The organism is Eubacteriaceae bacterium Marseille-Q4139 (assembly GCA_018223415.1).
Classification (GTDB): Bacteria; Bacillota; Clostridia; order Lachnospirales; family Lachnospiraceae; genus CABSIM01.
The window spans coordinates 1,002,036-1,059,706 of record JAGTTQ010000001.1 but is presented as its reverse complement, the minus strand read 5'-3'; the positions used below and the strand labels follow the sequence as shown (position 1 = coordinate 1,059,706).

Genomic DNA, 57,671 nt, shown 5'->3' with positions numbered 1-57,671 from the left:
GTTCAGTTTCCCGGATATCCTGCTTGCAATCGCCATCGTGGCGATCCTTGGGCCTGGCATCCTCAACGTATTTATCGCCGTTGCGGTATTTACGGTTCCGAGCTTTGCCCGTATGATGCGAAGCGCAACCCTTGCTGTAAAGGGTTCCCTTTATGTGGAGGTGGCGCAGAGCCTTGGCTGCAAGGACGGCCGGATTCTTTTCGTACATATTTTCCCGGGCACCATCCAGACCCTGATTGTAAACTTTACCATGAGAATCGGTTCTGCCATCATGGCAGCATCCAGCTTAAGCTTCCTTGGTTTCGGCGCGAACGTAACGGACCCTGAGTGGGGCGCAATGCTCTCCCAGAGCCGCAGCTACTTAAGCACCGCACCTCACATGGTTTATTTCCCGGCGCTTGTAATCTTCATTACAGTTCTGGCATTTAACCTGTTCGGTGATGGCTTAAGAGATACTCTTGATCCGAAGATCAAGTAAGATTGATGCTACATTGAAAGGAGTTTGGGTATGCCACAGGAAGCATTACTTAGCGTAAGAGACTTACGGACTGAGTTTTTTTCAAGCAAGACAAGCAGTGTGACTGCAATCCATAATATTTCCTTTGATATTTACAAAGGAGAGATCCTTGGCCTGGTGGGCGAGTCCGGCTGCGGAAAGAGCGTTACCTCTTTATCCATCATGCAGCTCTTAAAGGATACCCCCGGCAAGGTTACAAACGGTTCCGCAGTGCTGGACGGCGTTGATCTGGTAAAGGCGTCTGACCAGCAGATCCGCGATATCCGCGGCGGAAAGATGAGCATGATTTTCCAGGAGCCGATGTCGGCCTTAAACCCGTCCATGCGTATTGACAAGCAGATGATCGAGACGATCCGCCTGCACAGCGACATGACGAAGGAACAGGCCCTTGCCCATGCGGCAGATATGTTAAAGAAGGTCGGTATCCCGGATCCGCCCCGCGTGCTGAAAAACTATCCGCACCAGCTTTCCGGCGGTATGTCTCAGCGTGTCATGATCGCCATGGCCCTGAGCAACGATCCGCAGCTTCTGATTGCCGACGAGCCGACGACGGCTCTGGACGTTACGATTCAGGCGCAGATCCTGGATCTGATGAAGAAGCTCCAGAAGGAGGACAACTCCAGTATCCTTCTTATCACCCATGACCTTGGCGTCGTAGCCGAGATGTGTTCCCGCGTTATTGTTATGTACGCCGGAAAGATTGTGGAGGAAGCTCCTGTCGAGGTGCTTTTCGGCAATCCGAGCCATCCATACACCCAGGGTCTGATCGCTTCCGTTCCGAAGCTTGGTTCCGGCGTGAAGGTACTTCCGTCCATCCCCGGCAGCGTGCCGGATCTGGCGTCCATGCCGGAGGGATGCCGCTTTGCACCGCGATGCAAGTATGCAACAGACAAGTGCAGGGCGAAAGAGCCGGAATTAGTAACCATTGGCGAGAACCAGAGATGCAGATGCTGGCTGAAGCAGGAAGGATAAGGGGAAACGATTATGGAAAAGAACAAAATTCTTTCATTAAAAAATGTATCAAAGACTTTCCCTGTCGGAAAAACGCTTTTTGGTAAACCAACAAAGTTCGTTCACGCAGTGAACAACGTGTCCTTTGACGTTTACGAGGGCGAGACCTTCTCCATCGTAGGCGAGTCCGGCTGCGGCAAGTCCACCACAGGACGTCTCATCAACCACCTTTTGATCCCGGATTCCGGCGAGGTCTGGTTCCAGGGAAAGGATATTTCCAGGATTTCCCAGGATGAGATGCGCCCGATCCGCAAGGACATGCAGATGATCTTCCAGGATCCGGCAGGAAGCTTGAATCCGCGTATGAGAGTATCGGAGTTAATTGAAGAGCCGCTTCTCATCCATACGGATTTAGACCGGGAAGGAAGAATGAAAATCGTAAACGAGCTGCTCGGCATCGTAGGCTTAAGCGCCAAACATGCACAGCGGTACCCGCACGAGTTCTCCGGCGGCCAGAAGCAGCGTATCGGAATCGCCCGTGCCCTGACGGTAAATCCGAAGCTTGTCATTGCCGACGAGCCGATTTCCGCTCTGGACGTGTCCATTCAGGCGCAGGTGTTAAACCTGCTTCACAGGCTCCAGGAAAGCTACAAGCTGACGTATGTGTTCATTTCCCACGACCTGTCCGTTGTCGAGATGATTTCCGACAGGATCGCGGTTATGTACTTGGGCTTTGTGGTAGAGACGGCGCCGAAGGAGATGCTCTATAAGAACCCGATGCATCCGTACACGGAAGCCCTGCTTTCCGCCGTACCGATTCCGGATCCGACATACCATAAGGAGCGCATCATCCTGGAGGGCGATATCCCGTCCACCATCAACCTTCCGAAGGGATGTCCGTTTGCTGCAAGATGCAAGCACTGCAAACCGGAATGCATGGAGCAGAGACCGGAGACGAAAGAGGTTGAGCCGGGCCACTTTGTAGCATGCCACCTGTACTAAAAATCGGTACGGGTGGGAAAGCGAAGCCGCTTTCATAAATGACTGATGTTTGTTTAGAAGGGAGATTTTTGTCATGAATAAACCGTTAATTGAGGCCTGCGTCGATTCCTACCAGTCCTGCGTAAACGCATGGAAGGGCGGCGCTGACCGTTTTGAACTCTGTGCCCATCTGGCCATCGGCGGCTGCACGCCGTCCCATATCGTGTTCCGCCAGGTGCAGGAAGCCTGCGAGGGCATGAAAATCAACGTCCTCATCCGTCCCCGCTTTGGTGATTTCCTTTACACCGAGAAGGAAATGGAGTTAATGTGCGAGGAAATCAAAATGTTTAAGGACCTGGGCGCCAACGGCGTCGTTATCGGCGCGCTGACGCCTGACGGAGACCTGGACATGGAGAAGATGAAACGCATGATGGACTGTGCAGGCGGCATCGACGTGACTCTGCACCGCGCCTTTGACATGACCCGCGACCCGATGGCAACCTTAGAGCAGGCCATCGAGCTTGGCTGCACGACGATCCTGACCTCCGGCCAGCAGAGCGACGTTGTGGCAGGCAAAGAGCTTTTGAAGGAAGTTTACGCAAAGGCTGCCGGCCGCATCGACATCATGGCAGGCTGCGGCGTGAAGAAGTGGAACATCCAGGAAGTCCATGACTACACCGGAATCGTTGTCTTCCACACCACCGGAAGAAAAGGCGTCATCGACAGCGGCATGAAGTACAGAAAGAGCACGGTTTCCATGGGACTTCCGAGCCTTTCCGAGTATGAAATCTGGCAGACCGATGAGCAGGAATTCAGAGAGTGCGCTGAGATTGTACATGCATTTTAATCATTGACAGACGGCCCGGGCATATTTTTGCCCGGGCTTGTGACAGAAATGGAAAAGTTTATTTTACGGAATCAGGAGAACAGAAAAAATGATGTTTTCAAAACATGCTGCCAAAGCAGCAGAGGTAAAATTTGACGCGCTGCTTGAAAAAGCAGGCGAACCGAAAAAGTCAGAGATTCTCGCCTGCCTGGAGGAAGCCAAAAAGACTGAGTCCGAGGATGTGATGTTTGCGATCCGGTGGATGTATGCCAACAGCCCTCTAAGCGATATGGCGAACTATGATTTTGAAATTTTTAAATCCTGCGCGGAACACGGCGTGTTCCTCAGGGAACATTCCCCGTTTGCAAAGGATCTTCCCGAGGATATTTTCTTAAATTATGTGCTGCATATCCGTGTCAATGAGGAAGAGCTCTGCGACTGCCGGAAGTTCTTTTACGGCCTCCTGGCCGACCGGGTCAATAGCCTTTCCATGCACGACGCGATCATTGAGGCGAACTACTGGAACGCGGAGAACGTGATGTACCAGGCCACCGACGGCAGGACGATTTCCGCACTTGGCGCTTACTACTCCGCTTACGGCCGCTGCGGCGAGGAGTCTGCCTTCGGCGTCAACGTGTTCCGTTCCGTCGGCATCCCGGCGAGACAGATCTACACGCCAAGATGGGCCCACTGCGACGACAACCATGCCTGGGTCGAGGTGTACTGCGACGGCGCATGGCATTTCCTCGGGGCCTGCGAGCCGGAGGAAGTGCTCAATAAGGGCTGGTTCACCAACGCCGCAAGCCGCGCCATGCTGATCCACAGCCGGTGCTTCGGCGAAATCGAGGGCGAGGAGATCATCTCCAAGGTGGGCATGGCTTCCTTCTTAAACAACCTGAAGCTGTATGCCGTTACGAAGAATTTAAAGGTTTCCGTGAAGGACGAAGCCGGAAAGCCGGTTGCCGGCGCCACAGTGGGCTTTGCAATCCTGAATTATTCCAACCTCTTTGATGCCGCCGTCATGACGACGGACGAGAACGGCATGTGCAGCCTGACCTGCGGCCTCGGTTCCATCAACATCCATGTGAAGAAGGACGGGGTGTTCTGCGAAAAGATGGTTTATACGCCGGACGTGGATACGGTGGAGATGGTGCTGGCCCATGAGGAGCCGAAATACGGCGTCTGGGAGCAGTTCGTTTCCATTGCGCCAAAGGATCAGATTGTAAACGGCGCGAAACCTACGGAAGAGCAGAAAGAGCTCTGCATGAAGAAGACGGCTGCGGCAAACGCTAAGCGCGAGGCGCGGGTGGCCGCCATGTTCGATGCCGAAAAGGCAAAGGCGGTTGTGGAAAAATACGGTTACAGCCAGGAAATCTATGACCTGCTGTTTGAGAGCAGAAGCAATGTGACGCGGCTCCTTTCCTTCCTGGAGGATGAGACGTTCACGGCGGCTGAGAAGGAGAAAACGCTTCTGACCCTGTCCAAGAAGGACAGAAGAGACGTGGATCCGGAGGTGCTTAAAGAGGCGTTAGCCCTGTCGAAGGGGTATGAGGCGGAGAATGAGGAACTGTTCTACCAGTACATCGTCTGCCCGCGCGTATCCAACGAGCCCTTAAGGAAAAACCGCCGGTTCATCCTGGACTATTTCAGCGAGGAGCAGAAGGCGGCCTTCCGGAAGAATCCCAAGGACGTCTGGAAGTATATCGAGGAAAACATCGGCTTTAACCCGGACATCGAGTACGGTCAGATCGTGACGCGGCCGGTGGGCGCCCTGACGGTGAAGAATGCCAATGAGAAGTCCAAGAAGATCCTCTTTGTGTCCATCTGCCGTGCGCTGGGCATTGTGTCCAGGGTCAACCCCATCAACCAGCTTGCGGAGTATTATGAGAACGGCCGCTTTGTTCCGGTGGAGATCCTCGATGAGGGCGACTGCACGATTGTATTCGAGAAGGAAGACGGAGAAAACTGGCTGTATTACCCGGATTTCACGGTCGGACATCTTGTGGACGGCGGCTATGAGACGCTGGATCTGGAAGGCGAGAAGTGGGACGGCAACAGGCTTGCAATTACGGTTCCCGGCGGCGACTACCGTGTCATCACCGACAACCGACTGCCCAACGGAAATATCTTTGCAAACAAGTATCATTTCCATCTGGCGAGCGGCGAGACGGTGTCTGTGAAGCTTCAGAAATACCATGCGAACCTGGCCGACATGCTGGACAACTTCGCTCTCGACGAGTTCAAGGTACAGGATGAGGCCGGAAATACGGTTCTCGGAAGCGAGCTTACAAAGAACAAGGCCATCCTCATGTGGCTGGAGCAGGGCAAGGAGCCGACGGAGCACATTTTAAACGAGATGCTGGAGCAGGAGGCCGATTTCCAGGAGATTTCCGCCGACATCATCTTCATGGTAAAGGGAAAAGAGGCGCTGGAGAATGCCAAGCTCCGGAAAGTGTTAGATACCTTTAAGCGGATCAAGGTTTACTACGACAGCTTCGTGCCAAACGTGGAGACGCTGGCAAGGAGAATGTACGTGGATCCCGACAAACTCCCGCTCATCATCGTTACCACGAAGGAGCTCAATGCGGTTTACGCATGCAGCGGCTATAATGTGGGAAGCGGCGACATGCTGGTGAAGATCTGTAAGAACTTTTAAATAATAAGGGCGCTCTCCGTGCGGTGCGGGGGGGGCGCCCTGTGTTTTTATTGAAGGAGTACGCCTATGAAAACAAAACAGGTCAGAACATACCGCTGCAAAAAATGCAATGGATTATTGGAGGGCGAATTTCAAAAGCTGAAATACTGCCCGAGATGTCTTCCCGATGAATGGAAAAAGTTAAAGAGAAGAGTGATTGTCTCCAGCATTGCGGGGATTTTCATCGCAGCCCTTATCATATGGGGATATTATTATGCGAGGAACCACCATTTTGTATCGACGGAAACCGGGTACAAAGGAGATATCTTTGTGCCTACGTTCTGGGGGTATCTTGCCTTTAATGCGAAGACATTTGCGAGAGTCATGAACTACTCTGCGGGATTGAAAGCGTTCCTGGTGTTTTTCTTTTTCTGCACGCCCTTCAGCTCCTTTGTAAAGATCGAGTATCAGACATACCGCCATAAGGCTGAACAGGAGCTGTACCGCCTCGGTTCTCTTGAGGGAAAACTGGCAGCTGCCTCCAACCATCAGAGAATAGACGATGCAGGCATGTTCCTCATGGCGCTGTTTGTCTCGGCTGTTTCCGGCCCGTTTTTCTTCGTGTACCGGTTTTATAAACTGTTCCAGATTTCTAAATTTATGAAAACGGCAGGCGGGGCTGTTGGCTGATGGCGCCTGCGGGGGAAATCTGCTTTGTGCGCTGGCTGCTGTGGAGCAAATGATTTTTGCGGGATTGACATATTAGCAGTGTCTGCGTATAATAATAGTAACAGGCAGTCAGTTGCCTTCAAGTAGGCCGCTTCCGGTTATGCGGGATATAAATAGACCGTGAAAACGTGGTTCGCTTCCGGCCATGCGAATAAGAAATAGGCCGTGAAAAAGTTGTCAAGTCCCTTGCCGGAAATGGTAAGGGACTTAGTCTTTGTGAGGTTACGAAGCGCCCACATTATTTTGCATTTCGTGATAATGCAACGGGGCTTTACTGGTTAGTTCCTTGCAGTTCAAAGGTAGAAAAATTTGAACGTCTGGTACAAAAGAAAAAAGAGCGGCATAAACCAACAAATACAATTAAAATTATCAAAATCTTTGATCGAAAAACGGTACTTCTCTTTCAGGATATGTTTCCCGTGACAATACGATATATTGACGGGCAATATAGAAAAGGCGGTCAGGCAGTAAGAGTGGCAGATCCGAAACAGATCAGGGAATTGGAGAAAACAGCCCGCAAAACGATTGATTTATTACATAGAGGAATTCGTTTTACGCCAACGCAGCCAGATATAATTAGAATTGAAAAAATGATGATGGAAGAATTAGAAAAGGAATGAAAAAGAGGGACGCGGAAAGCAGAAAAAGCTGACCGCGTCCTTTATCTTACTTAATTATTTTAATTTCGGCAGACTGGCAACGGCCATGGACTGTCCGACACGGCGGAAATACTCATCCGGAAGCTTAAGCTGGAACTTGTCTGCAATGTCCGGATACTCGTCCTTTAATACCTTTTCGCAGGTTTCGATCAGAATATCGCCGCCTTTTCCGCTCATAACGCGGCCGAGAAGCAGTACATAGCGGAAGCCGTAGGTCTGGTAGTAGTAGGGCAGTGTATGTCCAAGGTAGCAGCCGATGGACTCGTACACTTTTTTCGCTCTCGGGTCGTCCTCGGCCATCAATGCCTGGACGGCTTTTAATTTTTCTGCCGGGGAAGCGGACTCGTCAAGCTCGATGCCTGCGCGTGGAGCCAGCTTAATCACGCCGTCCTGGGAGAAATATTTGACGCCGCAGCCGATGTCGCCGGCCCACTCGTCGATCATGGCGTTGGGGCTTGCGTCCACCGGAACGAAAGCCAGCTCGTTGAGCCAGCCGGTGATGCGGCCTTCCTCGTCGATGTATCCGACAGCCTCGCTGGTTCCCATGGCGATGCCCAGGACGTTGTTGTCCTTTAAGCTCATGGTTCCGGCCAGGGCCGATACGTCACCGTCGTTGGCAACGGCATAGGGAATGTCGCCGAAGGTGTCCTTGACGGCGCGGATGTAGATATCTTTTACCTTCTCCTCGTAGAGATCCTTCGGAACCTTTAAGAACAGGGACGCGCTCATGGTGCGGTTGTTGATGAAGATACCGGCGGAGGAAATGCCGACGGCATCTACCCGCGGCATATGTGCGGCAGCCGATTTGAAGGCAGCCACGATCCCGTCGTAGTGGTACTGCGGGTCTTCCGTCGTCTTCGGGAACCAGACGACTTCCTCGGAGAATACGGTCTCGCCGTCGATGACAGCGGAAACCTTGCGGTCGGAGCCGCCGGCGTCAAAGCCGATACGGCAGCCCTCTAAGTGGCCGCCGATGGCCTCCGGGGCGTCCTTGGCCTCCGGAACCTTGTCCGTCAGGATCACTTCAAATTCATGCTCATAGATGTTGGACATGAAATCCCAGTCAAATTCTCTTGCGCCGCCCTTGCAGTAGACGCTCTTTAAGTAATCGTAAATGTCTTTGTCATCCACATAGACGCGGAAGCCGCCCTGGAGCCAGATCATCGTCTTCACCAGCCTGTCCATGTAGTAGTGGTTTGCTTCGGTCATCTCCGGCTCCTCGTGAAGCTTCGTATGGCAGGCAGCCATCTGGCCGTCGGCCCGCTCCACCGCAACAGAAACCGGTTTCGTGGCATGCTCAAGAAAGGCGCGGTTAAACTGTAAAAGGGGAGTGAACTCCGGGTCCAGCTCCGGTATATTTTTCAGGTTTACGGAAACGCCATAACAATTCATAATGTAACCCCTCCTATGGTTATTGAATGGTATGTCCAGGGAGTGATGGCCCTGGTGATTTTTCTTCTAAATTATACCATATCCGCGGCCGGTTGTCATTGATTTTCGCAGGTATTATACATCATAAGGGTATTCCGAAATCTCGCCAAGGATGCCGATATCAAAGGCAATGGTTAATTGAGTTATTTTATGTGCGGAGATATAATCATTTGTCACATGATAGGACAGGAGATATTCTTCTAAGTCATGGCTCAGAGCTTCCAGTTCCGCCATGCTTTTTTCCATGTTGCGGTAGTCAAAGGCGTCATCGCGGATGCGGTATTCCACGTACAGCTCGTTTGTTTCCGGGATTATGCCGAATTTTTGCAGGCTGTAAGGGGAATTGGAAGCGAAATAGAGAAAGGCTGCGGTCTGGACGGCGTATTCGTCTCCGGGCTGGAGAGCAAATATGGTTTCATCGCCAATGATATAGGTGGTACTCTGATCATAAACCGGAGTGTGATGATGATCAAAAATGTTGACGCACAGTTCCTTGACCTTCATGTTATAGTAACTGTACTGATGAAAAAAATCACCAATCTGCGCTGCGACATCCTCAGCCAAAACGCCATGATTAAAGTTGTTTAGGGTGTCCATTAAAATATTAACTTCCATCTCCAGATTTTCAAGAGATTTACTGTTTCTGCCTGTAACGACAGACAGGTGATCCTGCTTTAGAACGACGCTGTCCACTTCCGTATCTTCATACTGATTCAAAAATTCTGCAAGTTCATCCGAAAAATATTTTTCACAGGTATCTAAGGGAATTTGATCAAGCTGGAGCTCTAAATTCAGAATATCGCCATCGTCCCATTGTTTCAGTTCTTCGGCCATAGGGACATCGTGTATGGCAAGCTCCAGGGGTTTATTTTCTGTCTTTCTTTCATTTACAGCTTCGTTTTGCGGGCTGCAGGATGCCAGCAATAAAGATGTCAGGAAAAGAAAACAAAAAGTCTTTTTCATAGGCATGTACCTCCTTCTCCCAATATTATACTAAAAAGAGACAAGTCAGTAAATGAAAGTCAGATAATTGTAAGAATAAGTAATAAAATACAGTCATTGAGTTGAACAAGATTCTTAAAAATCCCAGTGAGAATTTTGCAAATATCTGATGACCGCAAAAGAGAAATATGCTATACTAAAAGCAGTGACATTTTTTTGACAGAAAGGGGTTAAAAGGGATGAGAATTTATCGTGAAAAGGATTATGCGGCAATGAGCCGCCGGGCAGCAAACCTGATTTCGGCTGAGGTGATCCGCCGCCCGGACTGCGTACTGGGGCTGGCAACGGGTTCCACGCCCATTGGGACGTACAAGCAGTTAATCGAGTGGAACAAAAAGGGGGATCTGAGCTTCAAAGAGGTTCACACGGTGAACCTGGACGAGTACAAGGGGCTTTCGGCCGACCATGACCAGAGCTACCGCTACTTCATGCAGCACAACCTGTTCGACCACATCGACATTGTTCCGGAGAACACCTACGTGCCCAACGGCCTGGCTGAGGACGCTGAGGCGGAGTGCAGAAATTATGACGAGCTGGTTCGCTCCTTCGGCTATGCGGATTTACAGCTTTTGGGCCTTGGCCGCAACGGCCATATCGGCTTTAACGAGCCGGGCGACGGCTTTGTAAAGGAGACCCATGTGGTAGACTTAACCGAGAGCACCATCGAAGCCAACGCCAGATTTTTTGCAAGCGCCGACGAAGTGCCGAAGCAGGCGCTCACCATGGGCATCGGCTGCATCATGCAGGCACGCCGCGTGCTTTTAATTGCAAGCGGCGCCGACAAGGCAGAGGCCATTTACCAGGCAGTCTGCGGCCCGATCACGCCCCAGTGCCCGGCTTCCATTTTACAGCTTCACTCGGATGTGGTTATCGTGGGTGATGAGGCAGCCCTCTCCAAGTTAGAGGGAACGGGGGTAGAAATATGCGGATAATCGGAGGTTCGGTATTCGATTTAAAAGAGGGGTTCGTGGACAGAACCCTGTGTACAGACGGTGCGGTGATTGCAGGCGAGAGCGGGGATGATAAGACCATAGACGCCTCCGGCTGCTACGTGATCCCTGGCCTTGTGGATGTTCATTTCCACGGTTGCGTCGGCGAGGATTTCAGCGACGCGACGGCTGAGGGACTGAAAAAAATGGCCGATTATGAGCTGTCTGAGGGCGTTTGCTATATCTGTCCGGCCGGAATGACCCTGGGTGAGGACGTGCTCACGGAGGTCTGCAAGACGGCGGCGGCCCACAAAAAGACGGCCGGATCCGGCGCAGAGTTAGTCGGCGTCCATCTGGAGGGGCCGTTCCTTTCCAGTGCGAAAAAGGGAGCGCAGAACAGCGATTTCCTTCATGATCCGGACATCCCGATGTTAAGACGGCTCCAGGCGGCCGCGGAAGGCCTTGTGAAGCTTGTGACGGTTGCGCCGGAACAGCCGAACGCCATGGAATTCATCGAGACGGCCACGAAAGAGGGCATCCATGTTTCCGTGGGCCATACGGTAGCCGATTATGACACGGCTTCGGAGGCGTTTGCAAAGGGCGCAGACCATGCGACCCATCTTTACAACGGCATGCCGTCCCTGCACCACAGAAATCCCGGCGTCATCGGCGCAGCCTTTGACAACGGCCATGTGATGCCGGAAATTATCTGCGACGGCATCCATATCCACGGAAGTGTGATCCGCGCGACGTTTGCCATGTTCGGCGCAGAGCGGATGATTTTGATTTCCGATTCCTTAAGAGCCACCGGCATGCCGGACGGGGAGTATCCCTTCGGCGGCCAGATGATCGAGGTTCACGGGAACCGCGCCACGCTTTTGGGCCAGCCGGATACGCTGGCCGGCTCCGTCACCAGCCTCATGGGCTGCATGCGGCAGGCCGTGAAGTTCGGGATCCCGCTTGCGGATGCAGTCCGCGCGGCTTCCTATAACCCGGCAAAATCCATCGGCATGGAAGGCCGGATCGGCAGCCTGGAAGAGGGAAAGGATGCCACGGCTGTGCTTTTGGACAAGGAGAGCCTGGAAGTAAAGGGAATTGTGTTCCGCGGTGAGATTGTAAAATAATATGTGAGCATTTCCATGTCCCGGCGGGCGGCGCTGCTGTCTGGCCGGGACATGTTTTTGCCGCAGGCGTTTTGCTATATTGGAAGTAGCATTTACGGGAGGCAGCAGTCTATGCGAAATCATTTTATATCATACAAAAAAGCAGCAATTCTTCTGCTTTTTCTGACACTTTTCGTTTCCGGATGTTCCGGCAGGAATGAAAACCGGGCCGATGAAAGTCCGGCGGAAAAACTGGAATCCGTAAGTGAACGTGTAATCATATTGGAAACGGTACCGCCGGAACCGGATACGAAGGAAGCGGTAGTTACAGAAGAAAACTGGGAACATTATTTTGACGGAATCAATGGAGCCGCTGTGATTTATGACCCGGCTGAGAGCAGTTATCATATATATAATCAGGAAATGGCGCTTACACAGCGTTCTCCCTGCTCTACATTTAAAATTATTTCTTCCCTGATTGCATTGGAAAACGGGATGATTGTTCCCGGCGATTCCGTCAGGGAATGGAACGGTGAAATTTTCTGGAATGAGGACTGGAACAGGGACATTGGCTTTGAGGACGCGTTCCGCACCTCCTGTGTGTGGTATTACAGGAAAGTGATTGATGAGATTGGGAAAGAAACCATGCAGGAAGAACTGAACAGGCTCCATTACGGAAATTGTGATATTTCGGACTGGGAAGGCAAGCTGAATACAAATAATCATAACAGGGCGCTGACGGGTTTCTGGATTGAGTCCTCCTTAAAAATATCGCCGAAGGAGCAGGCGGAGGTAATGGAACGCATTTTTGGAGACGGTTCCGTTTATTCACAGGAAACGCAGGACAGCCTGAAGCAGGTGATGCTTTTGACGGAAGTAAGCAGTACCGAAACGATGATTTATGGGAAAACCGGCATGGGAAAAGCCAATGGGGTTACCGTGGACGCATGGTTTACAGGCTTTGCAGACATGGATGACAAAAGGGTATATTTTTGCATCTATCTGGGCGAAACAGAGGGAAAAGACGTGTCCGGCACAAAGGCGAAGGAAATCGCCGTGGAAATGATTGCTGACCTGGAAAGAACCCGGTAAAAACCATGGATTTTCATGGGATTTCGTGACAGAACCTGCTGAAACCGCCCAAAATCAGTTGACATGGGCATGGCGATATTGTAGAATCGAAAGGAGTACCACAAAACCCATGCAGCCGTGCGGGCCGGGCTCCACCATGTCCCAGGTGCCGGGCGGCGGCAAATATTTTAAAGAAATAGGAGTTGATTTTTTTGGATTCAGGGCAAGCCCTGCAAATTTTGATTGTAATTGGGCTATTGGCATTGTCCGCATTTTTCTCTTCTTCAGAGACTGCGATGGTTACGGTGAACAAGATCCGTGTGAGGAATCTTGCTGACGCAGGCTTAAGCAGTGCGGTCGTTTTATCAAAGATACTTGACAACCAGCCGAAAATGTTAAGTGCGATCCTGATCGGCAACAATATCGTGAACTTGTCGGCTTCGTCTCTCATGACGGTGATCGTGACGAAGGCATTCGGCGACCGGTTCGTGGGAATTGCCACTGGCGTGCTGACGCTTCTCGTGCTCCTTTTTGGCGAGATTACGCCGAAGACCACGGCCACCCTCTATGCGGAGACCATCGCGCTGCGGTTTGCGAAACCGATTTATGCGCTGATGCAGGTGCTGACGCCGGTGATTTTTATCGTCAACAAGATGTCCCTGGCAGTTCTCATGGTGCTTCATATTGATCCAAACAAGAAGCAGGACGCCATTACGGAGGATGAGCTTCGTACCATCGTGGAGGTGAGCCACGAGGAGGGCGTCATCGAATCGGACGAAAAGAAGATGATCTACAATGTGTTCGATTTCGGTGATTCCGTGGCGAAGGACATCATGGTGCCGCGGATTGACATGACGTTTGTGGATGTAGGCGCCACGTATGAGGAGGTCATCTCGGTGTTCCGCGAGGAGAAATACACCAGATATCCGGTTTTCGAGGAGACCACGGACAACGTGATCGGCATCATCAACATCAAGGATCTGCTGCTTGCGGAGCCGGGCCAGAATTTCTGCCTGCGGGATTATCTGCGCGAGCCGCTTTATACCTATGAATTCAAGAAAACCACGGAGCTTATGGTGGAGCTTCGCAAGACTCAGAATAATATTGCCATCGTGCTCGACGAGTACGGCGCGACGGCCGGCCTGATCACTCTGGAGGATATGCTGGAGGAGATCGTCGGCGAGATCCGCGACGAGTACGACGAGGACGAGGAAGACCTGGTTCGCCGGGTGGCCCCGGGCGAATATCTCGTGGAGGCGTCTACGAAGCTAGACGATCTCAACGATCAGCTTGGCCTGGAACTGGAGTCGGAGGACTATGATTCCATCGGCGGCTTTGTCATCGGCCTTCTCGACCATCTGCCGGAGGCCGGCGAGGAGGTCACATACCAGAATCTCCGCTTCGTTGTGGAGAAGATGGACAGGAACCGGATCGACGAGATCCATCTGTACATCCAGAGTAAAGAAGACGCTAAAGATGAGGAAATTTAATCTCATCTCTTGACAATTTTTCAGGAAGCGTTTATATTTTTTCTAGCAACCAAAAAGGGAGTAGTTGAAATGTACCGTCAACAATCGCGGCAAATCGCCTGGCGGTGCATACCAGAACTGGTAACGAGACTTTTTGCAGATACGGCTGTTATCTGCAAGAAGTCTTTTTCTTTTGCCGGAAAGATATGCCGGCAGAAAGCCGTCTGGTGCGCCGGCTTCAGCCTGCTCCGAACGATTACAAGGAGGAAATCAGTATGGAATTTCTTTGGAGCGGTCTTTTGTCTATCACATGGCAGCAGATCGTAATGTACGTGGTGGGAATCATTCTCATCTACCTGGCGATTGAAAAAGATTATGAGCCGTCCCTGCTCCTTCCGATGGGCTTCGGCGCAATCCTGGTGAATATCCCGGCCAGCGGTGCTTTAAATCAGTTCATGGAAGGCGTTGGAGAAACCCACGGTATTGTGCAGTGGCTGTTTGAAACAGGAATCGAGGCGTCGGAAGCGTTCCCGCTTCTTCTGTTTATCGGAATCGGCGCCATGATCGACTTCGGCCCCCTGCTTTCCAACCCGAAAATGTTCTTATTCGGCGCAGCAGCACAGTTTGGTATTTTCTTTACGATTGTCCTGGCGTCCATTCTTGGCTTTGATATCAAGGATGCGGCATCCATCGGAATCATCGGCGCGGCCGACGGCCCGACCTCGATTCTCGTGTCCCAGGTATTAAAGTCCAATTACATCGGCGCAATCGCCGTGGCGGCCTATTCTTACATGGCATTGGTGCCGATTATCCAGCCGGCCGTTATCAAGGCTGTTACGACGAAGAAAGAGCGTATGATCCAGATGCCGTATCAGCCCGGCAATGTAAGCCGTTTTACGAGAATTGCATTCCCGATTTTCGTTACGTTTATCGCCGGCCTCGTTGCCCCGGCTTCCGTATCCCTCGTAGGCTTTTTGATGTTCGGAAACCTGATCCGCGAGTGCGGCGCTCTCACGAGCCTTTCTGAGACGGCGCAGAACTCCCTGGCGAACCTGATCACGCTGCTCCTTGGAATCACGATTTCTTTCTCCATGAGGGCAGAGCAGTTCGTTACGCTTCAGACAGTTATGATTATGGCACTTGGCCTGTTTGCTTTCGTGTTCGATACGGTGGGCGGTGTCCTGTTTGCAAAGGTCCTGAACATTTTCTCCAAGAAGAAGATCAACCCGATGATCGGTGCAGCCGGAATCTCCGCATTCCCGATGTCTGCCCGTGTTGTTGAGAAGCTCGGCGTATCGGAGGACCGCACCAACCATCTTCTGATGCATGCCATCGGCGCCAATGTTTCCGGTCAGGTCGCTTCCGCAGTTGCAGGCGGCATTGTCCTGGGATTCTTTATGTAGGAGGTAGCGGATATGAATGCGAATGTTTTGTTTGCTCTTGAAATGATGTGGCAGGGGATGATCGGAATCTTCGTTGTCATCGGAATCCTGGCCCTGGCCGTGTACCTGCTTTCCAAGGCAGGGAACGGGAAGAACTAAAGCTGCTTAGAAAATGAAAAGGAGAATTTCCCTGCTGGTATGGACGGGCGGGGGGATTCTCCTTTTTTGCTATCAAAAAACGCCGCAGCTCTCATCCCCGGGGCTGCGGCGTTTTTTGGACATGGAAACCCTCGTCCATGCCATCTCAGCTCATCATTCCGCCTGCCATCCCGCTCAAAGCGCACATGGCGAGGACGGTCAAGGTATGTACGGTATCGCCGGAAACGCCGCCGTTTTGGAGAAAGGACATGAAGAACAGGGCCGCGAAGTAGAGAAGGCCGGTGAGAAAGCCCCAGACGAACCGCCTCGTTTTCATGGCCTTGCCGGAGAGGAAGCCGCCGGCCAGGCAGGAAATGATGTAGACGGCGTTGATGCCCATGTCCACCTGGCTTTCCGGCAGGCGGAATTTCCAGAGCGCCAGTGCCAAAAGCACCATCAAAAGGCCGGAAATCACGTAGGTGATGATGAGCGTCCGAACCATGAGCCACGGCTTGGATTTTGCCATAGGGACTCCTTTCTGATGTGTGACTGTCGTTTTGTTTAATATATTCGCGGAGGCGGAGGATTATCCCAGGCAGCAGTTGTATTTCGGAAAACGGGATGGTAAAATTAAGACAGGAAGGAGGGATGCACGATGTCAGAAGAGAATCTTTGGAATCTGATTTTAAAGCTGATAGGCGGCCTCATAGTGGGCTTTCAGATTTTTCTTGTGATTTTTATGCTCTTATTTTCTAAGGAACCTGCGCCGGCCGACCTGTCGGTCATACCGATGGACTATGAGACATGGGGAGAGTATCTGAGAAATCCCGTGCCTTTCAATGAAACACTCTTTCAGACTACCTGTTTTATTGTCCTGTTTTCCCAGGTCTTATGCCTGTTTTCTTTCCTGTACCTGCTTTCTGAAAGAGGACGCAGATTTTTTCTGCCGCTTTGGAAAATCGGCCTGGCGGTTGCTCTGGCGTTTGCCGTCCGCGGGTTCTGTATTTTTTTAATACGGCAAAATTTTACTTCCTATTATATGTTCATGGAATATCTGGAGCCGGAGATTATCATGCTGTTACTGGGATATTTTTTGAGAGAGGCGGTAAGAGGCGGAAAACGGCACCGTAAAAGCCGGGAAACCTGCGGAGACTTTGCCCGGCAATAAATCACTGCCGCAGCTATCGATTTGGAGCAGATAGGGGATGCCGCTTTTTCTGTTTCAACAAATCGGTTGCCGTCGGCTATCGATTTCCCGTTAGGTGCATTTACGGAAATCAGTTTCATGTATCACGATGAATATTTGCTGGATTTTATCAATACCGAAGAGTTAAATTTGAATGCCCCACAGGATTTGAATGAACAGGAACGGAAAAACGGGGAAAATCCGTCTATTGGAATTTTGTTATGTAAGGAGGCAAATTTTTAGCATGTTTTCGGTATGACGTACGCGCTCCGGTAAATGTCCTGTACGCCGCCTATTTTTTCCTTTTAAAGAAGAGAGGTAAGGGTATGGAAGCTTTATCGGGCGAAACGCCGAAACATATTGCATAATGAAGTTTCCTATGGTATAATCGGGTCACGAGTTTGAAAAAAGCAGGTGAATTATGCCCTGCGGCAGGAAGAACCTGCGGGAATAGAAAGAACAGGAGGATTTAAGGAAATGAAACACGTTAAGACATTAAGCTCCAATACGTTAAAGAACAGCATGAAGAAGGGCGGCTGCGGCGAGTGCCAGACATCCTGCCAGTCCGCATGCAAGACATCCTGTACAGTAGGAAACCAGAGCTGTGAGAACAGCAGCCGCTAGTGTAAACTGCGGAAAGAAAAGAGCCATTTAGACAGACCCCTACGGTCGTATGATTGTAGGGGCTGTTGTCGATAAAATGGCTTTTGTCTCAAGTGCCGGCGCGCATGACGTTCCGGCAGCCGTGCTTTGGCGTGGGAGTCCGGCGAGCCGGGCTTTTTTCTTTGCCAGGGCATCATGCGCTTCCAGCGCGGGGATATGGATAATAGATAGGAGAATGGATTTGATACACCAGTATATCAACAATGGCTACTACATCGTTTTAGACGTCAACAGCGGTTCTGTCCATGCGGCGGATGCTTTGCTTTACGATGTGATTCAGGTTCTTTCCGAGCGGGTGGAGGACATGGAGAAGCCGAGGGCGCTTTCCGACGAAGAGAGGCAGGCAGTCCGCGATGCCCTTTCTTCCCGGTATTCCAAGGAAGAGCTTTCCGAGGCACTGGCCGATGTCCAGGAGCTCATCGACGCGGAGGAACTTTTCACCGCGGATATTTACAAAAACTATGTGGTAGACTTTAAAAAACGCCAGACAGTCGTGAAGGCGCTCTGCCTTCATATTGCCCATGACTGCAACCTGGCCTGCAAATACTGTTTTGCGGAAGAGGGCGAGTATCACGGGCGCCGTGCGCTCATGAGCTTTGAGGTCGGGAAAAAGGCTCTGGATTTCCTGATTGCAAATTCCGGGAACCGCAGGAACCTGGAGGTAGATTTCTTCGGCGGCGAGCCGCTCATGAACTGGAATGTTGTAAAACAGCTCGTGGAATACGGCCGTTCCCAGGAGGAAAAATTTAATAAGAAGTTCCGCTTTACCCTGACGACAAACGGAGTCCTTTTGAATGACGAAATCATGGAATTCTGCAACAAGGAAATGAGCAACGTCGTTTTAAGCCTGGACGGACGGAAGGATGTCAACGACAACATGCGCCCGTTTCGGAACGGCAGCGGCAGCTATGACCTGATTGTGCCGAAGTTCCAGAAGTTTGCCGCTTCCCGCGGGGATAAGGATTATTTTGTGAGGGGCACCTTCACGAGACATAATCTGGATTTCGGCGAGGATGTGCTTCATTTTGCGGATTTGGGCTTTGAAAAGCTCTCCGTTGAGCCTGTCGTGGCGCCGCCGGAGGCAGATTACTCCATCAGGGAGGAAGACCTGCCGGCAATTCTTGAGGAATATGACCGCCTGGCAAAGGAATTTGTGAAGCGGACGAAGGAAGGCCATGGATTTAAGTTCTTCCACTTTATGATTGACTTGAACCAGGGGCCGTGCGTGGCAAAGCGCCTTTCCGGCTGCGGTTCGGGAACCGAGTACCTGGCCGTGACGCCATGGGGCGACTTTTATCCGTGCCACCAGTTTGTAGGCATGGAGGACTTCCTTCTCGGAAACGTGGACGAGGGGATCACCAACACGAAGGTGCGCGATGAATTCAAGCTCTGCAACGTCTATGCAAAGGAAAAGTGTAAGGACTGCTTTGCAAGGTTTTATTGCAGCGGCGGATGCGCGGCCAATTCCTACAACTTCCACGGCTCCATTACCGATGCCTATGACATCGGCTGTGCGATGCAGAAGAAGCGCATCGAATGTGCGATCATGATTAAGGCAGCCCTGGCCGACGACGGCGAAGAGGCTTCCGAAGAATAATATTATACAAAAATCAAGGAGACAAAAGTCATGAAGAGCAGCAAAGGAAAGGGGCTTTTAGGCCTCTTAGTCCTCCTGATTGTTATCGGCATCTTCGGATATTTCGGATATGATACGCTCGTAAAGAGCAAGCTCATTACCGATGAGAACGGTGTCACCTCCCAGGAGGGCGGAATCAAGCTTGGACTGGATCTTGCAGGCGGTGTCAGCATCACTTACCAGGCCAAAGAGGAAAACCCGAGCGCAGAGGACATGGCGGATACCCGCTATAAGCTTCAGCAGAGGGTACAGAATTACAGCACCGAGGCAGAGGTTTATCAGGAAGGCGGAGACCGCATCAACATTGATATCCCCGGCGTATCGGATGCCAACGCGATTTTAGAGGAGCTTGGAAAGCCCGGCTCCCTTCAGTTCCTGGATGAGGAGCAGAATGTGGTGTTGGAGGGCACCGATGTGGCGACGGCTACGCCGATGATCTATAAGGATCAGCAGACAGGCGAGCAGAAGTATGAGGTAGGCCTTACGTTCACCGACGAGGGCGGAAAGAAGTTCGCTGACGTGACGGCGGCCAACATCGGAAAGCGCATCGCCATCGTCTACGACGGCCAGGTATATTCCAACCCGGTTGTCCAGGCGGCTATCACAGGCGGACAGGCCTCCATTACAGGAATGGCCTCTTACGAGCAGGCAGATCAGCTTGCGTCCACCATCCGCATCGGCTCCCTTTCCCTGGAGCTTGAGGAGATCCGTTCCAATGTGGTCGGCGCGAAGCTTGGCCAGGAAGCCATCTCCACGAGCCTTCTGGCAGGCGCCATCGGCTTCGGCATCGTGTGCGTGTTCATGATTGCCGTTTATCTGGTGCCGGGTCTTGCAGCGTCCATCGCGCTCTGCCTGTATGTTGCACTGATTATCATCCTGCTTGCCGCCTTTGAGGTGACGCTTACGCTTCCGGGCATCGCAGGTATTATCCTGTCCATCGGTATGGCCGTGGACGCCAACGTCATTATCTTTACGCGTATTAAGGAAGAAATCGGCCATGGAAAGACCGTGAAGTCTGCCATCAAGACCGGCTTTTCCAAGGCGCTTTCCGCCATCATTGACGGAAACGTCACGACGCTGATTGCAGCAGCCGTCCTTTACTGGAGAGGTTCCGGCACGGTTAAGGGCTTTGCGACGACCCTTGCCATCGGTATCATCCTTTCCATGTTTACGGCGCTGTTCATCACGAAGTTTATCATGAACTGCCTGTTCAATCTGGGACTCCAGAGCGCAAAGCTTTACGGGACGAAGAAGGACAGAAAGGCTGTCAATTTCCTTGGGAAGAAGGCCATCTGCTTTGCCATTTCCGGCGTTGTCATCGTGGCCGGCTTCGTGGGCATGGGACTCAACAAAGGTTCCATCGGAGGCGCCTTCAACTACGGCCTCGACTTTAAGGGCGGTACGTCCACCAGCGTGACCTTCAACGAGGACATGTCCCTGGAGCGGATTTCCAGTGAAGTTGTTCCGGTTGTTGAGTCGATCACGAAGGATGCCGATGTCCAGACCCAGAAGGTAGCAGGAACCACCGAGGTAATCGTGAAGACGAGAACCTTAAGCGTGGAAGAGCGCCAGGCTCTTGACGCGGCCCTTGTGGAGAATTTCGGAGTCGACGAGACGAAGATCACGGCAGAGAGCATCTCCGGTGCTGTCAGCGCAGAGATGAAGAACGACGCCATCGTGGCGACAGTCATCGCAACGATCTTCATGCTCCTTTATATCTGGGTACGCTTTAAGAATATCCGTTTTGCGGCCAGTGCCGTATTGGCGCTTGTCCATGACGTTCTGGTTGTGCTGGCATGCTATGCGCTGGCAAAATGGTCGGTGGGCTCTACGGCTATCGCCTGCCTCCTTACCATCGTCGGATATTCCATCAACGCGACGATTGTTATCTTCGACCGTGTCCGCGAGAACCTGAAAGCTCAGGGGCCGAGAGCGGATCTGGCCGCTGTGATCAACGAAAGTATCACGCAGACGTTTACGAGAAGTATCAACACGTCCCTTACGACCTTTATCATGGTCTTCGTGCTGTTTGTGATGGGCGTTTCCTCCATCCGGGAGTTTTCGCTTCCGCTCATGGCGGGCATCATCTGCGGCACTTACTCCTCCGTATGCCTGACAGGCGCCATGTTCTATGTCATGAGCAAACGCCATGCGGCGCGCCAGGCGGAAAAGGCGAAAGAGGAGAAGGCAGAGAAACGGTCTGGCAGGGCGAAGGAAGAATAGGAGAACCATGGAATATCAGATTCTGGCGAAAGACGGCCGCGCAAAGCGGGCCAGGATGCAGACCGTCCACGGTGTGATTGAGACGCCGGTTTTCATGAATGTGGGCACGGCGGCGGCCATCAAGGGCGCCGTCTCCACCGATGATCTTCGGGGCATCGGGACACAGGTGGAGCTTTCCAACACTTACCATCTCCATGTGAGAACCGGAGATAAGACTATCAAGGAGCTGGGCGGCCTTCATAAATTCATGAACTGGGACAGGCCGATCCTGACGGATTCCGGCGGCTTCCAGGTATTTTCCCTAGCTGGCTTAAGAAAAATCAAGGAAGAGGGCGTGTATTTCAACTCCCATATCGACGGCCGGAAGATTTTCATGGGGCCGGAGGAGAGCATGCAGATCCAGTCCAACCTGGGTTCCACCATTGCCATGGCCTTTGATGAATGTGCGCCGCATCCATGTACGAGGGAGTACATGGAAAATTCCGTGAACAGGACGACCCGCTGGCTGGCACGCTGCAAGGCGGAGATGGCAAGGCTCAATGCCCTGCCGGACACGGTGAACAGGGAACAGCTTTTATTCGGCATCAACCAGGGCGGTACCTTTGAGGACATCCGCATTGCCCATGCTGACACGATTTCAGCCATGGACATGGACGGATACGCCGTTGGCGGTCTGGCTGTCGGGGAGAGCCACGAGGAGATGTACCGGATCCTTGATGTGACGGTGCCCCACCTTCCGGAAAACAAGCCGACGTATTTAATGGGTGTCGGCACGCCGGCCAATATTTTAGAGGCTGTCGACCGCGGCGTGGACTTTTTCGACTGTGTTTACCCGACGAGAAACGGGCGCCACGGTCATGTGTACACGAACCATGGGAAGCTCAACCTGTTCAATGCAAAGTATGAAAAGGATATGAGGCCTATCGAAGAGGGCTGCGGGTGCCCGGCCTGCCGTTCTTACAGCCGCGCTTATATCCGTCATCTGTTAAAGGCAAAGGAAATGTTAGGCATGCGGCTCTGCGTGCTGCACAACCTTTACTTCTACAATACGATGATGACAGAAATCCGGGACGCCATTGAGAACCACCGATACGCCGAGTACAAGAAGGAAAAGCTTGCCGGCGTGTTGGGACAACATAAAGAATAACAGCAAAAAGAAAGAGAGGTGTAACTATGAACAGCCCCGCATTCTGGATTGGTTATATTCTTTTAATTGTTGCGTTCATGTATTTCATCGCAATCAGACCGCAGCAGAAGGAAAAGAAAAAAATGCAGGAATTGATGGCAAGCATCGCCGTAGGCGACAGCGTTTTGACTTCCAGCGGCTTTTACGGTGTGATTATTGATATGACAGATGATACCGTGATTGTAGAGTTTGGAAGCAACAAGAACTGCCGGATTCCGATGCAGAAACAGGCGATTATCCAGGTTGAAAAGCCGGAAGCGTAGCCATGAAAATACCCCGCCGGGTTATGGAAATTCCATGATCCGTGCGGGGCTTTTTCATGTAATTTAGTTGGAGCCGTTTAAGTAGGCGTCGATTCTCGTCTGGACGTTCTCCTGAAGATTGCGGTAGAAGAACTGATAGTCATAGAGATGATAGATTCCGTCAGTGAAAATGGACAGGCCGGCCGGATAGTCCTCCGGGGTTACGTCCGTCACCTTTAAGGCACCGCGGGTCTCGTCGATGTAGGCGCCTGTGAGTTCCGGAATTTCAGAGGAGATTTCTCCGCTGTATTTCGTGAAGCATGCGCCTTTGTTGAGGCTCTTGTCTGCCGGTGTGGAATCGGTTTTCCAGTTTAGGGGGTTGATGGCGTAGGTTTTCATGCCCTCCGGAATCATCAGGGAATCGGTGACATCCTCGGCCTCGCTGTTGAAGCAGACGATGACGCCGGTGTCGTCTTCGCCCTGGGCCATCTTAAGCTGCGGGAATTCGTTTACTTCGTCCTCGGTGACTCTCCAGCCGATAGCGTAGCAGGCAACGAGCTGGTCTGCCAGGGCCTCGTCGCCGAAGCAGTCCTTCATGAGGCGGATGCACATGTCAGCGCCCTGGGAGAAGCCGGCGAGGATGATCGGGCGGTCATTGTTGTAGTTTTCCAGGTAGTAATCGAAGGCATCCCTTACATCGCGGTAGGCGATTTCCAGGTACGGCTCGCGGTCTTCGATGGGCATTTCATAGACGTTTAAGCCGATCTGCTGGTAGTAGGGGGCAAAGAAGCGGGCGTTTGCATCGTAGATGCCCTTTTCCATGTTGATGGCGCCGGAAAAGCTGTACTTTACGTCCTCGTCGGAAAGAGGCATGTTGCAGGCGTCATCGGAACCGCCGTAGACAGACGGACAGATAAAGAAGATGTCTGCGTCGCCTTCCTTGTCAAGCTCCAGGTAAGCCCAGTTGGCTTCGTCGGAATAGTCCGGCTCGATGATTTCCTGGGCGGCAGCTTCGGTCTCAGCTTCTGATTCGGCTTCGGTTTCTTCCGCCGTTGTCTCCTGGGCGCTGGTGGCCTCTTCGGTTGTCGCGGCCGCTGTCGTCTCCTGGGCGGCTGTGGTAGTCTCAGCCGGCGCTGCGTTCTGGCCGCAGCCTACAACCAGCGAGAGGACAAGCAGAAGGGAAAGAAGCAGCGCCGGGACGCGTCTCTTTGTTTTCATAAAGATTCTCCTTTCGTGGAAATATGTTTCGGGTATATTTTAGTGGATGGGGGTGGGAAAGTCAAGAGAGAGGGGCTGTAAAGGGGTGTAAAGCAAAAGGGGCAATCATCCGAATGGATCATTGCCCTAAAACATAACAAACTGCAAAACATAACATAAAACAAACTTATCAAACAATGAATGATTTCATTGTAAACGTATCTGAATTGGAAAGATTGAAAAGCGACGTTATCGAAAACATATAGACATCACAGAAGCGAAACGTCCCTGCACTCCGGGAAAAACCCAAGGTGCAGGGGCGTTTTAAATTGCGTTACTGAATCCACGCACCGTTGGAATCCAGTGCATAGCCGTCAACGGTCGTGTCTGCGAGCATCATGCCCTTGAAGCCGTTTCCGATGGTGTTGAAGTAGTACCAGGTACCATCGATCTCTTTCCAGCCGGTAACCATAGCGCCGGTTGCGGGATCAAGATAGAAGTAGTTTCCATTGTCCTTGAGCCATCCCGTTGCCATGATTCCATCGGTTCCGAAGTAGTACCAGACAGAGTTGATTTCCAGCCATACGTTCTTGGCAGGTGTGCCGTCACTGTAATAGTAGAAATACTTGCCGTCCGTAAGCTTCCAGGAACCGCCGGCCGGGGACTTCGGAAGGTCGCTCTCTTTCACGATTCCGGAGCGGGCGCGGCCGCTGGAAGAGGAGGAAGAGGAGCTGGAGGACTGGCCTACAACACGTACTGTTCCAAGATTCCTTGTAAGGAAGGTGATGATTCCGTCTTTGTAGTCAATAGGGGCAGACCCGAATCCGGTGCCGGAGATCTTATCGGTTGATTTATAAACCTCATCATAGAAATCCGGAGCGGCGATGCGGAAGATCAGGGGCGTATCAAGCGACATACTTATATGTTTGGTTCTTCCGTCCTTTTCGATCCAGTCTGCATTTAACCGGAATTTTAATTTTGTTGTTGCATTGCTGCTGGTTGCGAGATGGCTGTGGTAGAGATGGATGCCTGCTATGTCGTTGTCATCCTCGACATAGGCCAGCAGGGAAGCGCCGATAACACTTTCAATCAGGTCGCTGTCGATCTCTACGTTGATGGAGAATTCATTGTCGCCGTCAGCCAGAGCCATAACAATGGCATCCAGCTTTTCTACCATCTCTTCATCCATATTGTTTGCACGAACAACATGCTTTTGGATTGCCTCGCGGACTTTTGCCATATTACCGGCAACCATCTCGTAATCCTGAATGTCGTCTGCTTCCGGGAGAGAATCTACGAGATTCTTAAACTCGGTCGCGTTGGACGGCGTTGCCACAAGTTCGAGGTCAGCGCCTTTTTCTGCCAGGACAAAGGTGCTGAAGCTGGTTACGGTGAAGGTGGCCGTCATGTTAGCCTTGTCGACCGTAAGTTCCGGTGGCATGATGGCTTCATAGCTTCCGTCAGAATGATAGTGAAGAATCTGGAAGAAATCCGGGTTGATGCTGTCCGGGATCGGAAGCGTGATCTGAACCGGAACCTTTAATGTCTTCACTGCACCAGACAGGGAGAAGTCCACCTGGATGGTATTGCGGTAAGCCGTATGATCGATAACAACTTCCTTTTTGGGTTTGGACACGTTAAAGGATACGGTGCTGTTGGCTTCCGCAGCGTTGAGGCCGACACCGACAATCTGAATGTCGTCGCCGCTTATTTCTGCGTCGTCAGAGGTAGTTGTTTCAACCGTGACGTTGTTCTGTTCCTTGTAAGCGGCCTCTAACTCAGAGATTTTTCCGGCGATCTCCGGGTCAGACTGCATAGCAACCTGAACCTTGGAAATGTTTTCTGCGAGTGTGTCAGGGGCTTTGTTCACTGCCGTTTCGTCCTGGGAATTCAGGATGGAATCCAGGGTGTCGGAGACAGTGGCATTTTCGCCAGGAGTGTCATAGGTTCCGTCAGAGAAAACTTCCTCGCTGTGGAAAATTTCGGAAGGAGTGTGGCTCATGACCCGGACAGAGAAGGAGTATTTCGCGTCGGGATCCTTCATGTCCTCTGCCCAGTCATGTTCTGTACTGGGGACGGAATGGGAGATAAGAATATTTTTACCGTTTTCGTAAAGAGCGACATCGTATCCGTCGAAACAATCGCCGTATTCCTCAATTAGGGAATCTGCCGGGGCGTCCCAGACGGCCGTTGTCCCGTTCCATCTCAGATTGGAAACCGTACCGAATTTAATATCCGGCATGGAAAATGCCCAATCTTCGGAAAAATCAGACCAATCGCTGTTTTCTGTTTCTTTTCCGTCGCCTAAAGCCATGACGCGGAATTTGTAAGTACCGCTTTCCTCAAGCCTGGAGCGGAAGCTACCGCTGGAAAGCACATCGAGTTGGGTGTTGGCCGCCCAGGTGTGCTTGGAGCTGTACATCTCCTGGCCGTCCTGATAGAACTCGACGTTATACTTCCCGCCGGCACCATCCACGCTGGCCCACTCCGGCCGGGCTTCTTCATCGGAACTCCAACGAACGAATTCAGGCGCCTCCAGTTTCGTTGCGGCAAAGGCGGAGAAGACCATATTCATGGACAAGACCGCCGCCGCTGCCGCTGCAAAGACTTTTTTCATACAAAACCTCCTTTAAAAATTGATGGTACAGATTTGGATAATTTGTACAAAGTTAATTATAATACGGTCATAAAAGTTAGTCAATATATGCGGGGGGGGGGTATTTCCGGTTTTTTGGATTTTCCTTTTCGCGAAAAGTACACTATGGAAGCGGAAATGATGTTGTGCAATTTGACAATATTCTGCCAATTCTGTCTTGACAAAATGGGCAGTTTCCTCTATGATGACGTTAAGGTTCTGTTAAATGGGAAAAAGATAAAACAGCACGGCTTTGTTCCGTGTTTTCATTTTTACACGTTAGTTAATCGAGTAACTTTTGGCGGGGAGGGGACTGTTTCCGAGAGCCGGCCGCACAGAAGAAAGGCCCCCGGCCGAAGCCAGGGGCGTTATGCAGGTGTTCCTTATTCAAACCTTGTGGTGTCGCCATGGAGCAGAAGGCACTCGAAGTCTTTTTCCTCCACCGGAAACTCCCTTACAAGAGAGATCATCAGCTCCGCCGCGTAGTAGCCCATGTCAAAGAGCGGGATGTGCAGGCATGAAATCTGCGGATATACGTTGAGCAGGAACGGCGATGAGGCCAGGCAGATATGCTTGATGGTCTGCGGAATCCGGAAATCCTTTTGGAGCAGGCATTTCTGCATCAGGAGACCGAAACGCTGGTTGGGTGTCAGGGCGATGTCAAAGGTATGTGCCTCCAGGTAGCGGTTCATGGGCTCTGTGATTTCCGAATCGGGGCCGTCGGTTGTTGTATCGCAGACAATGCGCTCGAAATCGCAGTCAGGATACAGCTCGTCAATGGCCTTGACGATCAGGTCATATTTATTGTGGGGCGCCCTGCCGTTGATGGTGCGGGTGAAGTAGCGGATTTTTCTCAGCTCATGGTCATGGCAGAAGCGGATGCAGTCATAGATGACGTGCTCGAAGGCCTTTTTCTGCGCCATGCCTGGGCAGACAACCCCGTTCTCACTGATGACAACGTAGGGAATATTGTTTTCCTCGAGAACCGCCGTGTCGATGGCCTGGTTGTCAAAGGCAATGAAAATGACGCCGCAGATGATGTTGGAATAATAGTAGCGGAGAATTTCCGCATTTTCCGGATCGCGGTTGTCGCTTAACAGTGTCAGTGTGAATCCTTTTTCATCGAAATATTTTTTGATTCCCTTTAACGCCGTTCCAAAGCCGGCATTGCCGTAGTTGTTTCCAGGCATGAGGCCGATGGCGGTACAGTGCTGCTGGCGGATGCTGCGGGCAGAGGCGTTGGGGAAATATTTCATGCGCCTGGCTGTTTCCAGAATTTCCTGGCGCTTGGCTTCGCTGATCCGCTTTCCCGGCGTGTTGTTGATGACGTAGGAGATGGTTGCCTGGGAAACATGGCAGGCCTCAGCGATATCTTTTGCAGTAATTGAGCGTCTTTTTTCCATAAGAACAGTCCTTTTCTGGAGATAAACTCATTGTTGACGAAATATTCAGCACCAGAAGGGGCCTGGTACCATATTCGCGTGTATATCGACATTATTGTAGCAGATAATTGTTAAAATAGCAATGGTTAATCGAATAATTAAAATATAGGAATATTTTTCCAGTATTTTAAGATCGGGGAACCGCTGCAATTTATAAAAAGGAGAGGTTAAATATGAAGAAGAGAATCTTAGCAGCAGCCATGGCAGCCGTCATGGGACTGACCCTTGCCGGGTGCGGCGGGGGCGGAGGAACAGAGGCAGGCGCACCTGCCTCAGCAAGCGAAGACGACGGAATCGAAAGAAAAGAGTACACAGTCGTCTATTCGGCCGAGCTGGCCCACATCAACTATTTAAAGTCTTCCTTATCCACCAATACCAGGTTTGCGGAGAACTTCGTGGACGCCCTTGTGGACTTTGACAAGTACGGCGTGACGATTCCCTCCCTGGCGACGGACTGGGAGATTTCCGACGATGGACTGACCTACACCTTCCATATCCGCGAGGGTGTAAACTGGTACACCTGTGATGGAGAGGAGTATGCGCCGGTGACGGCAAACGATTTTGTGGACGCGGCAAAATGGCTTTTAAACCCGGACAACGCCTCGACCACCTCCAACATCTTCTACAACGTGGTAAAGAACGCCGAGGAATACTATAACGGCGAGATCACGGATTTTGGCGAGGTTGGTATCCGGGCGGTGGACGACTACACCCTGGAGTACACGCTGTATCGGCCGACGCCGTATTTCCTCACCATGACGGCGTACTGCTGCTTCCTGCCGGCCAACGGCCAGTTTTTGGAGGAGTGCGGCGATGCCTTCGGAACAAGCGCGGAGACAATGCTTTCCTGCGGCGCCTATGTGCTGACGACCTTTGAACCGGAGAGCCGGAGAGTCCTGGAGATGAACGAGAACTACTGGGATAAGGAAAATATTTTTATTTCCCGGATCAATTACAACTACAACAAGGAGGCCAAGACGCTGGCGCCTGAGCTGTTCCTTCGCGGCGAGGTCACGGAGGCCGACATCCCGGCAGAGATTCTCGACGAGTGGATGGAGGACGAAGAGCGCCGGAACATGATGATTATGAAGCCGGCCAGCACCAGCAGCAACTTCTTAGGCTTTAATTTTGAGCCTCTTTACGATGAGGAATACGGCCCGGACAACTGGTTAAAGGCCGTGAACAATGAGAATTTCAGAAAGTCCATCTATTACGCCCTTGACCGGGAGGCGGCCGTCATGACGAGCTACCCCTACGAGTATAAGGAGCAGATGTTAAATACGATCACGGTGAAAAATTTCGTCAACGTGGACGGCGTGGATTATACGGAGCTGGAGCCATTAAAGGACATCACGAACACAGAGCAGTTCCAGCCGGATCTGGCTCTGGAATATAAGGAAAAGGCCATGGCGGAGCTTTCCGGCACCGTGGAGTTCCCCGTGATCGTCGTCATGCCGTACAGCACCGGGAACCTGGGGCTTACAAACCGCGTGCAGGTGGAAAAACAGCAGCTGGAAAATTTGCTCGGAAACGATTACATTACCGTGGAGCTGGTGCCGTATCCTCCCACCAACTATTTGAAGGAGTCGAGAAGCAGCGGCCAGTTCTCCTTAATGGAAATGGGCTGGGGCCCGGACTATACGGATCCGGCCGGCTACGTGGAGGTCATGACCCACGATACGTCCATCGGGACGAAGTACAGCCGTCCGTATCTGGCAGAGGATTTGAAGGATGAAAACGGAAACAGCATTTACGAAAACATGGTGAATGAGGCGAGAAACGAGACCGGGGACACGAACCGCCGCTATGAGCTGTTTGCAGAGGCGGAGGAGTATCTGATTGAGCATGCCCTGGTGATCCCGCTTTATGCGTCCGGCGGCGGCTACCGCGCGACGTATTTGGATCCGTTCTCCGGACACTGCACCCAGTTTGGGCGGAACCTGGACAAGTATAAAGGAGCGAAGGTGCTCGATAAGCCTATGACCCAGGAGGAGTATGCGGCGGCTGAAGCGCAGTATGCGGCAGAACGGGAAGAGGCCTTAAAGGCTGCGGCAGGGCAGTAGAGCGCAGAGAGGAGGCATACATTTATGAAAAAACATATGACAGCGATCCTGGCGGCAATGGCGGCCGCGGCAGTGCTTGCCGGATGTTCCGGCGGGACGGAGACGGTATCGGGAAACGGCGGCGAACCGATGACAGAGTATTCGACGGTCTACACGGCGGAGATTGATACGCTCAACTATTTGAAAACCAGCAACAGCGACAGCATCGCTCTTTTTTACAGTATCCTCGACGGCCTTGTGGAGTTCGACCAGTACGGCGAGATGATTCCGTGCATCGCTTCGGACTGGGAGGTTTCTGATGATGAGCTGACTTATACGTTCCATCTCCGTGACGATGTGAAGTGGTACGATTGGAAGGGGAACGAGATTCGGAACGTGAAGGCCCAGGATTTCGTGGACGGCATCCGCTGGATTTTAAACCCGGACAACGCGTCCAGCAACAGCAAGACGGTCTATGACGTCATAAACAACGCGGAAAGCTATTATAACGGCGAAATTACGGATTTTAACGAGGTTGGTGTCCGCGCCGTCGACGATCAGACGGTGGAGTACACGGTAAAACAGCCGACGCCGTATTTCCTAAAACAGCTTTCGTTCCCGTGCTTTTTCCCGGTGAACGGGGAATTTTTGGAAGAGCAGGGCGAAATGTTCGGCATCGACAAGGAGAGCGCGCTGTACTGCGGCGCTTACCTGCTGACCAGCTACGAGCCTCAGAGTGAGCGGGTCATGGAGGCGAACCCTAACTACTGGAATAAGGACATTATCTCCATCGGCCGCTTAAGCTATAAGTACAACGCCGAGTCCAACTCCATCGGCGCCGAGCTGTTCCTGCGCGGCGAAATCAACGATTTTGCCCTTCCAGGCAGCATCCTCGATGAGTGGATGAATGATCCGGAGAAAAAAGAGATGATGCGGCCAAACAACCTGACGAACATGTCCTATTTCATCGGCTTTAACTTCGATCCCAATTATGATGAGCAGTATAAGCCGGAGGACTGGAAGACGGCCGTCAATAACGAAAGCTTCCGAAAGTCCCTGTTCCATGCCCTCGACCGGGAGGCGGCCATCATGACCGTCGAGCCCTATGACCCGGAAAGCAAGCTCCTCAACACATTTACGAGACGGGAGCTTGTGCAGGCGGACGGCGTGGACTATACGATGATGGGCGGGCTTGCCGCCTACACGGAGGGCGAGTCCTTTGATGAGGCGAAAGCCCTGGAATATAAGGAAAAGGCCATGGAAGAGCTTTCAGGAAAGGTGACGTTCCCGATTCAGATCCTGCTTCCGTTCAGTACCTCCAAGGTGGACACGGCAAACAGGATGCAGGTCATCGAACAGCAGATGGAAGGCCTCCTGGGAACAGACTACATCGACATTATCCTGGAATCCCACCCGTCCACCGGCTTTTCCGCCCAGGTCAGACGGCCCGGCGCCTACTCTATGATGGAGATGGGATGGGGGCCTGACTTTGCGGATCCCCTCGGCATGATGAACCCGGTTCACACCGATTCCTTAGATGGCAGCTACATGCGCGTCAGCATGGCAGAAGACCTTCTGGACGAAAACGGGAACAGCCTGTTTGAGGCGGCCCTGGACACGGCCGACGCGGAAACAAAGGATCTGGCGAAACGCTACGAGCTTTTTGCCGAGGCTGAGTGCATGCTTCTTGACAAGGCGATCCTGATCCCGTTTTATACCTCCGGCGGCGGCTACAAGGCATCTTACCTTGACCCGTTCTCCGGCTACACCAGCCAGATGGGAAGAAACGGGGCCATCAAGTTAAAGGGCGCTGTGATTTTAGACGAGCCCATGGGCATGTCCGAGTATCCGGCAGCACTTGAACAGTACGAGAAAGACAGGGCAGAAAGGATGAAACAGTAAATGCTTAAATACTCGTTAAGACGAATTCTTCAGTCCATGGCAACGCTCGTCGTCGTGGCGACGGTTGTCTTTCTGCTTCTGCGGCTGATGCCGGAGGAAGGCTATTTCGCAGAGGGCTATGATAAGATGGACGAGGCGCAGATTGAAGCGGCCCTGACCGACATGGGACTGCGGGATCCGCTTCCTGTTCAGCTTAAAAACTTTTTCGTTGGAATCCTCCACGGCGATCTCGGTGAGTCCATCGTGTTCCGGCCGAAGGTGCCGATTACGAAGATTATCGGGCCTAAAATCCCGTATTCCCTCTATTTCGGGCTTGCGTCCATCGTGATTTCCCTGTGCCTCGGGCTCCCTCTGGGAGTCCTGATGGCCAGGTTTAAGGGGAAATTCATGGACAATCTTGGCTCAGCCTATGTGGTGCTCATAAAGGCGGTGCCGGCGGCCGTGTACTACTTATTCCTTCAGCTTTATGTTTCAAACGCGTTAAAAATTCCGATGCTGTTTGACGAGAGGAAACCGGTGAGCTGGATTCTTCCGGCCATCTGCATGTCCCTGGGCGGCATTGCCACCTACGCCATGTGGATGCGGCGGTACATGGTAGACGAGCTCAACAAGGACTACATCAAGCTCGCCCGCGCAAAGGGCCTGAAAAATTCCGTGATTATGACGCGGCACATTGTAAGGAACGCGTTTGTGCCCATGGCACAGCAGCTTCCCGGACAGATTCTCATGACGATTTCCGGCTCCATCTATGTGGAATCCCTGTTTTCGATTCCGGGAATGGGCGGCCTTTTGGTTTCCGCGATCCAGAGGCAGGACAATACCCTCGTCCAGGCGCTTGTGCTGATCTATTCCTGCATCGGCATCCTGGGGCTGTTCCTCGGCGATCTGATGATGGCACTCTGCGATCCGAGAATCAAGCTCAATAAGAAAGGCGGTGGAAGATAATGGGAGCAGGAAAGAAAATTCAGGACATTGAAGACAGCATGACGAAAATCACGAAGGACATGTTTGAATTTGCGGAATACGACGAAGGCGCGGCAGAACGCACGGGCTATTCCAACTACTCCTACTGGGCGTCCACCTGGCGGGTGTTTACGAAAAACAGAGTTGCCATGTTTTTCCTGACGCTTCTGATTGCATTGGTGCTTTTTACCTTTATCCAGCCGTATCTTCCGGGACAGAAGGATCCTGTTGAGGTTTACATAAATTCAGAGACGGGAAAGCAGGACAGGAACCAGGCGCCGGGAAGCGAATACTGGTTCGGCACCAACTCCATCGGACAGGATCTCTGGGCGCGAATCTGGAGCGGTACCAGGACGTCCCTGTTCATCGGGCTGGCCGTGGGACTCTGGGACGCCTTCATGGGGATTGTCATCGGCTCCCTCTGGGGCTATGTGCGGAAAATGGACGCGGTTTTCACGGAGATCTATAACGTCATCCACAACATCCCAAGCTCCATTATCCTGATTCTGGCGTCTTACCTTCTAAAGCCCAGCGTCACCACGATCATTTTTGCCATGTGTCTGACCGGCTGGCTTCCGACGGCGCGCTACATCAGAAACCAGATTGTCATCATCCGTGACCGGGAGTTCAACCTGGCCTCCCGCTGTCTCGGAACGCCGACGGGACGTGTTATCACGAAAAACTTGCTTCCGCAGGTAGTTTCGGTTATTATGATGCGTGTAGCCCTTGCAATTCCGCTTGCCATCGGCCAGGAGGTTTTCTTAACCTACATCGGTCTCGGCCTGCCCATCAGTGTCCCGTCCCTCGGGAACCTGATCAACGAGGGCCGGATTGTCATGATGAGCCCGTCTCTGCGATACCAGCTCATCTTTCCGTCCATCATCCTGTCCTTAATCACGATTTCCTTCTATGTGATGGGGAACTCGTTTGCTGACGCGGCAGACCCGCGCAACCATGTCTAGGAGGTGGCCGAAGATGTTTGATTACAGGAATGCAGAAAAAATACTGGAAGCGAAGGACGTGGTTGTAAAATTTCATCTGCGCGGCAGGACGCTCACGGCAATCCGCGGGATTTCCATGGAGCTTTACCGGGGCGAAAGCCTGGCGATTGTGGGCGAGTCCGGTTCCGGAAAGTCGGTGTTTACGAAGACGTTCATGGGACTTCTCGACCAGAACGGCTGGGTGGATTCCGGCTCCATCGTTTACAGCGGCAGGTCTTATGCCGGTCAGGGGATTGATCTGGTGTCTCTTAAAAAAGAAAAGGACTGGCTGAAAATCCGCGGGAAAGAGATTGCCATGGTGTTCCAGGATCCCATGACAAGCTTAAACCCTTTAAAGTCCATTGGAAAGCAGATCCAGGAAACCGTGGAGCTCCATCAAGGCTTAAAGGGCGAGGCGGCTAAGAAAAAGACATTAGAAATCCTGGAGGACGTGGGCATCAGCGAGCCGGAGCGGCGGTATAGGTAGTATCCCCATGAATTTTCCGGCGGCATGCGCCAGCGCGTCGTCATCGCCATCGCCGTGGCATGCAATCCGGAAATCCTGATCTGCGACGAGCCGACGACGGCCCTGGATGTGACGATCCAGGCGCAGATTTTAAAGCTCCTTCACAACCTTCAGGAAAAATACAGCCTGACGATTATCTACATCACTCATGACCTGGGCGTTGTGGCGAACGTGGCCGACCGGATTGCCGTCATGTATGCCGGCGATATCGTCGAGGTGGGACTCTGCGAGGAGATCTTCTACAATGCCAAACATCCATATAGCTGGGCGCTTCTTTCGTCCTTACCGCAGCTTGGGGTAAAGGGAGAGCCGCTCTACTCCATCAAGGGCACGCCGCCGAATCTGTTCAATGAGATTAAGGGTGACGCTTTTGCACCGAGAAACCCGCGGGCTTTAAAGATTGACTTTGAGATCCGTCCGCCGTATTTCGAGGTGAGCCCGACCCATAAGGCGAGGACATGGCTCCTTGACCCGAGGGCGCCGAAGGTGGAGCCGCCGGCGCTAATTGCCAGGATGTTTGAAAAATGGAAGGAGGTGTCCGCAGATGCCTGAGAAGGAGAAGAGAAACAAGCTTCTGGAGGTAAAAAACCTGGAGGTAGTCTTCGGCTCCGGAAAGAAGACGTTTAAGGCCATAGACGGTGTGAGCTTTGATATCTACGAGGGGGAAACCTTCGGCCTCGTAGGAGAATCCGGCTCGGGAAAGACGACCATCGGGCGGGCCATCATCCGCATCAACGAGGCGGCAGGCGGTGAGATCCTCTATAAAGGAGAGAGGATCAGCGGAAAGATTTCCAAGGAGATGGACAGGAAGGTTGTGGAGAATATCCAGATGATTTTCCAGGATCCCATGGCGTCTTTAAATGAGCGCGCAAAGGTGGATTACATCGTGTCTGAGGGGCTTTACAACCTGCACAAATTTAAGAATGAGGCCGACAGAAAGCAGATTGTGGAGCAGGCGCTTTTAGATGTGGGCCTTCTCCCGGAATTTGCCAGCCGTTTCCCTCACGAGTTTTCCGGCGGGCAGCGGCAGAGGATCGGCATCGCCAGGGCTCTCGTCATGGAGCCGAAGCTTGTCATCGCCGATGAGCCGATTTCGGCCCTGGATGTCTCCATCCGCGCGCAGGTTTTAAACCTGCTTTCCGAGCTTCAGAAGAAAAAGGGCTTCACGTACCTGTTTATTGCCCATGACCTTTCCATTGTCCGGTTCATTTCCGACCGGGTGGCCGTTATCCATAAAGGGAAAATCGTGGAACTGGCCGAGACGGAGAAGCTTTACAGCCATCCGCTCCATCCCTACACGAAGGCGCTTCTTTCCGCCATCCCGCAGCCGGATCCGCTTACCGAACGGAAAAAGGTGGTGGAGGTTTATGATCCGTCCTGCCATCATTATGAGACAGACAAGCCGGAGTGGACAGAGATTGAGGAAGGGCATTTTGTTCTCGCAAACAAAGAGGAGCAGCAAAACTATAAGGAGGTATTAAAAAGAGGATGAAAGTATCAGTAAAAAAAGAACTGGGGGCAGAGTTTGACGCACTCATCGTCCCGCTCTCAGAAGAAAGCGTATCGGGACAGGCCGCTTTGGCGCTTCCCGGGCTGCCGGAAATGATGAAGGAGGCGGTTCTTTCGGCCGTTAAGGCAGGAAAACCGGGAAAGGAATGCGGCGCTGTGTATGCGGCGGAACTCTATGAGAAAGAGACAGAGAAGTTCCGGAAGCTGGTTTTAGTCCAGCTTGGAGACGGAACGGCCACGAACCGGGAGGTATTTTTAGCTCTTGCAAAGGCGTTTAAGTGCTGCAAGGAATCGAAGCCGGCCGTGACAGCCGTCTTCATGGACGCGGCGGGAGAACTCCTTTCGAGCCATGAGCGGATCCAGAAGCTTTTTGAGCTTCCATATCTCGTATCGTACCAGTTCAACGCCTATAAGTCCGTGCCTGTGGAAAATGGCATGAAAGAGGCCGTGATGGTGACGGAAAAAGAGGGGATGGAAGACATTGCCAGGGAGGCAAAGCATGTGGCGGAAAGCACCATGCTGGCAAGAGATCTGGTGAACCACCCGTCCATGTACATGACGCCGGAGAAGCTGGCCGAAGAGGCGGCGGCTGTGGCCAAGGAGACCGGACTTGAGATTCAGGTTTATGACAAAAAAGAGATGGAAGACATGAAGATGGGCGCGTTCCTCTCCGTGGCACAGGGAGCCGTTGACGAGCCGAGGCTCATCGTGCTCCGCTATCACGGCGGAAAGGAAGGCGAGGCGCCGGTGGCCCTTGTCGGCAAAGGCATCATGTTCGACAGCGGCGGATACAGCTTAAAGTCCAAAATGGATACCATGCATGATGACATGGGCGGCGCGGCAGCCGTTATCGGCGCCATCCGTGCCATTGCCTTGGAAAAGCTTCCGGTCAACGTCATTGCCGTCGCGGCAGCCTGCGAGAACATGATTTCCGGCGACGCCTATGTTCCCGGCGACATCTTGTTCTCCATGAACGGAAAGACCATTGAAATGTTAAATGCGGATGCCGAGGGACGTCTGACCCTGGCTGACGCCATCACCTACGCGATCCGGAAGGAAGGCGCAGGGGCGATCATCGACATTGCAACCCTGACCGGCGCGGCAAAAGGCGCTGTCGGCGGAAAGAGCGCGGCAGTCCTGGCAAACGACGACGAGCTTTACGCCGAGGTGGAAGCTGCTTCGGAGGCTTCCTGCGAGAAAATCTGGCGGCTTCCGGCAGACAAGGAGCTGTTTGCGGCCATCCGCTCCGACGTGGCGGACATCAAGAACAGCAGCCCCGGGAACCCCATGGGCGGCGGCAGCATCGTGGCCGGCCTGTTTATCCAGGAGTTCGTGGAAGAAAAGCCATGGGTTCACGTGGACATGGCCCCGGTCAACTGGCTGCCGGAGGGTAACTCCTACTGCATTCACGGTGCAAGCGGGTATGGAGTGAGCCTGCTGTATGAGACGGTGAAGGTTTTAGGAAAGTAAAATGAAGGAAGGCCGGTCACGCGAAATGTGGCCGGCCTTTTGATAGTTTATGAAAAGATGGGTGATGGAGAGAAAGAGGATTCTGCGGGAGGTTTTTGTGCTGACGCTTTCAAAAAAGCCCCATCACCGCAAACGCGATCCAGGCCATTTCCTGCGCCCGAAGTCCCCAAAGCATCGTTTCAGATACGTTCCCCGTCTCCTGAAGCCGTCCCACGACGTATCTTCCGGAGGGGGTCAGCTCGTCTAACGTCCAGCCGGATACCCCTGTCTCTTCATGCCCAATCAGGGAATATCCCTCGTCTTTGTTGCAGAGCGACCAGTTCACCCAACTGAGGTTCTGCGCGTCCAGAAAATCCAGGAATACATCCGTCTCTTCCCATGCGCCGTTCTCCTGGACATGGCTGTCGATGCCCCACTCGCTGATGAAGACAGGCAGGCCGTTTTCCAGGCCGCGCAGGATTTCCTCGACGGCAAATTCACAGTCCGATACGCCGGCATAGTAGTGGTAGGTGTACATGAGGTTCTCATACGGAAGGGGGGAGCGTATGGCCTCGGAAAGAGAGGTGCAGTACCCCGGCGTGCCAACGAGAATCACGGCGTTCGGCGCGTATTTCCGAATGACGGGAATTACCTGGCCTGCATATTCTGCGATGTCTTCATAGGTGGTATCGCCGTTTGGCTCGTTGCAGATTTCGTAGAGAATCCCAGGCTCATCACCGTAATGCTTTGCTGTTTCCTCAAAGACGGCGAGAGCCTCATCAAGATGCCTGTTGGGATTCTCGTCCTGAAGCACATGCCAGTCAATGATGGTGTAGAGCCCGGCTGCGAGGGAATTTTCGACGGCCTGGTATAAAAGCTTCTGATTCAGCTCCGGTTCCTCCAGATATCCGTCGTTTTGATCCGGATAAAGGGCAATTCGGAAAACATTGGCGCCATAGCCCTTTATGGTTTTTAAAGCGCGGTAGTTGGTGTATTCCGGATACCATGCGAGGCCGTGGCTGCTGATGCCCTTTAACCTTACGGGGGTTCCGTCCGGGCCGAGAAGCTCGGTGCCCTCTACGGATAAGCGGCCCAGCTTTTTTTTGCGGCGGAGGGCGTCGATTTCGGCTTCCATGGCAGACTCCTGTTCCTGGAGCCTGCGGTTTTCTGCCATCAGGGCATCCACGGATCCGGATAAAGCGCCCTGCCGTCTGACCAGAAAAAGGACTGCGGCAGCCAGAACCAGGACAGCGGCAAACATCAGAAGGGAAAATGGACTGCGGTTATACGCTCTGTAATGCTTCCTCACGCGGCAGCTCTCCCATCATTTTTTTCAGTGCAGCTTTTATCTCACGGGAGGCAGATACCTGTTCCCAGTTTGTCACCTCATAGAGATTTTTCCTTGACGCATTCGTCTGATCGGCTTTTTTCAAAAGAAGCGTTTTTCCGCCGAAATCCAGGTGAAGCTTCGAGTCGGAAAGAGGCTCTTCAGTTGTTACGTAACGGTAGTTGTAGTCAATGACTTTTACCTTGCTGCCGTCTTCAGCAGTCACCTCGCAGTTTAACAGGATGCGCGGATATTTCCGGTGGGACTGCATGGGCGCGGCTATTTTCCGTTTGAACAGGATTACCAGATCCTTTACGGCCGTGGTCCTGATTTCCGAGGCAAGCGTCGGGAATCTGTCAAAAACAATCTGATTGTAATCCTGCTTTTCCTGCAAGGACAGCGGCTCCAGCTTGACGCAGTATTTCCATTTGTCACGGTCTCTGGAAACATGGACAATCTGTCCTTTTACGGAGGCCTGCCATTTTTTGTCCCGGATTGTAAAGCTGCATACGCCGTCCAAAAACTCCGGGAAGTCCAGTCGGAAGGCGAAACCATGCTCGGAGATGTCGCAGGTCATTCCCTGGACTTCTTCATCCCCACTCTGGAAACTGATGGGAATTTCCGCATAAAACCGCTCGGATTTCCGGTAGTTGATTCTTCCCAGCATGAAAAGCACGGCCATGATGAGGAAATACGCGTTCATGCACAGCCAGAACAGAACAACAATCCCAAGAAAGCTCCGATACAGCATGATGGAAGTCACGCTGAAATAGATTCCGGCCGCCGTTGCCGCAAGCAGGATCATGTGCGGGACGGCGTAAAGGATTTTTGTGCCTCTCGATGCAGTCTTTTCCTTGGAGGTCACAACAAATTTTTTCATCCGGATCCCCAGGGTCTCTGCCAGAATCGGAAGAATCATGTAGGGGCAGAGAATGGTATCGACGATATTGCTCCACTTCTGATCGCGGATTTTCCCCGACAGGAGGCGGAGAGAATGGTTATAAATCAAATAAGACGGAAGCCAGATGCACAGGATGCCGAACAAATCCGTCCTGACGACCAGGACGCCAAATACAGAGAATAGAATGGGGGATAAAATATACACAATTCTCCGCAAAAATGTCCACCAGTACAGCAAACATGCAAAGTAGCTTAACTTGGACAAAATGGGGAGGCTGCCGAACCAAAATTTGAGGCTGCGTACTGTCTGCACGCATCCACGTCCCCATCTCTGGCGTTGTCTGAGCAGTGTCGGAAAGTCGTTGGGTGCCAGGCCGGAAGCCAGAACTTTTTTCGTGCCGATGCAGGTATAGCCCTTTGCCTGAATGTCGATGCCGGTTGCAAAGTCTTCCGTAATGGTGCCGGTGTGGATTCCGCCGACCTCATCCAGGGCCTCCCTGGAAATCACGGTATTGGAGCCGGCATAAATCACGGAATTGCTGCCGTTTCGCCCGACGTTTACTTCTTTAAAGAAATAATCCTGTTCATTTGGAATGTTTCTTTCGGCAAAGAAATTAAACTGGAACAGATCGGGGTTATAAAAGCTCTGCGGAGTCTGGACGAAGCCGATCTTATAATCCGGGTCGATTTCTTCCTCTGTTCTTTTTCTCCAGACACCATCTTCCTTAATCATTTTGGGCAGGAAGAAATATGGGACGGTCTCCATGAGGAAATTGCTCCTCGGAATCATGTCAGCATCGAAGGTTACAACAAGCGGCGAATCTGTATGGGACAGCGCGTTGTTTAAGTTTCCAGCTTTCGCCAGTTTATTGTCTGTCAGCGGAAGATAGCCGATGCCCATATCCTCAGCAAGCTGTGCAGCTTCCGGCCGGTTCCCGTCGTCACAGAGATAGATATGTACCTTGGATTTATCTGGATACTCCATGTGCTTGCAGCCGTTTACGGTTTTAAAGAGAAGCTCTGTCTCCTCGCTGTGGGTTGCGATCAGGACATCCACATGGGGGAAGTCCTCTGCGGGGACGGACGGCAGATCCGGCTCCTTATCGCGGCTCATGCAGATATAGTGGATGACTGCCTCCAGCATGCTGATAAGCTCCGCCGCAAACAGAGCGATACCGGCAATCAGTGCGACGATGCCGTTTTCTAAAGGAAGGGTGAAGAAAAATCTCCAGCCAATGTAGATGACAGAGGTGACTGTCATCAGCCAAAACCATAGTTTTCGTTTGCTCATAATGCCCTCATTTCTTATGATTCATTGTCGTATTTGATGACCAGGATCACGGAAATCTGAAAAACTGCGATGAAGAGAACGGCCAGCGCGGGGCTGTAATTAACAGACTGGCCTGCGAGCTGTGCCTTTGCCTCTTCCAGAGTTATTTTTTTGAACTGGTACAGGCTGTCCAGCCGTTCGTCCATCCATGCGCCGTGCTGGGAAAGTACGCTCAATATTTTTTCTGTTTCTTCCCGGTGTGTCTGCGTGTTGCGGTTGGAGCCGTCCGGCATTCTGGTACTCAGGTAATTGCCGTCTGTGTAGTAGTATCCCCACCGCGCCCAGTCCCGGTCGATGGCCGGACCGAGGTATTCGATGACTGATTCGGTAAAGGCCCGGATGGATGCATCGGAAAGGATGGACGATCTCAGTTCGGCATACCGCTCGATAATCATTTCCGTGAAAATGGGATCCTGAAGAAGTCTGTCAAACCATGGCGCCGAGTGGAAAGCCGTCGTCTGGAGATTGGCAATTTCTGTGGCATTGTTGTCCATGGCCTGATCGAAATCCCATACCGGCCCCATATACAGCTTACCGCTGTAATCCATGTAAATATAGGTGGAATTGTATCCGGCATCGTAGTTCAGGAAAAATTCGTTTACAATAAAATAGTCAACAAAAGAATCCATGTCGATATATGCCCGGTACTGAACAAAGTCCTTCCAGTTTTCAGAATACAGCGCACGTTCAAATCGGCTGACCTGTTCCGTGACGTTTTGAATGCCCTTTTTGGTAATGACATCTTTCTTTGGATATTCGATGTCCAGGTATCCGGAAGTGAGCTGCCGCTCGGTCGCATAGTTTTCCAGCATAATTCCATTGACATTGTACCGATCCCGGCGAAGAAGCGCAGGAGTCACGGTTCCGTTGTCAGAATACGCCGGCAGGTCAACACGGTGCTTTCCCTCCTTGATGCTTTCTAACATCAGATATACGCCTTCATACCGATACTGCGTCCCGTCTTTCCATAAAACCTCGCAGTATTTTGCATCCGGGGTAAACGGCATAAATTCACCGGCGGTCGTATAGGCCAGATAGTTCCTCAGCAGGGATTTATCAATGAAGGAGACATTTAAAATCCATTCATTGTCCCCGCCCATCTCAAGAATGTTCCGGCTTTCCGGTTTTCCATCTTCGTCAATGAGCTTTAAAAGATACTGCTTTTTATCATAGTTTCCCGATGAATTTCCGCGTATCTTCAGCTTACACAGAGAATGGACGGATGCAGAGTCTTTGGGGGAATTGGTTCCCTCCGGATTGTCAATGACGAAAATTTCCCCGTAGGCATAAGGGTCTTCGCCGGTGGAGACATAGTAATCTTTTTCTCCGTCCCACACAACGCCTCTTTTTGGCTCCTGATCTCCGGTGTCAATCACCACCAATGGGAGATTACTGGAAAACGTCTCGTCAACAAGGATTTTTTTGTCACGGAAGTTTGTCCAGCCGGTTGCAGACGGCCGGATATTGGGATCAAAGGACTCATCCGCTGCAATGGCTTTTTCGCTGAGATCTGCCGTTTCCCCGGAAACCGGCTCCGGCATCTGAGGAAAGGTGTAAACCTCTTTCTGAAACCGGCTCCAAAGAAAGCCGCAGAAAAACAGAAAGGCGATGACGGCGGCGGAGATTTCCCTCTCTCTCCGGCGCATTATCTGCTCATCTCCTCATTCTGGCACACAAGATTGACGCGCTGGACTCCCGCGATCCTGCGAAGCATGGTGATGGGACTCGTCTCATTCTGACCGCTTTCTGCAATGACCCTGGACGTGAGCTCGTAAATATACTCCGCCTGTCCTTTTGAGATATTTGCGACCCGTAAGACGGCTTTCCCCTTGTACTGCACAAGAACCGTTTCTTCGATTTCCCGGGAAAATTCCTCTCCGTCGGCATCAATAATCAGCAGGTACCTGTCATTTGATTTTACGCTTCCCATGACGAGCATGACTAAGAAAATCATACCGGTTCCGATGGCTGCCAGCGCATAGTAAGACACGCCGCAGCAGATTCCTACGGCAATGCACCAGAAAATATACGCCGTATCGCGGGAATCCTTAATGGCGGTGCGGAAGCGGACGATGGAGAGAGCGCCGACCATGCCAAGGGACAGGGCAATGTTGTTGCCGATGACGTTCATAATCATGGTGGTAATCAGGGTCATCATTAACAGCGACACATTGAATCTTGCGCTGTATATGGCCCCGGAGTGGGAAAAACGATAGGAAAGGTAAATGACAAGCCCCACGGCCAGTGCAACGGCCATGTTTAAAATAATCTGCTGGACTGACAGCTCCTGTACGACATCCTGCGAATACTGCATAATAAAGTTCTTCATTTCAGATCCTCCCATGTACTTTAAAATCTATAAAAACAGGTTCCTGGACATGGCGTACTTGCTGACGGAGGTCTCGGAAGAATCCGCCAGATCCAGGATCTGCTTGATGTTACTTAAGAGAAAACCATTGTATTTTACCTCCAAAACCGGTTCATTAAGAAGCGGGAGCATAGACAAATCCGGTCGAAAAAATCCGCCGCAGGAGGCGGAAGCCCGGATATCGGAATCAAATGTAATGCGGATGTCGTTGCTCCGTTCCGTAAAGGCAGCCCGATGGTACTCGATGATGCATTTCGGGCGATAGGCGCCAAGTTCCAGGATGGAATAGATTTCATCAGATAACGCCTCGCCCAGTCCGGACAGGCCGCCGTACTCCCCGCAGAGCATGTCCTCCGCCAGGCTTCTCGGGATCCACATGGTTTTTTTCCTCTGGGCGGCGCCCCATTTCTGCTTCAGCTCCAGCTTGACGCTTTCCTGGTCAGGCCGATAGATCCGCAGCCGTATTTTTTTGCGGATTTCCACTCCGTTTACCTTGTCAAAGTAGTCGTTGTCGTAGATGCTGTCGAAATATACGGAACGCACCAGATACCCACCCTGGGTACCATTCCCGTCAAGTTCCATGACCTGTGACAGACGATGGAACAGCAGGCTTTTTTGTACCGGCGTAAGACAGTATTTTTTTTCCATGCGGTCCACGGAAAATGTATGGTTCAAAACCTTCACCTCCTTTTTCTGCAACATAAGAACCATTCTGTTGCAGAAAAAACGGCGGAACGTATCTGATTTAGAAAAATGCAGGCGGTTCTGCCAAAAAAAGGCATAAAAATCAGACCGGATAAAAAGAGATTTTTCCCCGGCCTGGTTTTTATGCTTTTTTTCCGAATGTACAGGGCTTTTTTTCGGCAAAGGTATTGAAAAAAAGGAGCTATATGTAGTAATATTACGAAGATGGGGATTGCACACAAGCTGCTTCTTACAACAGAATGGTTCTTATGTGGTAAGGATCAAACCCATCTGATTCAAAAGCCTTACGTGTGCCGTTCCGCTTTCCATGGTATAAATTCTCGTAGTTGAAATGTTGGTGTGGCCAAGAATGTCGGCCAGCCGGGATAAATCCTTTTCTATGGAATAGAAGGTGCGGGCGAACAGATGGCGCAGATTGTGGGGGAAGACCTTTTTGGGGCTTACGCCTGCGTTGCCGCACAAGGCTTTCATATCTCTCCAGATATTTGAACGATCTAACGGCCTGCCGCTTTTTGTCACGAACACAGGCCCGGTCGTTCTTTTTTGTTTTTTCAGATAGCGTTTTAACGGCTTTCTAAGTTTTTCCGGCAGAAAAACGGTGCGCCGCTTTCCCTTGCAGGCCACTTCCGTCCGCCCTGAGCGGACAGCTTCGGCTGTAATGAAACGAAGCTCCGATACACGGATTCCAGTGCTGCAAATAGTCTGGAGAACCAGAGATATGCGTTCATTGCCGCGGGTTTTGGCGGCTCCGACCAGACGCAGGTATTCACTTCGGCTTAATTCCCGCTCGGCGTCGCAGAAAAGCTGCCTCTGTATTTTCAATGGCTTGATTTTCAGATCGTGCCAGTGAAAAAAGGCCAGAAAACCATTGACAGCCGCAAGGGCGGCGTTGACGCTGGAAGAAGAATGGGTTTGAATCAGGGATTCCTTCCATGCGATCAGACGCTCCCGCGTAATTTCGCATCCGGAAAGGGAGACAGCGCAGGAAGTCAGGTCATGAGCATATTTCTGAATCGTCTTTTCGGAGCGCTCCTGCTGGCGAAGATAGGTGAGATAACTTGCGATTCTCTCGGAAGACAGGAGTTTGGGATGAGAGTGGGTATTCATTTATGTTTTCCTCCTAAAACAGTTTTAGGAGTATTGTACCAAAGGTCTGCGGTTTTATCCGCAAGGACGCATCTGTGCTTTTTCTAAGCATAACCCACCCCCAAACGGAGAATCCTACCATCAGAATATCAATCAGACAGGAGATTTTGGTATGGATATAAAAAATCCGGAACTTTGGAAAGAAGACATCAAAACATTCCGGGAAAGAACCGCGGCGTTTTACTCCGGTGAAATAGACAAAATGGAATACAAAAGCATTTCCGGCTACTACGGAAGCTATGCCCAGAGGGGCGGGGCAAAAAACATGCTGCGGCTTCGGATGCCGGCCGGGCAGGTCACGAAGGAAACGCTTCTCTTTCTCGCCGGGATTATCGAAAAGTACCGAATTGAACGGCTTCATTTCACCACCTGCCAGACAATCCAGCTTCATGACCTGGACGGCCAGACGGCTGCCGACATCATGGAGGAGGCGCTGGAACATGGGATTGTCACTATGGGCGGCGGCGGGGATTACCCGAGAAACGTGATGTGTTCGCCCTTATCCGGCGTGGAACCTGGCGAATATTTTGACGTCCAGCCCTGGGCGAAGGCGGCCGGGGAGTATATGATGCAGTTTCTAAAGGCGGAAAAGCTCCCGAGGAAGCTAAAAATCGGCTTTTCCAATTCCCCGGAAAACCTGACCCACGCCACATACCGCGACCTGGGCTTTGCAGCCAGGCCGGACGGGACGTTCGACGTGTACAGTGCCGGCGGTCTGGGCGGCATGCCGAAGTTCGGAATCCGGACGGCAGAGGGCGTGAAGCCGGAACACGTTCTTTATTATGTGCATGCCATGTGGGAGCTGTTTCATGCATACGGGAATTACGAAAACCGGGCGAAGGCCAGGACACGCTTCCTTCCGGAGGCCCTGGGCGGCCCGGACGCTTACAGGAAGGTATTTGAGGCGGAGCTTTCAAAGGTCTTTTCTTTGGGCGGGGAGCTTGCGGTTTCCCTTGTGCCGCCGGTGATTGCAAAGGTCGGGGCCGGAGACCCGCCGCCCGGCCCCCGGATTCTTCCCCAAAAGCAGGCAGGCCTTTACACAGCTGTCTGGCATCCCATCGGCGGCATGCCGGACAGGGAGATTTTCTGCCGGCTGTGCCGCGCCGTACAGGACATGGAAGCCGTGGAGATGCGCCTTTCCCCGGATCAGACGGCTTACCTCATCAACCTGACGGGAGCGGAGGCAGAAACCGTCCTGTCCATCACAACGGACAGCGCGGAAAGCATATTTGAAATGTCCGTGAGCTGCATTGGCGGAAGTACCTGCCAGACAGGGCCAAGGGATTCCCAGGCGCTCCTTTTATCCTGCATGAAGGCAGTGCGGGAAGCCGGGCTTTCGTATGATGCCCTGCCAAAGATTCACATTTCTGGCTGCCCGTCCTCCTGCGGCACCCACCAGACCGGCGTCATGGGATTTCGCGGCGCCAGAAAGCTGGCGGACGGAAAGCCTCAGCCGGCGTTCACGCTGTATCTGGGAGGCAACGAGCGCCAGGGCTTCGAGACCATGGGAAAGGAAATCGGGACAATTCTCCAGTCGGAAATCTCGGCCTTTCTCGTGGAACTGGGGAAAATGGCAGAAGAAAGCGGCCTTGGCTTTGACGCCTGGAGGAAGGAAAATCCTGGCGCCATCGAAGCCCTCGCGGAAAAATATATATAAAAACTCCTTGACTCTATACTTACTATATCCTTTATGATAAGATTGTCATGACAATTTCAGACGTCATATCATAAAGAAAAAAGGAGTTGTTATTCATGAAAATGCTGCAAAAAGCAGAGATTCGGCGGGCGGCAGCCCGGTACGGCCTTCTCCTGCTTGGAACAGCCATCCTGTCGTTCGGCCTTTATAATGTACACAGCCAGAGCCAGATTACCGAGGGCGGCGTCTTCGGGCTCCAGCTTCTCTTTCAGCACTGGTTTCATATTTCGCCGAGCATCACCGGGCCGGTGATGGACATCGCCTGCTATCTGGCGGCCTGGAAGCTTTTAGGCGGCGGATTCATAAAAAATGCCGTGATTGCAAGTCTGGGGTATTCCTTTTTTTATTCGCTTCACGAACGGACAGGGCACCTTCTGCCTTACATGGGCGACAAACCGCTTCTGGCGGCAGTCCTCGGCGGCCTGTTTGTCGGTGTCGGTGTCGGCCTCATCGTCCGGTCAGGCGGTGCTTCCGGAGGAGACGATGCGCTGGCGCTGATTTTAAACAAACTGACGAAGGTGAAGCTGGAAAAATGCTACCTCGCTACGGACGTTGTAGTGCTGATGCTTTCCTTAAGCTACATTTCTCCGATGAACATCGCCTGTTCCCTCGTCACGGTGAGCATTTCCTCTTTCCTGATCGGAAAGCTGTACGGCGACAGGGAGGAAGAGGAGACTCCGGAACAAAAGAAAAGAAAGGCCGCGGTCGGCATGGCCGGTGCAGTGCCGGAAAAATAGAGCCGGGCCTGCCGGCAGATGGATATAAATAGAGAAAGAAGCGCAGAGCGCCTGCTTTGATCCCGCAGAAATGCCGGATGAAGGCAGGCGCTTTATAATATATCCATACCTTCGGGGAAAATGGCGGAAGACCTGGAGGCTCAACAAAAGAAACGACAAAAAACGACAGGAGTTGATACCACGGGAATGATTTACGGCTACATCCGCGTCAGTACGCGGGAACAGAACGAGGACAGGCAGCTCATCGCCTTGCGGGAGATGGGAGTGCCGGAGTGCAATATTTTCATGGACAAGCAGTCGGGAAAGGATTTCAACCGTCCGGCGTACCGGAATTTGCTGCGGAAATTAAAAAAAGACGACCTGCTCTGCATCAAGAGCATCGACCGTCTTGGAAGGAACTATGAAGAAATTCAGGTGCAGTGGCGGATCCTGACAAAGGACAAGGGCGTGGACATCTGCGTCCTCGACATGCGCCTTCTGGACACCCGCAGGGGGAAAGACCTGGTGGGCACGTTTCTCAGCGATATCGTGCTGCAAGTGCTGTCCTTTGTGGCGGAAAACGAGCGTGTGAACATCCGGCAGAGGCAGGCAGAAGGCATCGCGGCGGCTAAAGCCAGAGGCGTGAGGTTCGGGAAACCGCCTAGGCCGCTTCCGCCCAATTTTAAAGAGGTTTACGGGAAGTGGAAATCCGGCGCCATCACCTGCACGGCGGCGGCAAAGGAATGCGGGCTTCCGCTGTCCACCTTCCGGGACAAAGCGCGGGCCTGCGAAAATACCGCCATTTCGCAGGAAAAGTGATTCTGCGGTTAAGTGTACTTTTCCGCAAACGCGGCGTACATCTTTTCTTACATAACTATACAACAAATTTGTCCGGATTGCCATACCAATTCGGCGATTTTTTTATTCTGGGATGAGGCAAAAAGAAGGCGGATTCTCGCTGCGGAAAGGTACACCTTTGCAGAAATTATGTTCCGGAAAAGGAGGATATGCAGTATGAAACGCTTATGGAAGCGGAAAATAGGCAGGACAATGGCAGCCGCTCTGTCACTTACGGTGCTTTTGGGACTGACCGCCTGCGGGAGCGGGACGGAAAAGAGCGCGGGGGATGACGGAGCCGGAGCTGTCTCCGCCGTAGAAGAACAGACGGAAGCCGCAGCGGAGGCAGGAGAAGGGGAAGAAGCCGCAGCACCGGCGGCGGATGCCGGAAAAAACGTCTCCGAGATCGTATTCGGAAACAGCGCCAAAAATCTCATCCGCGATTCGTACAGCCCATGCTTTGGGGACGGAAGAATCTATTATATCAATCAGGAGGATATGCTTTGCAGCTTTGCCCTGGACGGGAGCGATCCGCAGACCCACACGGGTTCTCTCATGGAAGAGGCCCGGTATGATCATGAACGGCCGGCCTATTTAAACTATTACCAGGGAAAGGTGTATTATATTGCAACCATCGAGGGAAAGGCAGGCAAGGAGCTCGACCGCCATGCGGAAATCTTCTGTGTGGATCCCGCTTCCGGCGCGGTGGAGTCGGTCGCGTCTTTTGAAGATGAAGGCGGGAACCTGTGGGCAAAGGGCATGCTGATTATGGACGATGAGCTGTTTTATTCTGTCAATGCCGTACAGAAGAGCTCTTTTGTCGGAGTCATCAATCTTGCGACCGGGGAGACGAACGAATTTTTCAAAATGTCTGCCAAAGAGGGCGATCCGATCAATACGTTTGATACGGATGGAACCTACCTTTACATGTTTAACAGCACCTCAAGGTCAAATATACGCAGAGTTCTCTTAGCGGATGTGTACGAGGCGGAGCCGCAATGCGACACGCTGGTGGAATATCATTATACCCTGATTCCGGCGGACGGCGGATTTTATACTCTGCATGAGGACGTCAATACCCACGACAGCATGTTCCTCTTTTACTCATATGCCGGCGCTTCGGACTCCTGGCAGGGAGAAGAACGGTTTCCGGCTGAAAACGGCGAACTCACCGATGATGTCGAAAAATTGCCGGGCATCCTTCCGCATCACGCCGATATGTACGCGGTCGGGGACGGCATGGCTTCTCTGGTACGCGGGCTGCGCCAGCTTTACTATGCGTCGACGGACGATTACCGGGAGTCTGTCCTGGCGGCAGAGCTTACCTACACGGTTTCGGCGACCGTCCCGTACTATCATGTTCTCCATGCCGGCGTCTATGGGGATACGCTGTATCTTGTGACAGAAAATGAAAACGGAGCCGAGTTCCATGCCCTGATGGCGGACGGCACGTTTCAGTAGAGAAAAGAAAAGGTTTGAAAAAGGAGATCATAGAGCATGAAGAAGAAAAACATATGGTTTGCCGTGCTGGCAGCCGGACTGATGATGTCCATGACGGCCTGCGGCGGAAAAAGTGAACCCGCAGACGCAGGCAAAGACGATAAGGTCAGCGATGTCGAGTATTTTGCCGATCAGATGTCAAAAGCAATGAATGAGAATGCCGAAAAAAAGGCGGCAGAAAGGGAAAGCGCCAGGAGTGAGGGCGACGGAGATCAGATTGTGATCCGGTCCGTAGACGATTTCATCAAATTCCGTGATCGGGTAAACGGTGGCGAGCCGGCTGTGGATGCCGTTTTGGAGGCCGATCTGGATCTTTCCTCTGTCTGCGGAGAGGGGATTGGAAACTGGGAGCCTATCGTGAAATTCAACGGCACCTTTGAAGGAAACGGCCATGTGATCCGCAATCTGTATTACAGCAGTGCCAGTGAGGAAGACTTTGGCCTGTTTTCATCCACGGATGTGGATGCGGTGATCCAGAACCTTTCCATGGAGGACGTGAACATTGTGGGCGCAGGCCATACGGGAGCTATTGCAGGAAGGTCAAGCGGAAGTATCATAAACTGCCAGAGCAGCGGCTTCCTTGAAGGAAGCGGCGAAGCAGTCGGCGGAATTGTCGGAAGGATAAGCGGAGATGGAGAGAGAAATGTGCTTTCCGACTGCACCAATTATGCGGAGATTTCTGCTGCGGGAACCGTGAAATCCAACGTCGGCGGAGTGGTCGGCAGGGTGGACGGTGTCGATATCACCAACTGCCGGAACGAAGGGAAGGTGAGCGGCACCGCCTCCAGTATCGGCGGCGTCATCGGAACTCTGGAGGGGCATTCGGCCGATAAGCCGGCCATCCTTACGGACTGCATCAATGTGGCAGACATCGACGGCCAAATCTACGTGGGCGGCTTCGGCGGGGACATCGAACGCTGCATCATGAACCGCTGCAAAAACACCGGGGCAGTGACGGGATATATCAGCGTAGGCGGCCTCTGCGGTTATTTCGGCGGAGAGGACTCGAAGAACCATGACTTTGTGTCCCTGATGGAAAACTGCGCCAATGAAGGAGACGTTTCCCTGAAACATATGGGCAAGGATGAATATCTGAAGCCCGGGAAGACGGTTTACGATTCCCAGCGCATTGGCGGACTGGCCGGCATGATGGAAACGTCCGTCGTGATGAACAGCAGGAATGCAGGAGATTTAATTTGCAGTACCGGCAAGAACTATTTATATTGCGGCGCCGGCCATCTGGCCTGCGGCAAGTACCAGGGCAATAAAAACATGCTTTTTAACTGCATCAGCACAGGAACCATAACGCCGCCGGAAGACAGCGAGCATTTTGAAAACAGCCGCACGGCCACGGGCCGGTTTGACGGGGCAGAGTATTCCGCGCTGATCTTCTATCTCGGGGAACCGGCGCTTGAGGAGATTGCGCCCACAGAAGAGAGCGCGTTTACCGACGGAACCGTTTTGGCGGCATTAAACGGCTTCCCGGAGGGCGTATCCGAGGATTTGATGGAAGATCTTACCGAAACCGGATTTTCCTATGAGCTGGCCCAGTGGAAGGCCGGAGCAGACGGATACCCGGTTATGGAATGGGAGTAGAACCGGAAGGGAGGAACGGAAAAATGAAAAAAGCAAAGAGGATTGCGGCGGCTCTTCTGGCCTGCGCCCTTTTATCCGGCTGCGGCGGCGGAAACACGGCTGAGGCCGGAAAAACAGAGGCGGGCAAAGAGACGGCGGCTGTTTCTGAAAAGGAGGCGACGACGGCCGCTTCCGAAACCGAAGAGACGGCGGCCCCTTCCCAGCCTGTCGTGTCAGATAACGAGTTCATCAGAGAGGTGGAGGAGCTTCTGGCGGCCATCACGCCCCTGGAGCCCTACGTCTCCATCCGGCCGGAGGAAGTACCGGAAAACGCGGAGTCGGATTTTGAGTTTCATGTCTCGGATCCATACACGTTTATCACGGGATACAAAGGCAGCTCGACCCAGGTAAAAATCCCGGCGAACCTCGGCGGCGGGAAAGTGCTTTCCATCGACAAGGATGCGTTCAGAAAGAATGAAGCGATCACCTGGCTTTATCTGCCGGACACGGTGAAGTCCATCGACAAATCCAGCTTCAGCAAGTGCACGGCGCTCCAGGAGGTCTACATTGCGGGCGTGGACTCCATCGACGCCAAGGCCTTTGAAGACTGCACGGCGCTCAGGCGGGTGGAAATCGGCGGCTGCAAGGAGATTAACGCCCGAACCACCGATCCGTCGGGGGCAGGCGCTTTCTGCGGCTGTACGTCCCTGGAGGAAGTGGTATTCCCGGCGGATCTGGAAAGCATGGGCGTCGGAGCCTTTGAAGAGTGTATCCGCTTAAAGGAAGCCGACTTATCGGGTACAAAACTTCCGTATCTGAGCCAGAATGCGTTTCTTCGCTGTTACAGCCTGGAAAGCATCTCCCTGCCGGAGACCATGGCTTATATCAATGGGAACGCCTGCCTCGAGGCCTACTCTCTTAAGAATCTTCAGTTTGCCGAGGGCAGCACGTTCTTTATCGAAGATTCCATGGTTTACGGGTACCAGGACGGCAATGGGCCGAATCCGGATAACCTGGAGTGCGTCATGTGCCTGATGGGGGCGAGGGCCAGCGAAATCCATATCAAGGACGGCACAAAGACCTTGTCCTTTAAGGGAATCGCACAGAATCCCTTCGTCAAGGTCATCACGGTTCCCGACAGCGTGACGCGGCTGGAGGGGCATGCATTTTTCGACGTTGACAACCTGGAACGGCTGGAGCTGGGGAGCGGGCTCACCTACATGGATCAATATGCGCTCTTCTCCCGCAATAAGAAGTATCTTACGGTCACGCACCAGGGAGAAACCTATGAAGGGTTTGACACCTTTTACGAGGCATTCAATCAGTAATTCAGGAAAACAGGAGGAACAGAACAATGAAGAAATGGATTTGCCTGGCGCTTGCAGCCTGCCTGGCTGCGGGGCTTACGGCCTGCGGCGGCGCCAAAGAGACGGCAGACGATACGAAGGCGGAACAGACGGAAACGGCTGCTGAGGAAAAGAAAGAGGAAGAAACGGGCGTGTCAGATATTTCCCAGAATGCGGACGGCTTTATTGAAATCCATTCCGCGGAGGATTTTGTGAGGTTTGCCGAGCTTTTTAAGGAAGAAGCCATAAACAGCGGCGACCGGCGCGTAAATCTGAATGCGGTTTTGATGGCGGATATTGACTTGTCCGATGCGATCCCGGCAGACAGCACCCTGCTTCCTTTAGGCGGAGAGTATTCCGTGGAAAAGGACGGGAAAGAGAGTACGGTATGGGCCAGCTTCGCCGGCGAATTTGACGGAAACGGCCATACGATTTCCGGGATTCACCTGGATGTGACGGATCGGGGGCGTTCGGCCGGCCTGTTCCATACGGTGTACACCTGGGAAGATCAGGCGGTTTCCATTCACGATCTTACCATTGCCGACAGCTCGTTTTCCGGCAATGCCAACTACATGGGCGCCTTTGCGGGGAGTGCTTCGACGAATACCTTATTTGAAAACTGCACGGTGGCAGAAACCGTGACGGTGGAGTCGTCCGGGGAAAGCAGCAGGACAGGTGGAATTGCAGGCTACGCCGAGGAAGGCGGGAACCTGTTTTATCACTGCACGAATTATGGTACGGTAACAGGCTCCGATCCCGGCGGAATCCTCGGCGGGGCAGGATCGGATACCTGTCTTGTCCAGTGCGACAATTACGGTTCCGTTACAGGAGAGCGGAGCGCCGCCGGAATCATCAACCGCCATGACGGAAGCAGCGGTTATGCCGGGATTGTGATTGGCTGCGTCAATTACGGGGAAGTCCAGTCAGCGGGAACAGCCTGCGGGATCGTCTGCACGAACGGATCGACACTCCGCTACTGTGTGAACGCCGGCCGTGTGGAAGGCAAAGACGCCTTTGCCATCGGCGAGAAGGACGGCTCCATCTATGCCTGCGGCAATATCGGTACGGTTTCCGCAGCAGATCCCTATATTTACCGCTTCGGATACAGCTGGGATCTGGGAACATACGAGGGGTTCTCGGAGGAGGAAGTCTCTGAAAACCGCGGTTATACCGGAGAAGCGCTGATGGGAAAGGACATTGAAGTCATCCCCATGGATCCGTCCGCGGCTGCCGACGGAAGCCTGACGGCGATACTTCAGGAGATGGAAGACTATGGCTGCTGGACGCAGGGCGACGGCTTCCCGGTGTGGGACGGAACCGGCGGAGTTGAGAAATACGAACGGATCTGCGAGGTACTGGGGATCCGGTAAACGAAGAATAACAAAGGTTAAGAAAGGCGGACTGTAAAGATGGGTGCAATTATGTTTTTGCTGCTTATAGGCTTGCTGGGACTTGGAACGATCAATGATATCAAGGCAAAGGAGGCACAGGAACTGTGCCTTAGAAACGGAATCCGAAACGGCGTGCCGCAGTATAACCTGCTCGTGGTGCTGGCGGCCGGCCTGGCGATGATCATCGCTCTGATTTCGTTTATGATCAATTGCTTCTTTGTTGGAATTCTCTGCATCCTCGTCTCGGTTCTTGTCTGCTTCGGCTACATAAAGCAGGCGGTCGGAATGATTGCGGAGATGAAAAAGGCAGGCTGGGGCAGCGGCGGCATGCTGACCTTCCAGCCCTATTGGGTCTGGGCGCGGATCGTCCTTCTCGGCATGGGAAAATGGATGCACATTGTGATGTGCTGTACGCTGGTGGGAATTCCCCTTTACAACATGATGAAGACCGTAACCGTCAACGTGGAGGCGCTCCAGGAGCAGATCGAGCTTCGGCAGGAGTATGAAAGGATCCATGGAAGGCAGTAGGCGTTTCATGAGAAAACGGAAAGGGGATGAAATAACGGCATGAGCACGCGGTCGAAAAAAGAAGAAATGCGGGAACTGGCGGAAGAATTAGCTTACGTGGAAGATTCCATTCGCCTGATGGAGAAGTATTCCAGAAGAAACCCGCTCAGCGATGTCTCAAAGGGAATTGTCAATCACGGAAAGAAAGCGCCAGTCAACGGGATGAAAAAGTGGCTCATCATTTCCGGCGTCGGGGTTGTGATTTTCCCGCCGCTTACGATCTACGGGCTTTACCGGGCGTATTCCGAAAACAAGAGATATCAGGAGCAGTTGAAAGAGTGGAACAAAGAGTGCGGCGACCTGGAGGCGCTGACGGCCCATGTGACGGATTTGGAAGCAAAGCGGGACGGTCTGATTGAAAAGCTGGAGGCCATCTGCAAGGCGGAGCCCTCTCTGGACGGAAATTACTGGTGGAAGGCGGGGCTTAACCCGGCATTTGATTTTAATCTGCTTCCCGGCAGGCAGCTAAACTGGCAGTTTGTGCTTTTAAATCATCACTGGCTTTCGGAAAAAGCGGGAGGGCTCTATCTGGAGGACATGCAGACCTTCTCTATTTCCATCCCGTTTGAGGACGGAAAGAAGCTGGTGGATTCCGGGGACTATGCTATCGTGTACAAAAACGACGATCTGATGCGGAAGAACGAGAAGGGCTTCGTTTACACCCATCTTTACGCATATTATCTGGAGGAAGTCCAGGAAGTGACAAAGAGCACGACGCGGACGGCCATTGATAAAGAGCTGGAGCGGCAGGCCTACCGGCAGAGGCTGGATCAGCAGGAGATTCTGTTAAACGCAGTCAGCCGCAAGGCGCTCATGACAAACGAAGAGTTGAACATGACGGGCAGAAGCTCTGCGGAAGAATATATGCAGGATTCTCTCGTTCGCGGGATGCTGGAGGCGGACGCGGAGGCGAAGCTTTCGGCCCGCGGCGACTATGAAGAGCACACCACGTACAGCAAGGGCTTCCATGGCTTATACAAGGTGACTCTTTATAACTGCGCCGACGTCCTTGTCAGCAGGAAGGACAATGACGAGCCTATCTGTGCGGCCATCTTAGTCCCGAGAGAGAGCCAGAAGATCGTCCAGATGTATGTGCGTGCTGCAAAGCGGGATAATCCGCTCTGCGGAAGAATCGAGCCCTACGGCAGGGAGCCGGGGTATCAGGAACTGGAGCCCGAGGGAGAAAAGATCGGGCCTTCGATCCAGATGGCCGTGGATCACCTGTTGGATGCGGCCGACGCGAAGATTCTGGATATTAAAAACCGCGACGTGCTGGCAGAACAGCCGAAGGATCTGGATAAATATGAGTTCGCCTATCTGATCTGGAAAGACAATCCCAGAAGCCGCAAGGCGAATGCTTAGAGGAATAACGCCAAAACGGTCAAAAAGGGAGTGTCGCAAAATCATCAAAATAGATGATTGAGCGGCACTTCCGCTCGTTACAGCAAAAAATCCGGCGCTCCCTCTGGTTTCAGAGCAGATCGCCGGATTTTTGCCGTACTTTAATAAAACCTTTCGGTTTTATGATTTTTCTATGCAGTTTTTACTTCAAACAGGTGGCTTCCTGTCCGGCCATTTTGGATCTTAGCATGCAATTTATTCAGATTATACCCCAGGCACAGCAGAAGGATCTCCAGTTTTACCTTCGTTTTCCCTCTCAGCAGAAATCTCTGGAATTCATAATCGTTTTTCAACACCCCAAAGGCTCCTTCTACTTGAATCGAACGGTTTGTCCGATACTGGATCCCTTTTTCGCTTATGATGTTCTCATAAGATTCCCGACGCTTTTTCAAAAAGTTTTTGGAAAGATACAGCCTCTTATTTCCCTTTGCCCTCGTACATTTTTCCTTATACGGACATCCGCCGCAATCCTCACATTCATATACTGTTACCTCGGACTGATAGCCGCTTTTGCTTTTCTGCTTCTTTTTAAACACTTCTCTCAGTGTTTTTCCTGCATGACAGGTGTAGGTGTCTGTCTCTTCCTTATACGCCATATTTTCCCGTTTGCTGATGTCTTTCTTAAAACTTCTCTTTTTCCATTTTTCGTAGGTCTGCGGTTTGATGTAAGGGATCTGACCCTGGCTTTTCAGATATTCATAAGCCTCTTCGCTTTCATACCCCGAATCCGCAGTCACACTGGGATATCGAAATCCCAGGTTCACTTCCATGTTTTTCAGAAACGGCACCAGTGTCCATACATCATTCCGATCCTGAAAAATCCCAGCTGCCACAATGTATTCGCTGTCCACTGCGATCTGGACGTTATATCCAGGTTTCAGCTGGGCATTCCTCATATGATCATCCTTCATGTGCATAAAAGTGGCATCCGGATCCGTCTTGCAGTAGTTATTCCGGCCCTGGAAACTAGCTGTATGCCAGTCATAGATTGTCTGGCGTTCCAGAAACCGGCGGAACAGTTCCAGATATTTTTGATTCCGGCTTTTGCGTTTTCCTCTTCCATGTACCAAAACCGTCCCATCCAGACGGCATCGTTCTTCCAGAAACCGGCAGATTTCCTGAAGGTCCTGGGTACGGCTTTCCTCTCCCACATAGAACCCGCAGATATAATCCTGGTTCAGAAGACAAACTGCCTCCTGAATCCGTTCGTACATCTTTGCTTCCCATTTCCCCACCGATTTCTTCCAGACGAAGGTATATTT

Annotated in this window: 48 protein-coding genes and 1 pseudogene (2 of these 49 cut by a window edge); 36 read left to right on the top strand and 13 right to left on the bottom strand. The window is 52.3% G+C overall.

Annotation, left to right across the window (positions count from 1 at the left end; translation table 11 throughout):
* From KE531_05000 to KE531_04970, 7 genes are all read left to right on the top strand, one after another.
* A protein-coding gene (locus tag KE531_05000; protein ID MBR9952984.1) for an ABC transporter permease subunit crosses the window boundary here: on the top strand, nt 1–478 show its 3' portion. Its footprint begins 440 nt before the window's first position; the window shows 478 of its 918 coding nt (coding positions 441–918); the start codon falls outside the window, past its left edge; its stop codon occupies nt 476–478.
* Between the two features lie 30 nt (nt 479–508).
* Nucleotides 509–1,489, top strand: a complete 981-nt coding sequence (locus KE531_04995) for an ABC transporter ATP-binding protein (GenBank protein MBR9952983.1) — start codon at nt 509–511, stop codon at nt 1,487–1,489.
* Between the two features lie 12 nt (nt 1,490–1,501).
* Nucleotides 1,502–2,470 (top strand): ATP-binding cassette domain-containing protein, encoded by a 969-nt coding sequence (locus KE531_04990; protein MBR9952982.1) that lies wholly within the window; start codon nt 1,502–1,504, stop codon nt 2,468–2,470.
* A gap of 73 nt (nt 2,471–2,543) precedes the next feature.
* Nucleotides 2,544–3,296: a copper homeostasis protein CutC gene (locus KE531_04985; GenBank protein ID MBR9952981.1), complete on the top strand. Its 753-nt coding sequence runs from the start codon at nt 2,544–2,546 to the stop codon at nt 3,294–3,296.
* 88 nt (nt 3,297–3,384) lie between these two features.
* A complete protein-coding gene (locus KE531_04980; GenBank protein MBR9952980.1) occupies nt 3,385–5,931 on the top strand; it encodes a transglutaminase in 2,547 nt (848 codons plus the stop codon).
* 66 nt (nt 5,932–5,997) lie between these two features.
* Entirely contained in the window at nt 5,998–6,600 is a 603-nt protein-coding gene (locus KE531_04975; GenBank protein MBR9952979.1) for a hypothetical protein, read from the top strand.
* 458 nt (nt 6,601–7,058) lie between these two features.
* A complete protein-coding gene (locus KE531_04970; GenBank protein MBR9952978.1) occupies nt 7,059–7,259 on the top strand; it encodes a hypothetical protein in 201 nt (66 codons plus the stop codon).
* Between the two features lie 54 nt (nt 7,260–7,313).
* Here KE531_04970 and KE531_04965 read toward each other — a convergent pair whose 3' ends face one another.
* A complete protein-coding gene (locus KE531_04965) occupies nt 7,314–8,690 on the bottom strand; it encodes an ROK family protein (GenBank protein MBR9952977.1) in 1,377 nt (458 codons plus the stop codon).
* Between the two features lie 114 nt (nt 8,691–8,804).
* Nucleotides 8,805–9,692, bottom strand: coding sequence for a hypothetical protein (locus tag KE531_04960; protein ID MBR9952976.1), 888 nt, complete (start codon nt 9,690–9,692; stop codon nt 8,805–8,807).
* A 218-nt stretch (nt 9,693–9,910) separates the two neighbouring features.
* Between KE531_04960 and nagB the strand changes: the two genes are divergently transcribed.
* From nagB to KE531_04930, 6 genes are all read left to right on the top strand, one after another.
* A complete protein-coding gene (gene nagB, locus KE531_04955; protein ID MBR9952975.1) occupies nt 9,911–10,663 on the top strand; it encodes a glucosamine-6-phosphate deaminase in 753 nt (250 codons plus the stop codon).
* Nucleotides 10,654–11,784 carry an N-acetylglucosamine-6-phosphate deacetylase gene (gene nagA, locus KE531_04950; GenBank protein MBR9952974.1) on the top strand — a complete coding sequence of 377 codons (1,131 nt, stop codon included), beginning with the start codon at nt 10,654–10,656 and terminating at the stop codon, nt 11,782–11,784. The genes nagB and nagA overlap by 10 nt, the downstream gene beginning before the upstream one ends.
* Nucleotides 11,785–11,895: 111 nt before the next feature.
* Nucleotides 11,896–12,855, top strand: a complete 960-nt coding sequence (locus tag KE531_04945) for a class D beta-lactamase (protein MBR9952973.1) — start codon at nt 11,896–11,898, stop codon at nt 12,853–12,855.
* A 191-nt stretch (nt 12,856–13,046) separates the two neighbouring features.
* On the top strand, nt 13,047–14,324 hold the full coding sequence (locus KE531_04940; GenBank protein ID MBR9952972.1) for an HlyC/CorC family transporter: 1,278 nt from the start codon (nt 13,047–13,049) through the stop codon (nt 14,322–14,324).
* 254 nt (nt 14,325–14,578) lie between these two features.
* On the top strand, nt 14,579–15,706 hold the full coding sequence (locus tag KE531_04935; GenBank protein MBR9952971.1) for a sodium ion-translocating decarboxylase subunit beta: 1,128 nt from the start codon (nt 14,579–14,581) through the stop codon (nt 15,704–15,706).
* A gap of 12 nt (nt 15,707–15,718) precedes the next feature.
* A complete protein-coding gene (locus KE531_04930) occupies nt 15,719–15,844 on the top strand; it encodes a sodium pump decarboxylase gamma subunit (GenBank protein MBR9952970.1) in 126 nt (41 codons plus the stop codon).
* A 145-nt stretch (nt 15,845–15,989) separates the two neighbouring features.
* Here the strand turns inward: KE531_04930 and KE531_04925 are convergent, their stop codons facing one another.
* Nucleotides 15,990–16,349 (bottom strand): TIGR04086 family membrane protein, encoded by a 360-nt coding sequence (locus KE531_04925; GenBank protein ID MBR9952969.1) that lies wholly within the window; start codon nt 16,347–16,349, stop codon nt 15,990–15,992.
* Nucleotides 16,350–16,478: 129 nt separating this feature from the next.
* Between KE531_04925 and KE531_04920 the strand changes: the two genes are divergently transcribed.
* The 7 genes from KE531_04920 to yajC all read left to right on the top strand — a co-directional run bounded on the left by KE531_04920 (nt 16,479) and on the right by yajC (nt 22,980).
* A complete protein-coding gene (locus KE531_04920; protein ID MBR9952968.1) occupies nt 16,479–16,991 on the top strand; it encodes a hypothetical protein in 513 nt (170 codons plus the stop codon).
* 21 nt (nt 16,992–17,012) lie between these two features.
* Nucleotides 17,013–17,252, top strand: a complete 240-nt coding sequence (locus KE531_04915; protein MBR9952967.1) for a hypothetical protein — start codon at nt 17,013–17,015, stop codon at nt 17,250–17,252.
* Between the two features lie 234 nt (nt 17,253–17,486).
* The gene (gene scfA / locus KE531_04910; GenBank protein ID MBR9952966.1) at nt 17,487–17,633 is read left to right on the top strand and encodes a six-cysteine ranthipeptide SCIFF; all 147 of its coding nucleotides are present in this window, start codon (nt 17,487–17,489) and stop codon (nt 17,631–17,633) included.
* A 214-nt stretch (nt 17,634–17,847) separates the two neighbouring features.
* The gene (gene scfB, locus KE531_04905) at nt 17,848–19,269 is read left to right on the top strand and encodes a thioether cross-link-forming SCIFF peptide maturase (GenBank protein ID MBR9952965.1); all 1,422 of its coding nucleotides are present in this window, start codon (nt 17,848–17,850) and stop codon (nt 19,267–19,269) included.
* A 30-nt stretch (nt 19,270–19,299) separates the two neighbouring features.
* Complete coding sequence (gene secD, locus KE531_04900; GenBank protein MBR9952964.1) at nt 19,300–21,531, top strand: protein translocase subunit SecD; 2,232 nt, start codon at nt 19,300–19,302, stop codon at nt 21,529–21,531.
* A gap of 7 nt (nt 21,532–21,538) precedes the next feature.
* Nucleotides 21,539–22,678 carry a tRNA guanosine(34) transglycosylase Tgt gene (gene tgt / locus KE531_04895; protein MBR9952963.1) on the top strand — a complete coding sequence of 380 codons (1,140 nt, stop codon included), beginning with the start codon at nt 21,539–21,541 and terminating at the stop codon, nt 22,676–22,678.
* Nucleotides 22,679–22,704: 26 nt separating this feature from the next.
* The gene (gene yajC / locus KE531_04890; GenBank protein ID MBR9952962.1) at nt 22,705–22,980 is read left to right on the top strand and encodes a preprotein translocase subunit YajC; all 276 of its coding nucleotides are present in this window, start codon (nt 22,705–22,707) and stop codon (nt 22,978–22,980) included.
* 63 nt (nt 22,981–23,043) lie between these two features.
* On the opposite strand, the gene KE531_04885 is transcribed toward yajC, so the two are convergent.
* The 3 genes from KE531_04885 to KE531_04875 all read right to left on the bottom strand — a co-directional run bounded on the left by KE531_04885 (nt 23,044) and on the right by KE531_04875 (nt 28,194).
* Nucleotides 23,044–24,177: a DUF3089 domain-containing protein gene (locus KE531_04885; protein ID MBR9952961.1), complete on the bottom strand. Its 1,134-nt coding sequence runs from the start codon at nt 24,175–24,177 to the stop codon at nt 23,044–23,046.
* A 313-nt stretch (nt 24,178–24,490) separates the two neighbouring features.
* Nucleotides 24,491–26,200 carry an N-acetylmuramoyl-L-alanine amidase family protein gene (locus KE531_04880; GenBank protein MBR9952960.1) on the bottom strand — a complete coding sequence of 570 codons (1,710 nt, stop codon included), beginning with the start codon at nt 26,198–26,200 and terminating at the stop codon, nt 24,491–24,493.
* A gap of 974 nt (nt 26,201–27,174) precedes the next feature.
* Nucleotides 27,175–28,194, bottom strand: coding sequence for a LacI family DNA-binding transcriptional regulator (locus KE531_04875; protein MBR9952959.1), 1,020 nt, complete (start codon nt 28,192–28,194; stop codon nt 27,175–27,177).
* A 212-nt stretch (nt 28,195–28,406) separates the two neighbouring features.
* Here KE531_04875 and KE531_04870 point away from each other — a divergent pair, with 212 nt between their 5' ends.
* The 7 genes and pseudogenes from KE531_04870 (at nt 28,407) to KE531_04840 (ending at nt 37,625) form a co-directional block, all read left to right on the top strand.
* Nucleotides 28,407–30,296, top strand: a complete 1,890-nt coding sequence (locus tag KE531_04870) for a peptide ABC transporter substrate-binding protein (protein ID MBR9952958.1) — start codon at nt 28,407–28,409, stop codon at nt 30,294–30,296.
* A 24-nt stretch (nt 30,297–30,320) separates the two neighbouring features.
* Nucleotides 30,321–32,177 (top strand): peptide ABC transporter substrate-binding protein, encoded by a 1,857-nt coding sequence (locus KE531_04865; GenBank protein MBR9952957.1) that lies wholly within the window; start codon nt 30,321–30,323, stop codon nt 32,175–32,177.
* Nucleotides 32,178–33,122: an ABC transporter permease gene (locus tag KE531_04860; protein ID MBR9952956.1), complete on the top strand. Its 945-nt coding sequence runs from the start codon at nt 32,178–32,180 to the stop codon at nt 33,120–33,122.
* Nucleotides 33,122–34,102, top strand: coding sequence for an ABC transporter permease (locus tag KE531_04855; protein MBR9952955.1), 981 nt, complete (start codon nt 33,122–33,124; stop codon nt 34,100–34,102). Before KE531_04860 ends, KE531_04855 begins: the two co-directional genes overlap by 1 nt.
* A gap of 13 nt (nt 34,103–34,115) precedes the next feature.
* Nucleotides 34,116–35,198 (top strand): annotated as a pseudogene (locus KE531_04850) (ABC transporter ATP-binding protein).
* A complete protein-coding gene (locus tag KE531_04845) occupies nt 35,191–36,138 on the top strand; it encodes an ATP-binding cassette domain-containing protein (protein ID MBR9952954.1) in 948 nt (315 codons plus the stop codon). Before KE531_04850 ends, KE531_04845 begins: the two are co-directional and overlap by 8 nt.
* Entirely contained in the window at nt 36,135–37,625 is a 1,491-nt protein-coding gene (locus KE531_04840; GenBank protein MBR9952953.1) for a leucyl aminopeptidase, read from the top strand. The genes KE531_04845 and KE531_04840 overlap by 4 nt, the downstream gene beginning before the upstream one ends.
* Nucleotides 37,626–37,734: 109 nt before the next feature.
* Here the strand turns inward: KE531_04840 and KE531_04835 are convergent, their stop codons facing one another.
* From KE531_04835 to KE531_04810, 6 genes are all read right to left on the bottom strand, one after another.
* On the bottom strand, nt 37,735–38,913 hold the full coding sequence (locus KE531_04835; GenBank protein MBR9952952.1) for a glycoside hydrolase family 5 protein: 1,179 nt from the start codon (nt 38,911–38,913) through the stop codon (nt 37,735–37,737).
* Nucleotides 38,888–41,122 carry a glycosyltransferase gene (locus KE531_04830; protein ID MBR9952951.1) on the bottom strand — a complete coding sequence of 745 codons (2,235 nt, stop codon included), beginning with the start codon at nt 41,120–41,122 and terminating at the stop codon, nt 38,888–38,890. Before KE531_04830 ends, KE531_04835 begins: the two co-directional genes overlap by 26 nt.
* Before the next feature lie 14 nt (nt 41,123–41,136).
* Entirely contained in the window at nt 41,137–42,807 is a 1,671-nt protein-coding gene (locus tag KE531_04825) for a CotH kinase family protein (GenBank protein ID MBR9952950.1), read from the bottom strand.
* Nucleotides 42,807–43,490 carry a DUF4956 domain-containing protein gene (locus KE531_04820; protein MBR9952949.1) on the bottom strand — a complete coding sequence of 228 codons (684 nt, stop codon included), beginning with the start codon at nt 43,488–43,490 and terminating at the stop codon, nt 42,807–42,809. The genes KE531_04825 and KE531_04820 overlap by 1 nt, the downstream gene beginning before the upstream one ends.
* A 27-nt stretch (nt 43,491–43,517) precedes the next feature.
* Complete coding sequence (locus KE531_04815; protein ID MBR9952948.1) at nt 43,518–44,204, bottom strand: polyphosphate polymerase domain-containing protein; 687 nt, start codon at nt 44,202–44,204, stop codon at nt 43,518–43,520.
* A 276-nt stretch (nt 44,205–44,480) separates the two neighbouring features.
* Nucleotides 44,481–45,341, bottom strand: coding sequence for a tyrosine-type recombinase/integrase (locus KE531_04810; GenBank protein MBR9952947.1), 861 nt, complete (start codon nt 45,339–45,341; stop codon nt 44,481–44,483).
* Nucleotides 45,342–45,492: 151 nt separating this feature from the next.
* Between KE531_04810 and KE531_04805 the strand changes: the two genes are divergently transcribed.
* The 9 genes from KE531_04805 to KE531_04765 all read left to right on the top strand — a co-directional run bounded on the left by KE531_04805 (nt 45,493) and on the right by KE531_04765 (nt 56,370).
* Nucleotides 45,493–47,037: a nitrite/sulfite reductase gene (locus KE531_04805; protein MBR9952946.1), complete on the top strand. Its 1,545-nt coding sequence runs from the start codon at nt 45,493–45,495 to the stop codon at nt 47,035–47,037.
* Between the two features lie 95 nt (nt 47,038–47,132).
* Nucleotides 47,133–47,813, top strand: coding sequence for a YitT family protein (locus KE531_04800; GenBank protein MBR9952945.1), 681 nt, complete (start codon nt 47,133–47,135; stop codon nt 47,811–47,813).
* A gap of 186 nt (nt 47,814–47,999) precedes the next feature.
* Nucleotides 48,000–48,611 (top strand): recombinase family protein, encoded by a 612-nt coding sequence (locus KE531_04795; GenBank protein ID MBR9952944.1) that lies wholly within the window; start codon nt 48,000–48,002, stop codon nt 48,609–48,611.
* Between the two features lie 195 nt (nt 48,612–48,806).
* Nucleotides 48,807–50,090 carry a hypothetical protein gene (locus KE531_04790; protein MBR9952943.1) on the top strand — a complete coding sequence of 428 codons (1,284 nt, stop codon included), beginning with the start codon at nt 48,807–48,809 and terminating at the stop codon, nt 50,088–50,090.
* A gap of 36 nt (nt 50,091–50,126) precedes the next feature.
* Nucleotides 50,127–51,725, top strand: coding sequence for a hypothetical protein (locus KE531_04785; GenBank protein MBR9952942.1), 1,599 nt, complete (start codon nt 50,127–50,129; stop codon nt 51,723–51,725).
* 23 nt (nt 51,726–51,748) lie between these two features.
* Nucleotides 51,749–53,032: a leucine-rich repeat protein gene (locus KE531_04780; protein ID MBR9952941.1), complete on the top strand. Its 1,284-nt coding sequence runs from the start codon at nt 51,749–51,751 to the stop codon at nt 53,030–53,032.
* 26 nt (nt 53,033–53,058) lie between these two features.
* A complete protein-coding gene (locus KE531_04775; GenBank protein MBR9952940.1) occupies nt 53,059–54,420 on the top strand; it encodes a hypothetical protein in 1,362 nt (453 codons plus the stop codon).
* A 39-nt stretch (nt 54,421–54,459) separates the two neighbouring features.
* Nucleotides 54,460–54,969: a hypothetical protein gene (locus KE531_04770; protein ID MBR9952939.1), complete on the top strand. Its 510-nt coding sequence runs from the start codon at nt 54,460–54,462 to the stop codon at nt 54,967–54,969.
* A 39-nt stretch (nt 54,970–55,008) separates the two neighbouring features.
* Nucleotides 55,009–56,370 carry a hypothetical protein gene (locus KE531_04765; GenBank protein ID MBR9952938.1) on the top strand — a complete coding sequence of 454 codons (1,362 nt, stop codon included), beginning with the start codon at nt 55,009–55,011 and terminating at the stop codon, nt 56,368–56,370.
* A 170-nt stretch (nt 56,371–56,540) separates the two neighbouring features.
* On the opposite strand, the gene KE531_04760 is transcribed toward KE531_04765, so the two are convergent.
* A protein-coding gene (locus KE531_04760) for an IS1182 family transposase (protein ID MBR9952937.1) crosses the window boundary here: on the bottom strand, nt 56,541–57,671 show its 3' portion. 474 nt of this gene lie beyond the right edge of the window; the window shows 1,131 of its 1,605 coding nt (coding positions 475–1,605); its start codon lies off the right edge, out of view; its stop codon occupies nt 56,541–56,543.

Bases quoted from the DNA above. Each gene is read 5' to 3' on its own strand.
- KE531_04790 (MBR9952943.1), top strand. From the start codon at position 48,807: ATGAAACGCTTATGGAAGCGGAAAATAGGCAGGACAATGGCAGCCGCT.
- scfB (MBR9952965.1), top strand. From the start codon at position 17,848: ATGGATTTGATACACCAGTATATCAACAATGGCTACTACATCGTTTTA.
- tgt (MBR9952963.1), top strand. From the start codon at position 21,539: ATGGAATATCAGATTCTGGCGAAAGACGGCCGCGCAAAGCGGGCCAGG.
- KE531_04810 (MBR9952947.1), bottom strand. From the start codon at position 45,341: ATGAATACCCACTCTCATCCCAAACTCCTGTCTTCCGAGAGAATCGCA.
- yajC (MBR9952962.1), top strand. From the start codon at position 22,705: ATGAACAGCCCCGCATTCTGGATTGGTTATATTCTTTTAATTGTTGCG.
- nagB (MBR9952975.1), top strand. From the start codon at position 9,911: ATGAGAATTTATCGTGAAAAGGATTATGCGGCAATGAGCCGCCGGGCA.
- KE531_04805 (MBR9952946.1), top strand. From the start codon at position 45,493: ATGGATATAAAAAATCCGGAACTTTGGAAAGAAGACATCAAAACATTC.
- KE531_04935 (MBR9952971.1), top strand. From the start codon at position 14,579: ATGGAATTTCTTTGGAGCGGTCTTTTGTCTATCACATGGCAGCAGATC.
- KE531_04985 (MBR9952981.1), top strand. From the start codon at position 2,544: ATGAATAAACCGTTAATTGAGGCCTGCGTCGATTCCTACCAGTCCTGC.
- KE531_04840 (MBR9952953.1), top strand. From the start codon at position 36,135: ATGAAAGTATCAGTAAAAAAAGAACTGGGGGCAGAGTTTGACGCACTC.
- KE531_04930 (MBR9952970.1), top strand. From the start codon at position 15,719: ATGAATGCGAATGTTTTGTTTGCTCTTGAAATGATGTGGCAGGGGATG.
- KE531_04865 (MBR9952957.1), top strand. From the start codon at position 30,321: ATGAAAAAACATATGACAGCGATCCTGGCGGCAATGGCGGCCGCGGCA.
- KE531_04775 (MBR9952940.1), top strand. From the start codon at position 53,059: ATGAAGAAATGGATTTGCCTGGCGCTTGCAGCCTGCCTGGCTGCGGGG.
- KE531_04980 (MBR9952980.1), top strand. From the start codon at position 3,385: ATGATGTTTTCAAAACATGCTGCCAAAGCAGCAGAGGTAAAATTTGAC.
- KE531_04880 (MBR9952960.1), bottom strand. From the start codon at position 26,200: ATGAAGGATCCCGACGCGAAATACTCCTTCTCTGTCCGGGTCATGAGC.
- KE531_04785 (MBR9952942.1), top strand. From the start codon at position 50,127: ATGAAGAAGAAAAACATATGGTTTGCCGTGCTGGCAGCCGGACTGATG.
- KE531_04885 (MBR9952961.1), bottom strand. From the start codon at position 24,177: ATGAAAACAAAGAGACGCGTCCCGGCGCTGCTTCTTTCCCTTCTGCTT.
- KE531_04920 (MBR9952968.1), top strand. From the start codon at position 16,479: ATGTCAGAAGAGAATCTTTGGAATCTGATTTTAAAGCTGATAGGCGGC.
- KE531_04780 (MBR9952941.1), top strand. From the start codon at position 51,749: ATGAAAAAAGCAAAGAGGATTGCGGCGGCTCTTCTGGCCTGCGCCCTT.
- KE531_04800 (MBR9952945.1), top strand. From the start codon at position 47,133: ATGAAAATGCTGCAAAAAGCAGAGATTCGGCGGGCGGCAGCCCGGTAC.
- KE531_04830 (MBR9952951.1), bottom strand. From the start codon at position 41,122: ATGAGCAAACGAAAACTATGGTTTTGGCTGATGACAGTCACCTCTGTC.
- KE531_04960 (MBR9952976.1), bottom strand. From the start codon at position 9,692: ATGAAAAAGACTTTTTGTTTTCTTTTCCTGACATCTTTATTGCTGGCA.
- KE531_04795 (MBR9952944.1), top strand. From the start codon at position 48,000: ATGATTTACGGCTACATCCGCGTCAGTACGCGGGAACAGAACGAGGAC.
- KE531_04845 (MBR9952954.1), top strand. From the start codon at position 35,191: ATGCCTGAGAAGGAGAAGAGAAACAAGCTTCTGGAGGTAAAAAACCTG.
- nagA (MBR9952974.1), top strand. From the start codon at position 10,654: ATGCGGATAATCGGAGGTTCGGTATTCGATTTAAAAGAGGGGTTCGTG.
- KE531_04825 (MBR9952950.1), bottom strand. From the start codon at position 42,807: ATGCGCCGGAGAGAGAGGGAAATCTCCGCCGCCGTCATCGCCTTTCTG.
- KE531_04870 (MBR9952958.1), top strand. From the start codon at position 28,407: ATGAAGAAGAGAATCTTAGCAGCAGCCATGGCAGCCGTCATGGGACTG.
- secD (MBR9952964.1), top strand. From the start codon at position 19,300: ATGAAGAGCAGCAAAGGAAAGGGGCTTTTAGGCCTCTTAGTCCTCCTG.
- KE531_04855 (MBR9952955.1), top strand. From the start codon at position 33,122: ATGGGAGCAGGAAAGAAAATTCAGGACATTGAAGACAGCATGACGAAA.
- KE531_04990 (MBR9952982.1), top strand. From the start codon at position 1,502: ATGGAAAAGAACAAAATTCTTTCATTAAAAAATGTATCAAAGACTTTC.
- KE531_04925 (MBR9952969.1), bottom strand. From the start codon at position 16,349: ATGGCAAAATCCAAGCCGTGGCTCATGGTTCGGACGCTCATCATCACC.
- KE531_04770 (MBR9952939.1), top strand. From the start codon at position 54,460: ATGGGTGCAATTATGTTTTTGCTGCTTATAGGCTTGCTGGGACTTGGA.
- KE531_04820 (MBR9952949.1), bottom strand. From the start codon at position 43,490: ATGAAGAACTTTATTATGCAGTATTCGCAGGATGTCGTACAGGAGCTG.
- KE531_04875 (MBR9952959.1), bottom strand. From the start codon at position 28,194: ATGGAAAAAAGACGCTCAATTACTGCAAAAGATATCGCTGAGGCCTGC.
- KE531_04765 (MBR9952938.1), top strand. From the start codon at position 55,009: ATGAGCACGCGGTCGAAAAAAGAAGAAATGCGGGAACTGGCGGAAGAA.
- KE531_04945 (MBR9952973.1), top strand. From the start codon at position 11,896: ATGCGAAATCATTTTATATCATACAAAAAAGCAGCAATTCTTCTGCTT.
- KE531_04860 (MBR9952956.1), top strand. From the start codon at position 32,178: ATGCTTAAATACTCGTTAAGACGAATTCTTCAGTCCATGGCAACGCTC.
- KE531_04975 (MBR9952979.1), top strand. From the start codon at position 5,998: ATGAAAACAAAACAGGTCAGAACATACCGCTGCAAAAAATGCAATGGA.
- KE531_04965 (MBR9952977.1), bottom strand. From the start codon at position 8,690: ATGAATTGTTATGGCGTTTCCGTAAACCTGAAAAATATACCGGAGCTG.
- KE531_04995 (MBR9952983.1), top strand. From the start codon at position 509: ATGCCACAGGAAGCATTACTTAGCGTAAGAGACTTACGGACTGAGTTT.
- scfA (MBR9952966.1), top strand. From the start codon at position 17,487: ATGAAACACGTTAAGACATTAAGCTCCAATACGTTAAAGAACAGCATG.